The sequence below is a fragment of the Methylobacterium sp. P5_C11 genome (genome assembly GCF_054049775.1).
This window is the reverse complement of sequence record NZ_JBFULS010000030.1, coordinates 1-54,889: the sequence shown is the minus strand read 5'-3', so window position 1 is coordinate 54,889 and position 54,889 is coordinate 1. Positions and strand designations below refer to the sequence as shown.

The 54,889-nt window shown below is 69.9% G+C and carries 56 protein-coding genes and 1 tRNA gene (1 of these 57 cut by a window edge); 25 read left to right on the top strand and 32 right to left on the bottom strand.

From position 1 onward, the window contains the following. From ACXJKQ_RS16710 to ACXJKQ_RS16700, 3 genes are all read right to left on the bottom strand, one after another. Positions 1-1,403, bottom strand: the 5' portion of a protein-coding gene (locus tag ACXJKQ_RS16710) for a glycosyltransferase family 2 protein (RefSeq protein ID WP_457106859.1). Its footprint begins 478 nt before the window's first position; the window shows 1,403 of its 1,881 coding nt (coding positions 1-1,403); the start codon lies at positions 1,401-1,403; the stop codon falls past the left edge of the window. 157 nt (positions 1,404-1,560) lie between these two features. Continuing rightward, complete coding sequence (locus tag ACXJKQ_RS16705) at positions 1,561-2,247, bottom strand: hypothetical protein (protein WP_457106853.1); 687 nt, start codon at positions 2,245-2,247, stop codon at positions 1,561-1,563. Positions 2,248-2,270: 23 nt separating this feature from the next. Beyond that, a complete protein-coding gene (locus ACXJKQ_RS16700; protein ID WP_457106852.1) occupies positions 2,271-2,813 on the bottom strand; it encodes an invasion associated locus B family protein in 543 nt (180 codons plus the stop codon). Positions 2,814-2,998: 185 nt separating this feature from the next. Here ACXJKQ_RS16700 and ACXJKQ_RS16695 point away from each other — a divergent pair, with 185 nt between their 5' ends. Beyond that, the gene (locus ACXJKQ_RS16695; RefSeq protein ID WP_457106851.1) at positions 2,999-3,373 is read left to right on the top strand and encodes a hypothetical protein; all 375 of its coding nucleotides are present in this window, start codon (positions 2,999-3,001) and stop codon (positions 3,371-3,373) included. Positions 3,374-3,409: 36 nt separating this feature from the next. Here the strand turns inward: ACXJKQ_RS16695 and ACXJKQ_RS16690 are convergent, their stop codons facing one another. The 3 genes from ACXJKQ_RS16690 to ACXJKQ_RS16680 form a co-directional block, all read right to left on the bottom strand. Further along, the gene (locus ACXJKQ_RS16690; protein ID WP_457106850.1) at positions 3,410-4,144 is read right to left on the bottom strand and encodes a M48 family metallopeptidase; all 735 of its coding nucleotides are present in this window, start codon (positions 4,142-4,144) and stop codon (positions 3,410-3,412) included. Positions 4,145-4,210: 66 nt separating this feature from the next. Continuing rightward, complete coding sequence (locus tag ACXJKQ_RS16685) at positions 4,211-4,747, bottom strand: A24 family peptidase (protein WP_457106849.1); 537 nt, start codon at positions 4,745-4,747, stop codon at positions 4,211-4,213. Between the two features lie 229 nt (positions 4,748-4,976). Next, a complete protein-coding gene (locus ACXJKQ_RS16680) occupies positions 4,977-5,141 on the bottom strand; it encodes a Flp family type IVb pilin (RefSeq protein ID WP_457106848.1) in 165 nt (54 codons plus the stop codon). A gap of 296 nt (positions 5,142-5,437) precedes the next feature. Here ACXJKQ_RS16680 and ACXJKQ_RS16675 point away from each other — a divergent pair, with 296 nt between their 5' ends. Together ACXJKQ_RS16675 and ACXJKQ_RS16670 are read left to right on the top strand one after the other, a co-directional pair. Then, a complete protein-coding gene (locus ACXJKQ_RS16675; RefSeq protein ID WP_457106847.1) occupies positions 5,438-5,932 on the top strand; it encodes a pilus assembly protein N-terminal domain-containing protein in 495 nt (164 codons plus the stop codon). Positions 5,933-6,045: 113 nt separating this feature from the next. Next, entirely contained in the window at positions 6,046-6,693 is a 648-nt protein-coding gene (locus ACXJKQ_RS16670; RefSeq protein WP_457106846.1) for an RraA family protein, read from the top strand. Here ACXJKQ_RS16670 and ACXJKQ_RS16665 read toward each other — a convergent pair. Further along, the gene (locus tag ACXJKQ_RS16665; protein WP_457106845.1) at positions 6,669-7,583 is read right to left on the bottom strand and encodes a LysR family transcriptional regulator; all 915 of its coding nucleotides are present in this window, start codon (positions 7,581-7,583) and stop codon (positions 6,669-6,671) included. The genes ACXJKQ_RS16670 and ACXJKQ_RS16665 overlap by 25 nt on opposite strands. A 123-nt stretch (positions 7,584-7,706) precedes the next feature. On the opposite strand from ACXJKQ_RS16665, the gene ACXJKQ_RS16660 reads away from it, so the two are divergent. Together ACXJKQ_RS16660 and ACXJKQ_RS16655 are read left to right on the top strand one after the other, a co-directional pair. Then, positions 7,707-8,870, top strand: coding sequence for a mandelate racemase/muconate lactonizing enzyme family protein (locus ACXJKQ_RS16660; RefSeq protein WP_457106844.1), 1,164 nt, complete (start codon positions 7,707-7,709; stop codon positions 8,868-8,870). Between the two features lie 58 nt (positions 8,871-8,928). Then, the gene (locus ACXJKQ_RS16655) at positions 8,929-9,603 is read left to right on the top strand and encodes a metallophosphoesterase family protein (protein ID WP_457106843.1); all 675 of its coding nucleotides are present in this window, start codon (positions 8,929-8,931) and stop codon (positions 9,601-9,603) included. A 14-nt stretch (positions 9,604-9,617) separates the two neighbouring features. Here the strand turns inward: ACXJKQ_RS16655 and ACXJKQ_RS16650 are convergent, their stop codons facing one another. The 8 genes from ACXJKQ_RS16650 to hemA all read right to left on the bottom strand — a co-directional run bounded on the left by ACXJKQ_RS16650 (position 9,618) and on the right by hemA (position 16,508). Further along, positions 9,618-10,001 carry a DUF423 domain-containing protein gene (locus ACXJKQ_RS16650; protein WP_457106842.1) on the bottom strand — a complete coding sequence of 128 codons (384 nt, stop codon included), beginning with the start codon at positions 9,999-10,001 and terminating at the stop codon, positions 9,618-9,620. After that, complete coding sequence (gene yihA / locus ACXJKQ_RS16645; RefSeq protein ID WP_457106841.1) at positions 9,998-10,651, bottom strand: ribosome biogenesis GTP-binding protein YihA/YsxC; 654 nt, start codon at positions 10,649-10,651, stop codon at positions 9,998-10,000. The genes ACXJKQ_RS16650 and yihA overlap by 4 nt, the downstream gene beginning before the upstream one ends. Before the next feature lie 14 nt (positions 10,652-10,665). Continuing rightward, positions 10,666-12,522 carry a membrane protein insertase YidC gene (gene yidC, locus ACXJKQ_RS16640; RefSeq protein WP_457106840.1) on the bottom strand — a complete coding sequence of 619 codons (1,857 nt, stop codon included), beginning with the start codon at positions 12,520-12,522 and terminating at the stop codon, positions 10,666-10,668. Beyond that, positions 12,512-13,123 (bottom strand): ribonuclease P protein component, encoded by a 612-nt coding sequence (gene rnpA / locus ACXJKQ_RS16635; protein WP_457106839.1) that lies wholly within the window; start codon positions 13,121-13,123, stop codon positions 12,512-12,514. The genes yidC and rnpA overlap by 11 nt, the downstream gene beginning before the upstream one ends. 79 nt (positions 13,124-13,202) lie before the next feature. After that, the gene (gene rpmH / locus ACXJKQ_RS16630; RefSeq protein ID WP_007558110.1) at positions 13,203-13,337 is read right to left on the bottom strand and encodes a 50S ribosomal protein L34; all 135 of its coding nucleotides are present in this window, start codon (positions 13,335-13,337) and stop codon (positions 13,203-13,205) included. 169 nt (positions 13,338-13,506) lie between these two features. Then, positions 13,507-14,052, bottom strand: coding sequence for an adenine phosphoribosyltransferase (locus ACXJKQ_RS16625; RefSeq protein ID WP_457106838.1), 546 nt, complete (start codon positions 14,050-14,052; stop codon positions 13,507-13,509). Positions 14,053-14,224: 172 nt separating this feature from the next. Further along, complete coding sequence (locus ACXJKQ_RS16620; RefSeq protein ID WP_457106837.1) at positions 14,225-15,022, bottom strand: inositol monophosphatase family protein; 798 nt, start codon at positions 15,020-15,022, stop codon at positions 14,225-14,227. Between the two features lie 217 nt (positions 15,023-15,239). After that, a complete protein-coding gene (gene hemA, locus ACXJKQ_RS16615; protein WP_457106858.1) occupies positions 15,240-16,508 on the bottom strand; it encodes a 5-aminolevulinate synthase in 1,269 nt (422 codons plus the stop codon). A gap of 345 nt (positions 16,509-16,853) precedes the next feature. Here hemA and ACXJKQ_RS16610 point away from each other — a divergent pair, with 345 nt between their 5' ends. Both ACXJKQ_RS16610 and murA read left to right on the top strand, forming a co-directional pair. Continuing rightward, on the top strand, positions 16,854-17,030 hold the full coding sequence (locus ACXJKQ_RS16610; RefSeq protein WP_457106836.1) for a hypothetical protein: 177 nt from the start codon (positions 16,854-16,856) through the stop codon (positions 17,028-17,030). A gap of 78 nt (positions 17,031-17,108) precedes the next feature. Beyond that, complete coding sequence (gene murA, locus ACXJKQ_RS16605) at positions 17,109-18,398, top strand: UDP-N-acetylglucosamine 1-carboxyvinyltransferase (RefSeq protein WP_457106835.1); 1,290 nt, start codon at positions 17,109-17,111, stop codon at positions 18,396-18,398. Between the two features lie 36 nt (positions 18,399-18,434). Here murA and ACXJKQ_RS16600 read toward each other — a convergent pair whose 3' ends face one another. Then, positions 18,435-18,818, bottom strand: a complete 384-nt coding sequence (locus tag ACXJKQ_RS16600) for a hypothetical protein (protein ID WP_457106834.1) — start codon at positions 18,816-18,818, stop codon at positions 18,435-18,437. Between the two features lie 186 nt (positions 18,819-19,004). Between ACXJKQ_RS16600 and ACXJKQ_RS16595 the strand changes: the two genes are divergently transcribed. From ACXJKQ_RS16595 to ACXJKQ_RS16580, 4 genes are read left to right on the top strand one after another with little or no spacing between them, the layout of a single operon-like run. Then, a complete protein-coding gene (locus ACXJKQ_RS16595; protein ID WP_457106833.1) occupies positions 19,005-19,454 on the top strand; it encodes a DUF2948 family protein in 450 nt (149 codons plus the stop codon). Between the two features lie 21 nt (positions 19,455-19,475). After that, a complete protein-coding gene (hisD, locus tag ACXJKQ_RS16590; RefSeq protein WP_457106832.1) occupies positions 19,476-20,771 on the top strand; it encodes a histidinol dehydrogenase in 1,296 nt (431 codons plus the stop codon). A gap of 10 nt (positions 20,772-20,781) precedes the next feature. Continuing rightward, positions 20,782-21,264: a UPF0262 family protein gene (locus ACXJKQ_RS16585; RefSeq protein ID WP_457106831.1), complete on the top strand. Its 483-nt coding sequence runs from the start codon at positions 20,782-20,784 to the stop codon at positions 21,262-21,264. A 23-nt stretch (positions 21,265-21,287) separates the two neighbouring features. Further along, the gene (locus tag ACXJKQ_RS16580) at positions 21,288-21,770 is read left to right on the top strand and encodes an arsenate-mycothiol transferase ArsC (protein ID WP_457106830.1); all 483 of its coding nucleotides are present in this window, start codon (positions 21,288-21,290) and stop codon (positions 21,768-21,770) included. 817 nt (positions 21,771-22,587) lie between these two features. Here the strand turns inward: ACXJKQ_RS16580 and ACXJKQ_RS16575 are convergent. The 8 genes from ACXJKQ_RS16575 to ACXJKQ_RS16540 all read right to left on the bottom strand — a co-directional run bounded on the left by ACXJKQ_RS16575 (position 22,588) and on the right by ACXJKQ_RS16540 (position 31,614). Next, on the bottom strand, positions 22,588-22,914 hold the full coding sequence (locus tag ACXJKQ_RS16575; RefSeq protein ID WP_457106829.1) for a hypothetical protein: 327 nt from the start codon (positions 22,912-22,914) through the stop codon (positions 22,588-22,590). A gap of 115 nt (positions 22,915-23,029) precedes the next feature. Beyond that, positions 23,030-23,662, bottom strand: coding sequence for a transglutaminase-like cysteine peptidase (locus ACXJKQ_RS16570; protein ID WP_457106828.1), 633 nt, complete (start codon positions 23,660-23,662; stop codon positions 23,030-23,032). A 327-nt stretch (positions 23,663-23,989) separates the two neighbouring features. After that, complete coding sequence (locus tag ACXJKQ_RS16565; protein WP_457106827.1) at positions 23,990-25,723, bottom strand: AMP-binding protein; 1,734 nt, start codon at positions 25,721-25,723, stop codon at positions 23,990-23,992. Between the two features lie 73 nt (positions 25,724-25,796). Continuing rightward, a complete protein-coding gene (locus ACXJKQ_RS16560; RefSeq protein ID WP_457106826.1) occupies positions 25,797-26,576 on the bottom strand; it encodes an enoyl-CoA hydratase in 780 nt (259 codons plus the stop codon). Continuing rightward, positions 26,573-27,466, bottom strand: a complete 894-nt coding sequence (gene mmsB / locus ACXJKQ_RS16555) for a 3-hydroxyisobutyrate dehydrogenase (RefSeq protein WP_457106825.1) — start codon at positions 27,464-27,466, stop codon at positions 26,573-26,575. Before mmsB ends, ACXJKQ_RS16560 begins: the two co-directional genes overlap by 4 nt. Positions 27,467-27,703: 237 nt before the next feature. Beyond that, positions 27,704-28,765, bottom strand: coding sequence for an enoyl-CoA hydratase/isomerase family protein (locus ACXJKQ_RS16550; RefSeq protein ID WP_457106824.1), 1,062 nt, complete (start codon positions 28,763-28,765; stop codon positions 27,704-27,706). Beyond that, positions 28,762-29,907: an isobutyryl-CoA dehydrogenase gene (locus ACXJKQ_RS16545; RefSeq protein WP_457106823.1), complete on the bottom strand. Its 1,146-nt coding sequence runs from the start codon at positions 29,905-29,907 to the stop codon at positions 28,762-28,764. Before ACXJKQ_RS16545 ends, ACXJKQ_RS16550 begins: the two co-directional genes overlap by 4 nt. Positions 29,908-30,117: 210 nt before the next feature. After that, positions 30,118-31,614 carry a CoA-acylating methylmalonate-semialdehyde dehydrogenase gene (locus ACXJKQ_RS16540; protein WP_457106822.1) on the bottom strand — a complete coding sequence of 499 codons (1,497 nt, stop codon included), beginning with the start codon at positions 31,612-31,614 and terminating at the stop codon, positions 30,118-30,120. Positions 31,615-31,726: 112 nt separating this feature from the next. Here ACXJKQ_RS16540 and ACXJKQ_RS16535 point away from each other — a divergent pair, with 112 nt between their 5' ends. Continuing rightward, positions 31,727-32,635 (top strand): LysR family transcriptional regulator, encoded by a 909-nt coding sequence (locus ACXJKQ_RS16535; RefSeq protein ID WP_457106821.1) that lies wholly within the window; start codon positions 31,727-31,729, stop codon positions 32,633-32,635. A gap of 88 nt (positions 32,636-32,723) precedes the next feature. After that, positions 32,724-33,887, top strand: coding sequence for an iron-containing alcohol dehydrogenase (locus ACXJKQ_RS16530; RefSeq protein WP_457106820.1), 1,164 nt, complete (start codon positions 32,724-32,726; stop codon positions 33,885-33,887). Between the two features lie 152 nt (positions 33,888-34,039). Here the strand turns inward: ACXJKQ_RS16530 and ACXJKQ_RS16525 are convergent, their stop codons facing one another. Beyond that, a complete protein-coding gene (locus ACXJKQ_RS16525; protein ID WP_457106819.1) occupies positions 34,040-35,269 on the bottom strand; it encodes an ABC transporter substrate-binding protein in 1,230 nt (409 codons plus the stop codon). A 258-nt stretch (positions 35,270-35,527) separates the two neighbouring features. Between ACXJKQ_RS16525 and cpaB the strand changes: the two genes are divergently transcribed. The 7 genes from cpaB (at position 35,528) to ACXJKQ_RS16490 (ending at position 43,551) form a co-directional block, all read left to right on the top strand. Continuing rightward, positions 35,528-36,343 (top strand): Flp pilus assembly protein CpaB, encoded by an 816-nt coding sequence (gene cpaB, locus ACXJKQ_RS16520; RefSeq protein WP_457106818.1) that lies wholly within the window; start codon positions 35,528-35,530, stop codon positions 36,341-36,343. A 14-nt stretch (positions 36,344-36,357) separates the two neighbouring features. After that, the gene (locus tag ACXJKQ_RS16515; protein WP_457106817.1) at positions 36,358-37,935 is read left to right on the top strand and encodes a type II and III secretion system protein family protein; all 1,578 of its coding nucleotides are present in this window, start codon (positions 36,358-36,360) and stop codon (positions 37,933-37,935) included. Between the two features lie 38 nt (positions 37,936-37,973). Then, positions 37,974-38,717, top strand: coding sequence for a CpaD family pilus assembly protein (locus tag ACXJKQ_RS16510; RefSeq protein ID WP_457106816.1), 744 nt, complete (start codon positions 37,974-37,976; stop codon positions 38,715-38,717). A gap of 77 nt (positions 38,718-38,794) precedes the next feature. Then, positions 38,795-40,039, top strand: coding sequence for an AAA family ATPase (locus ACXJKQ_RS16505; RefSeq protein ID WP_457106815.1), 1,245 nt, complete (start codon positions 38,795-38,797; stop codon positions 40,037-40,039). Between the two features lie 57 nt (positions 40,040-40,096). After that, the gene (locus ACXJKQ_RS16500; protein ID WP_457106814.1) at positions 40,097-41,539 is read left to right on the top strand and encodes a CpaF family protein; all 1,443 of its coding nucleotides are present in this window, start codon (positions 40,097-40,099) and stop codon (positions 41,537-41,539) included. A gap of 4 nt (positions 41,540-41,543) precedes the next feature. Then, positions 41,544-42,542, top strand: coding sequence for a type II secretion system F family protein (locus tag ACXJKQ_RS16495; protein WP_457106813.1), 999 nt, complete (start codon positions 41,544-41,546; stop codon positions 42,540-42,542). 31 nt (positions 42,543-42,573) lie between these two features. Next, positions 42,574-43,551: a type II secretion system F family protein gene (locus ACXJKQ_RS16490; protein ID WP_457106812.1), complete on the top strand. Its 978-nt coding sequence runs from the start codon at positions 42,574-42,576 to the stop codon at positions 43,549-43,551. Positions 43,552-43,575: 24 nt separating this feature from the next. Here the strand turns inward: ACXJKQ_RS16490 and ACXJKQ_RS16485 are convergent, their stop codons facing one another. Continuing rightward, entirely contained in the window at positions 43,576-43,809 is a 234-nt protein-coding gene (locus ACXJKQ_RS16485) for a GcrA family cell cycle regulator (protein WP_020095642.1), read from the bottom strand. A 401-nt stretch (positions 43,810-44,210) separates the two neighbouring features. Here ACXJKQ_RS16485 and sseA point away from each other — a divergent pair, with 401 nt between their 5' ends. Then, positions 44,211-45,056 carry a 3-mercaptopyruvate sulfurtransferase gene (sseA, locus tag ACXJKQ_RS16480; protein ID WP_457106811.1) on the top strand — a complete coding sequence of 282 codons (846 nt, stop codon included), beginning with the start codon at positions 44,211-44,213 and terminating at the stop codon, positions 45,054-45,056. 589 nt (positions 45,057-45,645) lie between these two features. Continuing rightward, positions 45,646-46,122 (top strand): hypothetical protein, encoded by a 477-nt coding sequence (locus tag ACXJKQ_RS16475; protein ID WP_457106810.1) that lies wholly within the window; start codon positions 45,646-45,648, stop codon positions 46,120-46,122. Between the two features lie 88 nt (positions 46,123-46,210). On the opposite strand, the gene ACXJKQ_RS16470 is transcribed toward ACXJKQ_RS16475, so the two are convergent. From ACXJKQ_RS16470 to ACXJKQ_RS16455, 4 genes are read right to left on the bottom strand one after another with little or no spacing between them, the layout of a single operon-like run. After that, entirely contained in the window at positions 46,211-47,035 is an 825-nt protein-coding gene (locus tag ACXJKQ_RS16470; RefSeq protein ID WP_457106809.1) for an FTR1 family iron permease, read from the bottom strand. A 53-nt stretch (positions 47,036-47,088) separates the two neighbouring features. Beyond that, the gene (locus ACXJKQ_RS16465; RefSeq protein ID WP_457106808.1) at positions 47,089-48,522 is read right to left on the bottom strand and encodes a 4Fe-4S binding protein; all 1,434 of its coding nucleotides are present in this window, start codon (positions 48,520-48,522) and stop codon (positions 47,089-47,091) included. Continuing rightward, positions 48,519-48,863 carry a cupredoxin domain-containing protein gene (locus tag ACXJKQ_RS16460; RefSeq protein ID WP_457106807.1) on the bottom strand — a complete coding sequence of 115 codons (345 nt, stop codon included), beginning with the start codon at positions 48,861-48,863 and terminating at the stop codon, positions 48,519-48,521. The genes ACXJKQ_RS16465 and ACXJKQ_RS16460 overlap by 4 nt, the downstream gene beginning before the upstream one ends. A gap of 17 nt (positions 48,864-48,880) precedes the next feature. Further along, a complete protein-coding gene (locus tag ACXJKQ_RS16455) occupies positions 48,881-49,444 on the bottom strand; it encodes an iron transporter (RefSeq protein ID WP_457106806.1) in 564 nt (187 codons plus the stop codon). 353 nt (positions 49,445-49,797) lie between these two features. Between ACXJKQ_RS16455 and ACXJKQ_RS16450 the strand changes: the two genes are divergently transcribed. Next, positions 49,798-51,921, top strand: a complete 2,124-nt coding sequence (locus tag ACXJKQ_RS16450; RefSeq protein ID WP_457106805.1) for a carbohydrate porin — start codon at positions 49,798-49,800, stop codon at positions 51,919-51,921. A gap of 10 nt (positions 51,922-51,931) precedes the next feature. Here ACXJKQ_RS16450 and lipB read toward each other — a convergent pair whose 3' ends face one another. Further along, positions 51,932-52,663: a lipoyl(octanoyl) transferase LipB gene (gene lipB / locus ACXJKQ_RS16445; protein WP_457106804.1), complete on the bottom strand. Its 732-nt coding sequence runs from the start codon at positions 52,661-52,663 to the stop codon at positions 51,932-51,934. Positions 52,664-52,752: 89 nt separating this feature from the next. On the opposite strand from lipB, the gene ACXJKQ_RS16440 reads away from it, so the two are divergent. Both ACXJKQ_RS16440 and ACXJKQ_RS16435 read left to right on the top strand, forming a co-directional pair. Beyond that, on the top strand, positions 52,753-53,058 hold the full coding sequence (locus ACXJKQ_RS16440; RefSeq protein ID WP_457106857.1) for a FliM/FliN family flagellar motor switch protein: 306 nt from the start codon (positions 52,753-52,755) through the stop codon (positions 53,056-53,058). Between the two features lie 121 nt (positions 53,059-53,179). Continuing rightward, positions 53,180-53,264, top strand: a tRNA-Leu gene (locus ACXJKQ_RS16435). A gap of 271 nt (positions 53,265-53,535) precedes the next feature. Here the strand turns inward: ACXJKQ_RS16435 and ACXJKQ_RS16430 are convergent. Next, the gene (locus tag ACXJKQ_RS16430; RefSeq protein WP_457106803.1) at positions 53,536-54,732 is read right to left on the bottom strand and encodes a tetratricopeptide repeat protein; all 1,197 of its coding nucleotides are present in this window, start codon (positions 54,730-54,732) and stop codon (positions 53,536-53,538) included. Positions 54,733-54,889: the final 157 nt, after the last annotated feature.

The window sequence follows — 54,889 nt, the reverse complement described above, 5'->3', positions numbered from 1 at the left end:
CCGACCTCCGGCCGGCAGGCCTGGCGGACCATCGCTTCGAGCCAGCCGGGCTCCAGCACGGCGACGTCGTTGTTGAGCAGCACGACGATCGTGCCCGCGGCCGCCGCGACGCCGGCATTGACCATCGCGGCGAAATTGAACGGCTGCGGGTCCATCAGGATCCGGACGCGCGGGTCGCCGCGCAGGGTCGCGTAGTGCTCGAGCACCGCGGGTTCGGTCGAGCCGTTATCGACGATGATCAGTTCGACCGGCGCGTAGGACGTCTCGTGGAGAACGCCGCGGCAGACACGCGCGATCAGGTCCAGGCGGTCGCGCGAGGGGATCACGACGCTGACCAGGGGTGCCGGGTTCGGGAGAGGCCAGTCCAACCGCACGGTCCCGTCATGGACCGTGGCGTGGGCCGGCAGGGCCGGTCCGCGGCGTGACGCGTCGAGGACGGAAGCCCGGTCCGACGGGTCGAGACCGTCGCCGACGGCGCGGGCCAGGATCCGCGGGACGTGCGCGACCCGCGCGGCGTCGGCCACCGCGGCGATCTGGACGGCCAGGGCAACCTCGGCCATCGGGCCGGCCGGGTGCGGGAGCGCCGCCGCGAGCCAGGAGCCTGACAGGAGCAGGGGAAACCCCGGATAGCCCGTGACGAGGGCGAGGTCCGGGCTCCAGTCCGGCTTCAGGTGCGGTCGGCCATCGAGCCCGATCGCGTCGCCGTAAGCCAGATCCGCCTCCGCGAGGGCCTGAGCCAGCAGTGCCAGGGCCTCGGGCTCCGGCACGTCGCCGGGACGCAGCAGGCACAGGGCGTCGGCCTCGCCGAGGAGATCCGCGAAGGCCGCAGCCTCGTCCCAGGTCTCATGAGACGCCCGCACATCGGCCGATGCTGGCGGTGCGGCGTCCCAGGAAACACGAATGGACGCAGGACGGTGGGTCTGCGCTGCGAGTGCGGCGAGGGTGATTGTCAACGCCGCCGCCTCGCCTGTCCGCGCGAGGACGAGGCACCGGATCCGCAGACTGGCGGAAGCACGGCGCCAGGGCCGGCTGCGTGCGGCGATCCAGGACGGAAAGCCGGCCATCGGCGTCACCGCACAGGCGCCGCGCAGAATGTCGCGGTAGCGTCGCTCCGAGCCGCGGGCGCGTTCGTAGAGTGCGGCGACGCAGCGCCAGGGTCGGCGGAGGAGGCACTGCGCCAGCACGCCGGCGTCGCGCCGGGCGCCGACCCGTTCCAGGACGAAATCGGAGCCGGCACAAAGCTGGATCTCGCGCGCGTCCGACGGGATCAGGCCGAGCCAGTGAGCGAGCCCCTGGGGTGCCCCGGGGAGGACGAAATCCTGAATCGCCCCGCCCGGCCCACGCAGGATGCGGAGGATCGGGCGCTGGGGCGCCACCGCCGGATCGCCGCTGTAGCTCAGCACGATCCAGCCGACGGGATGGTCGGGGAGGACGAGGCGGCGATCGAAGTCGGGATCGTCGGTGGGTTCGAGGCGAAAGCGCGTCTCCCGGCCGAGCCAAAGCTCGCCGCGGCCGGGTTGGAGTGTCAGTCGGGTCGGACCGCCGAGGCGCGCCGCAGCGTCACTGGGCAGCGTCGCCTCCGGTGGCGGGTGCGGCAGCAACCACCGGCTTGCGACGGCGCGGCTTCGCGGCGGCCTTCCCGCCGCCCCCCTTGCCGGCGCCGACGCCTACCGCGATGTCGTACTCGGCCGTCATCGCGGCCGGGACCACGAGTTCGTCGGCGACGATCGTGGCGAAGCCCTGCGCCTCGCCCGGTCCGACGGTGACGCTGGCGCGCTCGACGCGGCTCGAGACGACCTTGCCGTTGTACCGGATCTGGAACGTCACCGGCACATCGAAGCGGCCCGGCGCACCCGCAGGCCCGAGCAGGACATTGACCTCGACGCCCGCCTTGACGGTGAGCGAACCGTCCTTACGCCGCGTGCATTCGCGGGCGAGACGACCGAGGGAGAACTGGGTGCGCACCGCTTCGCCCGCGAGGGTGCGCGACGCGGCGGCTCCCTCGGCGACCTCGACCGGGGGACAGTAAGGCGGATCGAGGCTCTCGGGCTGCGACGGCGGAACCGTCGTGCCGCCGTACTTGAACAGGTTGGTGAAGATGTTGCCCTCTTCGGCCCGGCACGGGGCCGCGGCGGCGACCGTCGCGAGGGAGGCCGCAAGCACGAGGCCGGTCAGCCGGAGAGCGGGGGCAGGCCTCAAAGCGGCGTCCGAGGAGCGCCCCAGAGACCTGTCCGGATGTCCGATCATCGCACGGCTCCCGAGCAACATCGTCATTTCAGGCTGTCGAACCCGGCCGCGAAGCCCTTCATCGACAGCGGAATCCCGACGCCTTCCTCAGGCGTCTGGAAGACGATGAAGGTCGCCTGCGTGCCATTCTTGAACTGACGGATCAGTCCGTCGTCCATCACCACCTCGGCGACGCAGCCCGTGGTCAGGCAGCGGACGAATCCCGCGCGGCCGATATCGGTCTGGTCGATCTTGAGACCGAGACCGGAGGGCAGGAGCACGCCGAGCGGCGCCACCACACGCAGCAGATAGCCGCGATTGTCCGCCGTCTTCAGGACGATGACCACGAGGGTCAGGTTCGGCCGGTCTTCCGCAGCGAGATACTGGACCAGGGCGCATTGCTCGGCCTTCGCACCGGCTGGCGTTTCGCAGCGCAACTGCCAGTCATCGAAGGTCTTGCGCACCATACCTTGGGCCGCGGCCGGTCCGGCGGGCGCGAGCGCCGCCGCAAGGGCGAGGAACACCGGCAGCGCGGCGTGCCAGGCGGCGCGCCGGAAACGAACGAGCCTCGCGTGAAGCGGCACCACCGATTCCTTCGGAACGCTCCGGCCGAGGACCGGCGGGAGCCGTACAATCGGGCGTGTTCCGACCATGGTCAGCCCCGCGCTGTCAAGCGATGCGGGTTCGGTGTTGCCCGTGAGCGCTACCCACGCGGGTCTCTCCGGCCTAGATAGAGCGAGACTGTTCTCCAGCGCCGGATCCTGACGTCGTGATGCGCCCGCTCGTCCTCTCGGCCGCCTGCTTGATGGCCACCCTCGCGCAGGCCGGGGCTCAGTCCCTGCCGGTCGGCGAGACCACGTATGTCGAGCGTTCGCTCAACCACACCGGCACGCTGGTGATCGAGCATCCGCCCGTTGCGGCCAATCCCTATGGTCGCCGCAACGGCCACGCGGCGATCGCAGGCTATTGCCGGGACGGCGGCCTGATCCGTCGCCGGGACGAATTCGGCAATCCGGTGATCATCCGCCAGCGCGAGATCTGCGACAGCGTCGCCCCGCGCACCCTCAATCCCGGTGAAGTCGACCCTCGCCCGAGATGGCCGGCGGACACGGTGGTGCGCCAGCGGGTCCTCCGCGCCAAGGGGTGACGGGCGCCAAGTGGTGACAGGCGCGCGGCCGTCCGCTCAGCCGTAGCGATGCAGGCCGGCGCCGTGGCGCTTGAGCCACGCCTCGGCAACGTCGGTGTCGGGACACATCTCGTTCACGAGCGCCCAGAAGCGGGGGGAATGGTTCATCTCCCGCAGGTGAGCCATCTCGTGGGCGACCAGGTAATCGAGCACCATCGGCGGCGCCAGGATGAGGCGCCATGAGAAGTTCAGCTCGCCACGCGCCGTGCAGGATCCCCATCGGCTGCGGGTATCCCGCAGGGTGACCCGGACCGGCCGCTGCCCGAGTTTCGCGGCATAGCGCCTGATCGCCTCGGCGAGGTCGCGACGGGCCTCGCGCGTCAGAAAATCCCGGACCCGGCGCGCCACGTGGGCGCTCTCGCAGGAGACGGAGATCACCGGCTCGCCCTCGGTGCGCTCAATCTGCACCGGACCGCTGCGCGTCGAGCGCTGGGTAATCCGGTGCGGTTCGCCGCGGAACGGCAGGATGGCGCCGGGCTCGAAGACGGTGCGGGTCGGCACGCGGGCGAGCCGCGCGGCGATCCACCCCGCGTGGCTCGCCGCGAAGCGCTCGGCGGTGTTGATCGCGGTGCGGCTCGGAAGCGTGATCACCGCCTCGCCGGTGGCCGCCGATACCCGCAGGGTGATCCGGCGGGCCGTCGGCCGCCGACGGAGCGCGATGCGCAGGCTGGCCCCCTCGTGCGGGACCTCGAGATGGTCGGGATCGGGTCGACGCAGCAGCGCGAAGGGCATGCGCGACTCTTAGCGGGGCCGGGGCCGGGGCTCCAGATCCCGATCCGCGGAATCGCGGCGCGCCGTTCAGGCGGCGAGGGCTCGGGTCCAGATCTCGGTCTCGGGCAGGACGAGGAGCGCGGCGGCGCTCAGGGCGATCCCGTATGGGATGCCGGTCTTGGCGTCATGCAGATGAAGGGCGAAGGGCATGCGCGCGATCCGGATCGGCAACGGGTGGGTCCGCGCGAACAGGATCGCCAGCGTCAGGGCTCCGCCGATCAGAGAGGCCACCAGAAGGTAGTCTCCGAGGCCGTCTAAGCCGAGCCAGAGAGCCGTAGCGGCCGCCAGCTTGGCATCGCCGCCGCCGATGACGCCGAAGGCGAACAGGGCGAAGGTGACGAGGAGGACGATCGACCCCGCAGCGCAGTGGACACCGATTTCGGCCCAGCTCATCGGACCGGTCAGGGCGAGGAGCGCGAATCCCGCGACGAGCGCCAGCGAGATCCGGTTCGGGATCAGCATGGTCAGCAGGTCGCTGGCGGCCGCGTAGGCCATCAGGAATGGGAAGAGAATGAGCAGTCCGAAGCCTGTCGGACCGAGACTCGTGAGACTGAGACCTGTCATGCCCAGACCTGCCGTCGCTGAACCGACCATCTCGGCGTCCATTTCGTCGATGCCTGTCGCGTCCCGAGGGACCGTTCCGAATCGGCCGTCCGGTGACCGGCCCGGATCACGCGACCGCCGAGCAGTCGGGATCTCGGGAACCAACGTCCCTCCGGCGGCCCGAAACCACCCCGCCCCTCGCCGAGGGGCAGGGGTGTCTCGGACCTGCCGCAGATCGGACGCGTCGCGATCAGTTCAGGTTGCCGGAGATCTGGCTGAACTTCGTGGTGAGGTTGGTTCCGACGGTCTTCAGCGCGGTGATGATCGCGACGGCGATGAGGGCTGCGATCATCCCGTACTCGATCGCGGTGGCACCGGACTCGTCCGAGGCGAAGCGCGTGAAAAGGGTCTTCATGGAAAGCGATCCTTCGATCAACACAGGGCCAGTTAAACTTGCGCGATGACCGATGAAGATTTTCGGGTCTCGATCGGCGGCCTGCACAGACTGCCGATTACGCCTTGAAAATCGGTTAAATCGAGCCCGCACAGTCCTGAAAAGCCGCCTCGCTGCGAGCTTGGTGAAGGTTGGGTTTCATCGATACCGCAGAGAGCGGGCGCTTGGTCTTGCTTAGCGCTTCCTTCACCGGTTCCGCGATAGCCTCGCGCAGCGGGTCGGATCCCGTAGACCGCCCGCCGCCTTGAGGAAACCCGATGCGCCGCACCCTGTCGATTGCGGGCCGAGCCGGCCTCGTCGTCCTGCTGACGGGCGCCGCAGCCGCGGCGGGCCAGCCCGAGCTTCTGCCCGTCGTGACCGTGCTGGTCGATAACGCCAAGGTTCTCCGCCTGCCGGAGAAGACCTCGACCATCATCGTCGGCAATCCGATCATCGCCGAGGTCACGCCGCAGAAGAACGGGGTCCTCGTCCTGACCGGCAAGAGCTTCGGTTCGACCAACCTGATCGCGCTCGACAATGGCGGTGCGATGATCGCGGAGACGACGATCCGGGTCGAGGCATCGCAGGACTCGACCATCACGGTTCAGCGCGGGCTCGACCGGGAATCCCTGTCGTGCACGCCGCACTGCCAGCCGGCGGTGCAGTTGGGCGACTCGGCGACCTATTTCGGCACGACCAGCGGGCAGGCCGACGCCCGGCGCAAGCTCGCCACCGGCAGCGGCGCCGGCGCGGTTCCGGCGGCCGACCACTGACCCCGGCGGCAATTCCGCGAGACACAGGGGTGCAGACTGGGGCATGATCCGTCGCCACTGTCGCGCACAATGATGCCGGCAGCCGCGTCGACGACATGGAGACGTCCCGTCCGATGTCCCTCATCTCCCGCAATCCGCCGCCGCCCTCCGTGGATCCGGCGCTGCTGGCGGCCTTCCGAGACGTCTCGACGGCCACGATCAGCGATTGCCTCTCGCGCATGCCGGTCCTCAACGGCCTGCGCCCGTTCCACCACGACGGCCGGCTCCTCGGCACGGCCTTCACGGTTCAGGTCCGGACGGGCGACAACCTTGCCATCCATCAGGCTCTGGAGGAGGTCCGTCGCGGCGACGTGATCGTCGTCGACGGCGGCGGCGACACGAGCCGAGCCCTCGTGGGCGACATCATGAAGGCCATCGCCGAGAGTCGGGGCGTCGCCGGCTTCGTGATCGACGGCGCCGTGCGCGATACGGCGGCCTTCGCGGATGCGAATTTCCCCTGCTACGCCCGGGCCGCCACTCCGCGGGGACCCTTCAAGGCCGGTCCCGGCGCGATCAACGTGCCGGTCTCCGTCGGCGGCTGGACGGTCAATCCGGGGGACGTCGTGGTCGGGGACCACGACGGCGTCGTGACCTTTCCGCCCGGCTGCGCCCCGGACCTGCTCGCAGCCGTCCACGCGCAGATGGCCCGCGAGGAGGAGGTTCTCGTCCTCATCCGGGCCGGCCGCTACGACGGCCGCTACGCCCGGGTCGCGAAGGGCTGATCCTCCGGGGATCGCTCGGAGTCATGCAAACGCCGCCACAGGGCGTCGGCCGCATCGCTCCGGCTCTCGGGTGAGCGGAACAGGCGGATCTCCAGCGGAACGGTGCGATCCTCTGGCCCGGCCCGGACCAACCGGCCCTGCGCCGTGGCCGCCTCTGCCAGTGTGAGCGGGAGCCACGCGACGCCGTCGCCCTCGCACGCCATGGTCATGAGCGTTGCCGCGAGGTGCGAGGTGAAGACCGGCGCGTGGCCCGATGCCGCGCCGCTCGCGGCCAGGATCCGACCGAGCCCCGAGGCGGTGCCATAGGCGAGGTACCGGACCGGACAGCCCAGGGGCCAGAGCGGTGCTCCCATGTCCGACGGGGCGCAGAGCGGCACCAGGCAATCGCCGCCGATCCGGACGGAGTCGTAGCGACCCTCGTCGAGACGCATGGGGACATCGGCGTGATGGTGGCAGAGCAGAAACTGCACCTCGCCGGCCAGCATGATGGCCTCGCAGGCCGCCATGCTGTCCGAGATCAGGTTGAGCGCGCCGAGGGTCTCGAAGGGCGCATGCTGCCGGATCCAGCCGGGGAAGAACGTGAACGAAAGGGCGTGCGTGGCCGCAATCGCCAGGCTCGCGCCCGCGCGAGCGCCGGCCGCGCGGGCTTCGCGGCGCGCCCGATCCAATCCGCGCACAAGGTCCTCGGCATGCGGCCGGAAACCCGTCCCGGCGGCGGTCAGGGTCGCACCCTGGGCGCCCCGCAGGAACAGCGGCGCCCCGATCCACGCCTCCAGGGCTCGGATGCGACGGCTGAAGGCCGGCTGCGTGACGTGCCGAGCCTCGGCCGCCCGCGAGAAGGTCCGGTGCTCCGCGAGGGCGAGGAAATCCTTCACCCAGTCCAGGTCCATGGGATCCTCCCCGGCGGCGGTTCGCGGCCGATGCCGGCCCTGCATCGCGTACCGCGGAAACGGCATTGGCGATCCCCGCTCGGCCGACGCTAAGGCATCCGGACGCACCCGGGAGACACAGACATGCGCATCGTCGACGTCCGCGAAGTCACCAAGCCGATCGCCTCGCCGATCCGGAACGCCTACATCGACTTCACCAAGATGACCACGAGCCTCGTCGCGGTGGTCACCGACGTGGTTCGGGACGGGCGCCGGGTCGTCGGCTACGGCTTCAACTCCAACGGCCGCTACGGCCAAGGCGGCCTGATCCGCGAGCGCTTCCGCGATCGGATCCTGGAGGCGGAAGCGGAGAGCCTCCTGACGGATGCAGGCGACAACCTCGATCCGCGGCGGATCTGGGCCGCGATGATGCGGAACGAGAAGCCGGGTGGTCACGGCGAGCGCTCCGTCGCGGTCGGCACCCTCGACATGGCGGTGTGGGACGCTGCGGCGAAGATCGCCGGCCAACCGCTGTTCCGGATGCTGGCGGCGCAGACGGGCCGCGTCGCCGACCCGCGCGTCTTCGTCTACGCGGCGGGCGGCTACTACTATCCCGGCAAGGACGATTCCGCCCTTCGGGCCGAGATGCGCGGCTACCTCGACCGCGGCTACACGGTGGTGAAGATGAAGATCGGCGGCGCCCCGATCGAGGAGGACCGGCGTCGGATCGAGGCTGTGCTCGCCGAGATCGACGGGCGGGGGCGCCTCGCCGTGGACGCCAACGGGCGCTTCGATCTCGAGACGGCCATTGCGTATGCCCGGATGCTCCGGGACTATCCGCTGTTCTGGTACGAGGAGGCCGGCGACCCGCTCGACTACGCCCTCCAGGCAGCCCTCAGCCCCTACTATCCCGGATCGATGGCGACGGGGGAGAACCTGTTCTCGCACCAGGATGCCCGCAATCTCCTGCGCTACGGCGCCCTGCGGCCCGACCGCGACTGGCTGCAGTTCGACTGCGCCCTGTCGTACGGCTTGGTGGAGTACCTGCGCACCCTCGACGTCCTGGCGGAATTCGGCTGGTCGCCGTCCCGCTGCATCCCGCACGGCGGGCACCAGATGTCGCTCAACATCGCGGCCGGCCTCGGGCTCGGCGGAAACGAGAGCTACCCGGACCTGTTTCAGCCCTATGGCGGCTTCCCGGACGGGGTGCGGGTGGAGGATGGGCATATCGTGATGCCGGACCTGCCAGGCATCGGCTTCGAGGGCAAGGCGGACCTGATCTCGGTCATGCGCGACCTGTCGGAGTAGCCGGCTCCGGGATCGGACGAGGCTTGCGGAGCGCGGCGGGGCGGTGGACCATGGCGCCATGGAATCCGGCCCCCTCACCTACGCCATTGGCGATATCCACGGCTGCGCCGCCCTCCTCGACGACCTGCTGGAGCGGATCGCCGAGCATGCCGGCGACCGTGCCCATCGGCTGGTCTTCCTGGGCGACTACATCGACCGGGGTCCCGACAGCGCCGCGGTCCTGCGCACCGTCAGCCGCCTGAACTGGGCCGAGCCGGAGCGCGTCACCTGCCTGATGGGCAATCACGAACGGATGCTGCTCGACGCGCTCCAGACCCGAAGCGCCGCCGCGCACTGGCTGTACAACGGCGGCGAGGCGACGCTGGATTCCTTCGGCGCCCGGGACCCCACCGGCATTCCGCGGGATACGCTCGACTGGATCGAGGCCTTGCCGACGCTGCACGGCGATCGTGCCCGCTGGTACGTGCATGCCGGTCTGAGACCCGGCGTGGCGGCGCCGGACTCCGACCCGCATGATCGCCTCTGGATCCGGGAGCCGTTCCTGGAGGACGAACACGATTTCGGACGTCACGTGGTCCACGGCCACACCCCGCAGCGGAGCGGACGCCCGGAGGTGTGCCGGTTCCGCACCAATCTCGATACGGCAGCGGTCTACGGCGGCACGCTCACCGCGGGGGTGTTCTCCGACGGGCAGGGACCGGCGCTGGAGTTCCTGCAGGTCGGGGCCGGGTGAGGCGTAGCGATGCGTCAGGCGGCTCGGCGCGCCGGCATCAGCGCACACAGGATCCCGGCGAGCCATCCGGCCATCAGGGCGAAGCCGCCCGTCGGCGCGGCCATCGGGAACAGCGGGTGCTGGAGCCACGTGCGCACCGCGAGGTCACCGCAGAACAGGATCAACCCGAGGACCAGCAGCCCGGCCGCCACGCGGGCGAGGGCCACCCGGATGAAGCCGGCGGCCCCCAATCCGACCAGCGCGAGGATGGCCGGGGCGTGGAACAACAGGAACTGCGCCGCCGTCTTGAGCGAGTCGGCGCCAGGAATATGCGCGGCGGCAGCACTGAGCGCCACGCCGAGGAGGCCCGCGAGGCAGGCGAGCGCCGCGAACGCGCGGTCGACGCCCGAACCTCTCACGCGCCCCTCTCGACCAAGAGCTTTGCGATCGCCGCCCGCAGCTCCGGCACGCCAAGATCGTCCCGGCTCGAGGTGAGGATCACCTGCGGATAGGCAGCGGGACGCTTGGCGAGGCCCGCCTCGATCCCGGCGATGCGACTCGCAACCTCGCCCTTCTTGAGGGAATCGCCCTTGGTCAGAACGACCTGATAGCTCACCGCCGCCTTGTCGAGGCCGTCGAGCACGTCCGTGTCGATCGACTTGAAGCCGTGCCGGGCGTCGATCAGCATGAACACCCGGGCGAGGCTGGCACGGCCCTTGAGATAGGCATGGATCAGCCGGGTCCAGGCCTCGACCTTGGCCTTCTCGACGGCCGCATAGCCGTAGCCGGGCATGTCGACGAGCGACAGGCGCTCGCCGATCCGGAAGAAATTGAGCTGCTGCGTCCGTCCCGGCGTGTGCGAGGTCCGCGCGAGGGTGTTGCGGCCGGTGAGCGCGTTGATCAGGCTCGACTTGCCGACGTTCGAGCGCCCCGCGAAGGCGATCTCGACGCCTTCCATCGGCGGGAGGCGGTCGAGGGTCTGGGCGGCCGCGTAGAAGTCGGCCGCGCCGGCGAACAGGAGGCGGCCGGCCTCGGTGAGGTCGGCCGCGTCGTCGTTGGTTTCGGTCACGCAGGCTCCGCCCGTCAGCTCTTGGTGGCCGCCGCCTTGTTGCCGGCACCGCGCCGGAACGTGCTGCGCAGATTGTCCCACAGCTCCACCTTCACGCCGTTGCGGCGCATGATGATGTACTGCTGGGTCACCGACAGCGTGTTGTTCCAGGCCCAGTAGATCACGAGGCCGGCGGGGAACGACCCCAGCATGAAGGTGAACACGATCGGCATGAAGGTGAAGATCTGCGCCTGGACCGGGTCCGGCGGCGCGGGGTTCATCTTCATCTGGACGAACATGGTCACGCCCATGATCAGCGGCCAGACGCCCAGGTGCACGAAATCGGGCGCCGGGAAGGGCAGCAGGCCGAACAGGTTCACGATGCTCGTCGGATCCGGTGCCGCGAGGTCGTGGATCCAGCCGAAGAACGGCGCGTGGCGCATCTCGATGGTGATGAACAGCACCTTGTAGAGCGCGAAGAAGACGGGGATCTGGATCAGGACCGGCCAGCAGCCCGCGACCGGATTGATCTTCTCCTTCTTGTACAGCTCCATCGTGGCCTGCTGCGCCTTGAGGCGGTCGTCCTTGTAGCGCTCGCGGATGGCGGCCATCTCGGGCTGCACGGCCTTCATCTTGGCCATGGAGACGTAGGACCGGTTCGCGATCGGCAGGAACAGCAGCTTCAGGCAGAAGGTCACCACCAGGATCGAGACGCCGAAATTGCCGAACAGGTGGTAGAAGAAGTCCAGCGCCCGGAACATCGGCTTGGTGATGAAGAAGAACCAGCCCCAATCGATCATCAGATCGAAGTGCTTGATGCCGAGGTCCTTCTCGTAGTTGTTGATCAGGTTGACTTCCTTGGCGCCCGCGAACAGCCGCTGCGTCGCGGTGGCCGAGGCCCCGGCAGCCAGGTTCACGGCGTCGCCGCGCACGCTCGCCTGGTAGACGTTGGTGGTGCCGTCGGTGCGGTCGGTGAAGGCGCCCGTGTAGGGCGTGTCCTGGTCGGGGATCGCGGCCGCGGCCCAGTACTTGTCGGTGATGCCTACGAAGCCGCCAGTCACGCCGGTCCAGGCCTTGCCCTTGGTGTTGGCGCCGCCGTAGGCGCCCTCCTTGGCGAGCTTGTCGTAGGTGAGTTCCTGCAGGCCGTCGTTGCCGAGGTAGCCGATCATGCCCTCGTGCAGGACGTAGTAACCCTGGGTGTGCGGCTTACCCCAGCGCGAGACGAGGCTGTAGGGGTAGAGCGTGATCGCGCCCGAGCCCTTGTTCTCGACCTCGTCGCGGACTGTGAACATGTACTTGTCGTCGACCGCGATGATGCGCTTGAAGACGAGGCCGGCGCCGTTGTCCCAGGTCAGGGTCACCGGCATGCCGGGCGACAGGGTCTTGCCCTCGCTGGTCCAGAGGGTGTCGTTGTTGGGCAGCGGCCCGGCATTGGCGCCGACCCAGCCGAACTCGGCGTAGTAGGGCGTCTCGCTGCCGGCGGGCGAGAACAGAACGATCTCGGGGCTCTTGGGGTCGACGGTCTCGTGATAGTTCTTGAGTGAGACATCGTCGACGCGGCCGCCCTTCAGGGCGATCGAACCGGAAAGCGCCGGGGTCTCGATCCGGATGCGCGGCGAACGGGCCAGCGCCGCCTCGCGGGCGACCGGAGCGGCCTGCCCCGGCACGGTACCGGGCGCGGGGGCGGCCGGGCCGCCTTCCTTGGGCGATGGCGAAGGCACACCGTCCGGAGTTACGCCCGGGGGCTGCTGCTGTTGCTGCGCGGCCTTGTTCTGCGCCTCGATCAGACGCTGCTGCTCCACGCGCGGGCCGGCCACGAAGTACTGCCAGCCCAGCAGCACCAGCAGCGACAGGCCGATGGCCACGAACATGTTCGTCTTGTCATTGCCCATCAGGGACACCGCCGCACGCGTTCGGAGTGGCAACAGGCGCGGAGCCAGCCCCGTCGGACCGGGCCGCGCCTGTGATTCGGGGATCTGTGACGCGCGGGTGCGACGAAGCGATGTCCGCTCCCTCGGCCGCGGGCGCCTGCGCAGGGCTTGCGCCCATGGCGCGCTGAGAAGGTGCGTCTTTGGAGCGCCGGCCGCCGGATCGCCCGGGAGGCCGCTCGCCGCGCCCGCCCGTGGACGGCCGGATCACGGCCGGAATTGCGCGGCGGAGGTCCGCCGCGAGCGTGTCGAACGGCGCATGCAAGGCCGGGCGCCGGGCGATGAGCACGATATCCGCCGGCTGGACCGCCACGTCGGACGGCAATTCGGGGGCGATCACGTTCAGGGCGGCGCGGAGGCGTCGGCGGATGCGATTGCGCTCCGTGGCGTGCCCCACGCGCTTCGTGATGGTGAAGCCGAGCCTCAGCCCTCTCGGGCTCTCGGTGCCCTCGGCCTGCGGCGTCCTCAGGCGACCCTGCGCGGTCATCCGATCGGTATGGAACCGACGTCCCTCGGCAGCCGCTAGGAAGTCAGGCCGCTTCTTGAGCCGCTCGATCGTCGCCATCGATGGTTCGATCCCGGCTGATCCCCTCCCCCGCGGCACGGCCGCCCTTCGACGGCGCGCCGGCGCGGGTCCTAGAGCCTCAGGCCGACAGGCGCTTGCGGCCGTGGGCGCGACGGCGCGCGATGACCTTGCGGCCGCCGGCGGTGGCCATGCGCGCACGGAAGCCGTGGCGGCGCTTACGGACGAGCTTGCTCGGCTGGTAGGTTCTCTTCATGGCTCAGAGCCTTCAAAGGTCGAGGCGCGCTCGCGGGCGGCTGATGCCGCACCCGACCTTCACGCGTCCTTGGTTGTCTGCAAACACGAAGGGCGCCCATGCGGGGCGCCACGTCGCGAGTGGCGGGCTTATGGCGGAAGGGTCCCGCGAAGTCAACGTTTCGCCGGCCTCAATGACCTTCGAATTGCATGAGGGTGCGCACCTCGACGCCCATGTCGCGCAGGCGCTGTGCGCCGCCGATCTCGGGCAGGTCGATCACGAAGCAGGCAGCCACGATCTCGGCGCCGATCTTCTGCAGCAGGTTGACGGCCGCGGTGGCGGTACCCCCGGTGGCGATCAGGTCGTCGACCAGCAGGACCCGGTCGCCCGGCTTCACGGCGTCGACGTGAATCTCGATCTCGTCGGTCCCGTATTCGAGGGCGTAGGCCATCGAGACGGTCGTGTGGGGGAGCTTGCCCTTCTTGCGGATCGGCACGAAGCCGCAGGACAGCTGGTGGGCGATGGCGCCGCCCAGGATGAAGCCGCGGGCCTCGATGCCGGCGACCTGATGGACGTGTCCGCCCGCGTAGGGATGCACCAGCGCATCCACGGCCCGCCGGAAGGCGCGCGGATCGCTGAGCAGCGTGGTGATGTCGCGGAAGATGATCCCGGGCTTCGGATAATCCGGAATCGAGCGGATCGATTCCTTCAGGGCGACGTGGCGGCGGGCTTCCATGCGTTCGGCCTTCCGTGGAGAACCGCGGGCTTAAAGCAGAAGCCCGGCGCCCTGACCAGTTCGCGACTCGAGCCTCGTCCCGGATCCGGGAACCGAGACGCGGCGCCAGAGTCTTGGTTTCGCATCATCGTTTCCGAAGGTCGGGGCGCACCTGTCGGGACGATGCCTGGGCTCAGGCCGCCTGGACCTTCTTGAGGATGGCGACGAGTTCCCGGTGCAGCCCCTCGTTGCCGCAGGCCACCGAGCGCGGCGCCAGCGGCTCGGCGGCGCCGTCCGCCGAGGTCACGAAGCCGCCAGCCTCGCGGACCAGGATCACGCCGGCGGCGAAATCGTAGGTCTGGAGGTCGCGCTCCCAGTAGCCGTCGAGGCGCCCGCAGGCGACGTAGGCCATGTCGAGGGCCGCCGAGCCCATCCGGCGGGTGCCGCCGGCCACCGCCATCACGGCGCCGAGTTCGCGCAGGAGGCGCGGATGGCTGCCGCGGCCGAGATAGGGCGTGCCGTAGCCGATGAGCGCGTCGGCCATGTCCTGCCGGCCGGAGACGCGCAGGCGCCGGTTGTTGAGGTAGGCGCCCTTGCCACGCTCGGCGACGAACAGCTCGTCCTTGATCGGGTCGAAGATCACGCCGGCCACGATCTGGCCCTCGCGCTCGAGGCCGACCGAGACCGCGAAGTGCGGTACGCCGTGCAGGAAGTTCGAGGTGCCGTCGAGGGGATCGACGTGCCAGGTGTGGCTCTTGTCGGTGCCCTCGATCACGCCGTTCTCTTCCAGCACGAGGCTGTAGCCCGGGCGCGCCTTCATCAGGGCGTCGCGCACCACCTCCTCGGCCTTGCGGTCCGCGGCCGAGACGAAGTCGCCGGGGCCCTTCCGCGAGACCTGGAGATTCTCGACCTCGCCGAAGTCGCGGCGCAGGCCCCGGGCGGCCTTGCGCACGGCATCGACCATCACGGTCATGAGCGGAGAGGAGATCATGGTCGGACTTTTCGCAGGAAGGATTGGCCCCGTCGTTACAGGCCGGTGGCGGAAAAGACGAGACGGGCATGGGACATGGGAGCGGTGCGCGTGGCCCTCGCACCGCGACGGCCAGGGTTGAACGCCTGCTGTGGTCGAGCGATGGCTCATCCGCCTTCACGCCGCCCGCCAACGGGGCAGGGCTTCCGACGGCCTGTCGCGGAGGAGCGCGGGGTCCCTACTCCGCCGCCTCGACGAACACCGTCCCGGCCCGGGGCAGATCCAGGGCTTCCCAGGTCTCGGCGAGGGCGGCGGAGAGCCGGGCGATGTGGGTCGCGTCGTGGAACGGCGAAGGCGTGATGCGCAGCCGCTCGGTGCCGCGGGGCACCGTCGGGTAGTTGATCGGCTGGATGTAGATGGCGTGGTGCTCCAGCAGGTGGTCGGCCGCCGCCTTGCACAGCTCGGCGTCGCCGACCATCACCGGCACGATGTGGGTCTCGGTCTCGAGGACCGGGAGGCCGGCCTCGGTCAGGGCCGCCTTGGTGGCGGCAGCCTGCCGCTGATGCGCCTCCCGCTCGGCGCTCGAGCGCTTGAGGTAGCGCACCGAGGCCCGGGCGGCAGCCGCCACCGCAGGCGGCAGAGCTGTCGTGAAGATGAAACCGGGCGCAAAGCTGCGCACGGCGTCGCAGATCGCCGCCGATGCGGCGATGTAGCCCCCGACGCAGCCGAAGCCCTTGGCCAGGGTCCCCTCGATCACGTCGACCCGGTGCATCACGCCGTCGCGCTCGGCGATGCCGCCGCCCCGCGGACCGTAGAGGCCGACCGCGTGGACCTCGTCCAGGTAGGTCATCGCCCCGTAGCGGTCAGCGAGGTCGCAGATCCGGCCGATCGGCGCCACGTCGCCATCCATCGAGTAGACCGACTCGAACACGATCAGCTTGGGCCGGTCGCCCGCGTCCCGCAGCAACTCCTCCAGGTGCTGGAGGTCGTTGTGGCGGAAGATCTTCTTCGCGCAGCCGGAATGGCGCACGCCCTCGATCATCGAATTGTGGTTGAAGGCGTCCGACAGGATCAGGCAGTCCGGGATCAGCTTGGCGATGGTCGAGATGCCGGCCTGGTTCGAGACGTAGCCCGAGGTGAAGACGAGGCCCGCCTCCTTGCCGTGTAGGTCGGCGAGTTCGCGTTCGAGGTCGACCAGCGGCGAGGAGTTGCCCGCGATGTTGCGGGTGCCGCCAGCGCCGACGCCGCAGCGGGCAGCGGTCTCGGTCATCGCCGCGACGACCTCCTTGTGCTGCCCCATGCCGAGGTAGTCGTTGGAGCACCACACGGTGATCTCGGTGGTCTTGCCTTCGGGCTGACGCCACTTGGCGGTGGGAAAGCGCCCAGAGATGCGCTCGATATCGGCGAAGACGCGATAGCGTCGCTCGCCGTGCAGCTGGTCCAGGGCGCCACGGAAATAGGACTCGTAGCCAGAGCCGGCGCGCGTCGATCCCGCGGCGGCGAGCATCGTGCTGGGCATCCGGGTGACGGTCATCGAGCGTCCTTCGCGTGTTCGGCCGCGCGGGCGACACCACTTGCGGTGTCCCAGGCCCGCGATCGAGGTTTGGCCTCGGTCCAGTCCTTCGTATGAGGGGTGGAAGATACGCGCGGATCTGGAACTGGTTCAAGGTAAGGTTCCGGCATCGCAGCGTTGCATCCGTTGAGAGGCACGCCCGAACCGGCTAGCGTTGCGGCCGATCTTCCGGCTCTCTTCACGGATCAGGACGCAGCGTTCCCCCATGTCGTCACGCGGGTCGAGCATGTTTGCTTCGGCGGCCCAGGCTCCTTGCCTGCGGCGACGAAGGGTCGCGCGATGAGTGAATCCAAGGATGCGCGCACCGCGCGCCTGAAGGCGGCGCTCCGTCAGAACCTGCGCCGCCGGAAGGCCCAGGAACGCGGCCGGGCCGAGGTCTCGCCTGCGGCCGATGCGGAGCCCCTCCGGGAAGAGCGCGAAACCCGCGGTCCCGATTCCGACAAATCCGGTCTATAGCACCGGCCAAGCCTGGGCGCCGGCGCCCGCGAGGAACACGGCCGCGTGCCCCAGTGGGGCGCGGCCCGAGGACACAGTATGGACCGCATCCACATCACCGGCGGCACGCCGCTCAACGGCGTGATCCCGATCTCGGGCGCCAAGAATGCGGCGCTGCCGCTGATGATCGCGAGCCTTCTCACCGGCGAGACGCTCGAACTCATCAACGTGCCGCGGCTGGCCGACATCGCGGCGCTGACGCGGATCCTCGGCAATCACGGCGTCGACCACATGGTCGTCGGCAAGCGTCCGGGTCAGACCACCGAGACCGGTCAGACCATCCGGCTCACCGCCTCGAACGTCATCGACACCACGGCGCCCTACGAGTTGGTCTCGACCATGCGGGCCAGTTTCTGGGTGATCGCACCGCTGCTCGCCCGGTTCGGCGAGGCGAAGGTGTCACTTCCCGGCGGCTGCGCCATCGGCACCCGCCCGGTCGACCTGCTGATCATGGCCCTGCAGAAGCTCGGGGCCGAGATCGACATCGATGCCGGCTACGTGGTCGCACGGACCAAGAACGGCCTGCGCGGCGCCGAGATCGCCTTTCCGAAGGTCACGGTCGGCGGCACGCACGTGGCCCTCATGGCCGCCGCCCTCGCCTACGGGACCACGGTGATCGAGAACGCCGCCCGCGAGCCGGAGGTGGTCGATCTCGCCGAATGCCTGAACAAGATGGGCGCCAAGATCCGCGGCGCCGGCACGCCGCATATCGAGATCGAGGGCGTGGCCCGGCTGGGCGGCGCCCGCCACGCGGTGCTGCCCGACCGGATCGAGACCGGCACCTACGCGATGGCGGTGGCGATGGCCGGCGGCGACGTCGTCCTCAAGGACACGCGGGCCGACCTCCTGCATTCGGCCCTCGACGTGCTCTCGACCACCGGCGCCGAGATCAGCCAGGTCGAGGGCGGGATCCGCGTGCGCCGCAACGGCGCCGGCATCGCCGCGGTGGACGTGACCACGGACCCGTTCCCGGGCTTCCCCACGGACCTGCAGGCGCAGTTCATGGCGCTGATGACGCTGGCCAAGGGACAGTCGCATATCCGCGAGACGATCTTCGAGAACCGGTTCATGCACGTGCAGGAACTCGCCCGTCTCGGCGCCAAGATCCGCCTCGAGGGCGATCTCGCCATCGTCGAGGGCGTGGAGCGGCTGAAGGGCGCGCCCGTGATGGCGACGGACCTGCGCGCCTCGGTGTCGCTGGTCATCGCCGGTCTCGCCGCCGAGGGGGAAACCCAGATCAACCGGGTCTATCACCTCGACCGCGGCTTCGAGGCGCTGGAAGCCAAGCTCAGCCGCTGCGGCGCACAGATCGAGCGCGTGCGGGCGTGATCGCATGACGCGGCGCGGGTCCGGCGGCCCGCGCGCTCAGTCCTCGATCCGGCCACGGGCATGTCCGAAACCGGAAATCCCGCACCCGCAGGGTGTGTCGGGCGGTGCGGCCCGGGTCAGGCAGGTACCGCGGGCGGTGACGCAGACGCTATCGGCCTCCCGGCGCCGCTCGGTGCGATAGCGCCAGCGCGGCCGGGGCCGGTCGTCGGCGTCATCGGGCGGCGGCGGCCAGTCCGGGCCGAAATCCGCCGGCGGTGGCGGGGGCCTGTACCGGGGCGGCGCGTCGTCCGCCCGGTCGGTGCCCGGCCGACCGTAGATGTAGGGTCTCGCGTTTGGACCCATCTGCGCGCCAGCCGGATCGGCGGCGGGCAGCCCAAGCGCCAGTGCGGTCACGGCCGCGCTTACGATGTGCTTCCACATCTGACATCCTGCCTGAAATCCACCATCGTGGCTTCTAGGCGCCCGCGCTGGGCCAAGCCTGGGCCGTGGCGACATCGCGACCCCCAAGCCAGCCGTTGCCCGAACGGGACCGCGCCGCTACCTACGCCCTGCCGCGGGGCACTTTGCCGCCCGACCCGCGACCCGTGTTTCCCGAGGACCCCCTGCATGGAGCTGCTCAGGCTCGCCGCCCTCGACACCGAGGACCTGACCGTGATCTCCGCGCACCTGCAGGATGCGATCCTCCGGCCGGAGGACCTGACGTATCTCGCCGGCGAGCAGCGCTTCCTCATGGCCGCGCGGCGCTTCGACTGGACGCCGGACGCCCCGCCCCGGCGGCGCCTCAGCGGCCTGCATTTCGAGCGCGTCCGCAGCGTCAAGAGCCGCGGCCTGACGCCGGGCGACAACACTCCGATGAGCCTGCTCGCCCTCACCTTCGAGCCGACGGATGCGCCTTCCGGGTATATCGACCTGGTCTTCTCCGGCGGAGCGGCCCTTCGGCTGGAGGTCGAGTGCATCGAAGTCCGGATGAAGGACCTCGGCCCGGTCTGGGAATCCGCCACGCGCCCCGGCCACGACATCGACACGACCGATACGGCCGCCGGCCCGGCGGCCTGACGCGAGACGAAAGGCTTCCCGATGGTCCGGCTCGACAGCAGCGATCCGAATTTTGCCGCCGCCTTCGCGCGTCTCCTGACGGTGAAGCGCGAAATCGCCGAGGACGTGGACGAGGCCGTGCGCGGCATCATCGCGGACGTCGTCGCCCGCGGCGACGCGGCGCTGGTCGACTTCACCCGGCGCTTCGACCGGCTCGGCGGCGATTTTTCCGCCGGGCACCTGCGCGTCACCGAGGCGGAGATCGCCGCAGCGGTCGCGGCCTGCCCGCCGGATTCCCTAGAGGCCCTGCGCCTCGCCGCCGAGCGGATCGAGAGCTTCCATCGGGCTCAGCGGCCCGCCGATCACCGCGCCACCGACGCCCTGGGCGTCACGGCCGGCTGGCGCTGGACGGCGCTGGAATCGGTAGGACTCTACGTTCCGGGCGGGACGGCGAGCTATCCCTCCTCGGTGCTGATGAACGCGCTTCCGGCCCGGGTCGCCGGCGTGCCGCGGATCGTCATGGTGGTCCCCACTCCGGACGGCCAGATGAACCCGCTGGTCCTGGCCGCGGCGCAGCTGTCCGGCGTGCACGAGGTCTACCGGGTGGGTGGCGCCCAGGCGGTCGCGGCGCTCGCCTACGGGACCGCCACCATCGCGCCGGTCGCCAAGGTCGTCGGACCCGGCAATGCCTGGGTGGCGGCGGCCAAGCGCCGGGTCTTCGGCCAGGTCGGGATCGACATGATCGCCGGTCCCTCCGAGGTGCTGATCCTGGCCGACGGGCACGCCAATCCGGACTGGATCGCCGCCGATCTGCTGGCGCAGGCCGAACACGACGTGGCCGCCCAGGCGATCCTGATCACCGACAGCGCCGAACTCGCCGATGCCGTAGAGGGCGCGGTGGAGCGCGCCCTCACGACCCTGCCGCGCCAGGAGATCGCCCGGGCGAGCTGGCGCGACTACGGCGCCGTCATCCGGGTGCGGGACTTCGACGAGGCCGTCCCGCTCGTCGATCGCCTCGCCCCCGAGCACCTCGAGATCGAGACGCAGGATGCGGAGGCGCTCGCCGCCAAGGTGCGCAACGCCGGCGCGATCTTCCTCGGGTCGCACACCCCGGAGGCAATCGGCGACTATGTCGGCGGCCCCAACCACGTCCTGCCGACCGCCCGTTCGGCCCGGTTCTCCTCCGGCCTCGGGGTTCTCGACTTCATGAAGCGGACGACGATCCTCGCCTGCACGCCGGATAGCTTGCGGGCGCTCGGTCCGGCGGCGATAAGCCTCGGCCGGTCGGAGGGCCTTGAGGGGCATGCCCGCTCCGTCGCGATCCGGCTGAACCTGTGAGGTTTTGGGGATGGCGGAGAAGCAGCGCGGGCCGAACCGCCTCGCGAAGGTTAGCCTGGACGAGGCGTCCATCGCCCGGGGCAACCCGGATCAGGAGCACGAGCGGGCGATCGCGCTGTTCGACATCCTGGAGGACAATTGCTTCGCGATCCCGGATCGGGAAGGCCCCTACGCCCTGACGCTCGGCCTCGTCGAGAATAAGCTGTCCTTCGCGATTGCGACGGTCGACGGCGAGCCGGTGATGACCCACCTCCTGTCCCTCACGCCGTTCCGGCGGGTGATCCGCGACTACGAGATGATCTGCGAGAGCTACTACAACGCAATCCGCACCGCCTCGCCCTCGCAGATCGAGGCGATCGACATGGGCCGGCGCGGGCTTCACAACGAGGCGTCCGAGACCTTGAAGCAGCGCCTGGACGGCAAGGTCGACCTCGACCACGACACGGCGCGGCGCCTGTTCACCCTGATCTTCGCCCTGCACTGGAAGGGCTAGGGTGCCCTCTGCGCCGACCGGCGATGGCTGAGCCCATTCCCGCGTCTCCGCCCGACGCTCCTGCGAAGAAGCGGCGGGTGCAGTCCGTCCTGTTCATGTGCAACTACAACGCCGTGCGCTCGGTGGCGGCGGAAGCGATCGCGCGCGCCTATTTCGGCAAGTCCACCTATGTGCAATCAGCCGGGGTCCGCTCCGGCGAGCCCACCGACCCGTTCATGATCGCGGCCCTCGACGAGGTCGGGATCGACGCGACCCGGCACCGCCCGCGCACCATCGAGGAACTGGAGGATTGGGAGGGGCTGAACTTCGACCTGATCATCACCCTCGCCCCGGAGGCGCATCACCGGGCGCTCGATCTGACGCACACCCTCGCGGCCGATGTCGAATACTGGCCGACCCCGGATCCGACGCTGGTGCAGGACGCCTCCCGGGAGCAGCGCCTCGAGGCCTACCGGGATGTCCGCGACGGGCTCACCCGGCGGATCAAGGCCCGTTTGAAAGCCTGACGGCGCAGGATCCGGCTTCCGGGAGCCGGATTATCGATCGTCCGCTGGCCGTCGCCGTGCGACCTTGGGCCGCTTCGCGCGGAACGTCGAAGCTAAAACCAAGCATCGGGCGTTGAAAAAATCTGCTATACGTTTTGCCGTACTGTCCGATTCGGCAGAAATCAAATGCCTATCCACAAAAATATAAGCGTATCGGCAATTCTTTATATCATTTCTACAGTGAACTCATTTCCACAATGGGATCCTTCAGGAATCCTACTCAGCGTTCCCGTCACGAACAGCTGCGCGATGACATCCGGAAAGGTCGCGGCTCTCAGTTCAGGCACCCTATTCTATTGTCCCTCACGGGCATCGCAAATCGATGCCCAGATATCAGACGCGAGTCATTTCTACGTCGTTCACGAATACGGCCTCCTAGCCGTCCAAACCACGTCCCGGAAGCTGGCTGATTGCTGGGCGGCCCATAAGCTGGCGGCGACGCCGAGAGGCCCACACTATGTCAGACAGTGGATCAGGCATTGGCGGGCTTACGGGACGTCGGACCCGACTCATGGGACCCCCGAAGAGAGGATCTCGAATGTTCGGAACTGTTGTGCCTGCGGTGCCTAGACCCGTTTTCGATCGCGCAGCCTTTACCACGGGAAGGCTGTCCCATGCGGACGCAGGGGCGCGGCGGATCGACTGAATCGAGGATGCCCGCCCAGACCCGCGCCATGCTCCACCGTGGCCGGGAACGGTCCTGAGCTTTCCGACTGCGGCGCCAGCGCGGCTGCTCCGTCAACGGCACACGGGCTCTGCGCCTTTGAGCCCCGACGCGTTACCCGCTCCTTCCGATCAGCCAGGCTCGGATGCGCCCGGCGACGAGCGGGCGGGCGCGCGCGACATCCACCTCGTCGAGGAGTGGCGAGCTTGCCAGAGCGGTGAGATAGGCCTCCTCGGGTCCCCGGCACGCAACGAAGGCCGCATCGGCGGCCAGATCCCGCTCCGTCAGCACGGCCTGGATCCGGAAATTGCGGCTGAGGCAGTCGCGCCACGTCTCGTGCCGCATTGCGGTCTCGCCGGCGGCCTGCGCTCGGCAGGCAATGCCCGCGACCAGCAGCGCGGCGCAAACCAGGACCTGCGATACGTGGCGGGCTCGCGACATCAATCAGGCACTCCGTCCCGGGACAGAGTGCCGCCGACAGGGTTAGCGTACCGTTAAGACCTGTTGCCGGCGCACCGAGTGCTGCGCCCACTGAGGCAGGCGTGCCGACGACCGCTCAGCGATTGGCGGTTGTGACCGGGGAGGTGACGCCGCCGAGSGAGACCCAGGCGACCGCGTCCTGGCTCTCGCGCTTGATGAACACGTAGCCGGTCTTGTGCCAGGCCAGGATCGCGTTGGTCTTGTTGTCGAGCACGAGGTCGCCCCGGTCGGTGATCAGGGTCAGCACCGCGTGGCCCTCGCCCTTCTCGTCGATCACCACGGTCATCCGCATCGCCCGCCGCGGCAGCCCGGCCTCGACCAGAAGGTGGCGCTTGAGCAGCTGGAARTCCTCGCAGTCGCCGATCCCRTCCTCGGCCAGGTCCCAGCGGTCGGCCACGTGCAGRTGGTCCTGATCGGTCATCGGCTCGACCGCCTTGTTSACCCGRCGGTTCACCGCCACGATCGTCGCCCAGGTCGACGGCGTCAGGCTGATCCGCGCCGGCTCGCTCCGGTCCACCGCGCACTCGGCCGCGTAGCYCTGGCAGAACGTCACCCACGCCGCGATCGGCTTGGCRTCCCCCTGAACCCGCGCCCCAACGTCGCTCGGAAGGCTCGCCAGTGTCTGCGCCTGCGCCGTCGCGGCGAGGCCGAGCAGTGCCGCAGCACCGGCCAGCACACCCCGAACGATCCTGAGAAGCCCCGCGCCCATCGAACCCGTCCCCGTTGTTGAGGCCAGGATTGCGCCGCAGAGCCTCCGCGGCGCTGAAGCGGATGCGGGCAATTTTATCGATCTGCCGCCCGGGGCGAGCCGATGCGCGACAGCGTCGACGGCAGGCTTGGGAAGCGCGGCAAAACTGCGCTGTCGGCTTCGGGAAACGGAAACCTTGAGCGATCGTTCAAGGCGCCCGGATCTTCACGGAGGCGGCGCCGGCAGCCCGGCCGTCAAGGCGGTCCGCTCGGCGACGCATCCCTGCGCCTCGTCCGTCGCGCGGATTCCAGGTGATCTGCACGGCAAGGACACCGCGTGCGGTGCCCCTCACCCGGCCGTCTGGTCGAGCTTGCGCTCCGCCTCGCCCTTCAGCTCCGGGAAATCCGCCTGCGTGTAGGCCCGGCCGCGATGCGGATCGTCGGTGACGCCCTCGTGCTCCAGGCGGCGCAGCTGCACCCGACGGATCTTGCCCGAGATCGTCTTGGGGAGGTCGGTGACGAACTCGAGGCCGCGCAGGCGCTTGAAGGTCGCGAGCCGCGCGTTGGTGAAGCGGAAGATGTCGAGCGCCGTCTCCGGCCCCGGCGAGGCGCCCGCCACCAGGGACACGTAGGCCTTCGGGATGGTGTGGCGCATCGGATCGGGCACCGGGACCACCGCGGCCTCGGCCACGGCGGGGTGCTCGATCAGGACGCTCTCCAGCTCAAACGGGCTGATCCGGTAGCCGGAGGACTTGAACACGTCGTCGGAGCGGCCCACGAAGGTGTAGCACCCCTCCTCGTCCACGAAGGCGACGTCGCCAGTGTGGTAGAGGTCGCCGTCCGCGCCCGACAGGCGGCCCTGGCCGTCGTCGTAGCCCTGCATCAGGCCGGCGGGCCGATGGGCGCCGAGTTCGAGGCAGACCTCGCCCTCGGAGGCCGGCTGGCCGTCGAGATCGAGGACGCGGACCCGGTAGCCCGGCAGGGGCCGGCCGAGCGCCCCCGGCACCACCGGCTGGCCGGGCGTGTTGGCCATGAGCGCCGTGGTCTCGGTCTGGCCGTAGCCGTCGCGGATCGTGAGGCCCCAGGCGGAGTTCACGCGCTCGATGACCTCGGGGTTCAGGGGCTCGCCCGCCGCGCAGACCTCGCGCAGGGCGAGGTTACGGCCGGTGAGATCCTCCTGGATGATCATCCGCCACACGGTCGGCGGCGCGCACAGCGTGGTGGCGCCGGTGCGCTCCAGCTGCGCCAGCAAGGCGGCGGCGTTGAACGGCGCCTGATTGATCACCAGGATGGTCGCGCCGGCGTTCCACGGGGCGAAGAACGACGACCATGCGTGCTTGGCCCAGCCAGGCGAGGAGACGTTGCAGTGCACGTCCCCGGGCTGGAGCCCGAGCCAGTACATGGTGGAGAGCGCCCCGACCGGATAGGAGCGGTGGCTGTGGCGCACCAGCTTCGGCTTCGCGGTGGTGCCGGAGGTGAAGTAAAGCAGAAGCGGGTCGTCGGCCGCGGTCGGCGCGTCCGGCGCGAAGCCGTCCGCGGCGCCGAAGGCCGCGTCGTAAGCGGCCCAGCCCTCCTGGGCGGCACCGGTGACGAGGCGGATGACACCGCCGGTGTCGAGACCCGCGAAGCGCGCGATCTGCTCCGGGCCGGCGACGATCGCCCGGGGACGCCCGCGGGCGAGGCGGTCGGCGAGTTCATCGGCGGTGAGCAGCGTCGTCGCCGGGATGACCACGGCCCCGAGCTTCATCGCCGCCAGCATGGTCTCCCACAGGGCGGGAACGTTGCCGAGGAGCAGGAGCAGGTGGTCGCCGCGTTTCAGGCCGAGCTGCCGCAGGTGGTTGGCCACCTGATTCGACCGCGCCGCGAGTTGACCGAAGGTCAGGCTCTGCTCGGTGCCGCTGCCGGCCTCGACGATCCGCAGGGCGGCGCGATCGCGGCTCTCCGGGCCAGCGAGGACGGCGTCGAACCAGTCGAGCGCCCAGTTGAACGGCACCGGATCCGGCCACGCGAAGGCCGAGACGGCGGCGGCGTAATCGGTGCGGTGGGCCAGCAGAAGATCGCGGGCCTCCCGGAAGCTCGGCATGGTCGTCCCCCCTCGATGTCGTGTCTGCGGTCCGGCCCTTCCCTCCGCCCGTCCCGGATGGGAAAGGCCGCGTTCAGGTGTTCTCGAACCGGGGCGGCCGCTTCTCCACGAAGGCGGCCATGCCCTCCTTCTGGTCCTTGGTGGCGAACATGGCATGGAAGACCCGCCGCTCGAAGCGGATGCCCTCGGTCAGCGTGGTCTCGTACGAACGGTTGACTGCCTCCTTGGTCATCATGGCGATCGGCAGCGACATCGAGGCGATCGTCTCGGCCGCCTTCAGGGCCTCGTCGAGGAGCTGGTCGGCGGCGATCACCCGGGAGACGAGGCCGGCGCGCTCCGCTTCGGCGGCGTCCATCATCCGGCCGGTCAGGCACATCTCCATGGCCTTGGCCTTGCCGACGAAGCGGGTGAGCCGCTGGCTGCCGCCGATCCCCGGCATCACGCCGAGCTTGATCTCGGGCTGGCCGAACTGCGCCGTGTCGGCCGCCAGGATGATGTCGCACATCATGGCGAGCTCGCAGCCGCCGCCCAGAGCGTAACCCGCCACGGCGGCGATGATCGGCTTGCGCACGGCGATGAAACGGTCCCAGTCGGCGAACCGGTCGCCCGCGTACATCTCCGCGTAGGTGGCGTGCTGCATCTCCTTGATGTCGGCGCCGGCCGCGAAGGCCTTGGCCGAGCCGGTCACGACGATGCAGCCGATCCCCGGATCCGCATCCGCCTCAGTGGCCGCCCGGATCACCTCCCGGGTGAGCTGCGCGTTGATGGCGTTCAGCGCCTTCGGCCGGTTGAGGGTGATCAGCAGGACGCGCCCGCGCGTCTCCGTCAGGATCGTCTCGTATAGGTCGCTCACGACTCGCCTCCCTGCCCGCGGAGCATACGGATGATCGCGGAAAAGTCCTCTCCGCCGTGGCCGGCCCCCTCGAACAGCCCGTAGATCTGCGCGGCCTCCGCGCCCAGCGGCGTCGCGGCCCCCGCGGCAATGGCAGCGGCCTGGGCGAGCCGGAGATCCTTGAGCATCAGCGCGGCGGCGAAGCCCGGCTTGTAGCCGGTGTTGGCCGGCGAGGTTGGCACCGGCCCCGGCACCGGGCAGTAGGTGGTCAGCGACCAGCACTGGCCCGAGGAGACCGAGGCCACGTCGTAGAGCGCCTGGTGCGACAGCCCGAGCTTCTCTCCCAGCGCGAAGGCCTCGCTGACGCCGATCATCGAGATGCCGAGGATCATGTTGTTGCAGATCTTGGCCGCCTGTCCGGCGCCGGCATCGCCGCAATGGAACACGTTCTTGCCCATCGCCTTCAGCAGCGGCTCGGCCTTGGCGAAGGCCGCCGCGGCGCCGCCGGCCATGAAGGTCAGCGTTCCGGCCTTGGCACCCCCGGTTCCCCCCGAGACCGGCGCGTCCACCGACAGGCAGCCGCGCGCCTCGGCGAGGCCGTGGGCCTTGCGGGCGCTCTCGACGTCGACCGTCGACGAATCGATGAGGAGGGTGCCGGCGGGCAGGGCCGCGGCGAGCTGCGTCCAGACCTCGACCACGTGCCGCCCGGCGGGCAGCATGGTGATCACCACGTCCGCGCCTTCGGCCGCCTCCAGGGCCGAGCCCGCCACCGCGATCCCCGCTTCGCGAGCGGTCTCCAGGGAGGCCGGCGCCAGGTCGAACCCGCGCACCGTGTGCCCCGCCTTCACGAGGTTGGCCGCCATCGGGCCGCCCATGTTGCCGAGACCGATGAACCCGATGGTCTGCGCCATCCCATTCCTCCCTGACTTACCTCACGCACTCTCACCGCACCGGCAGGCCACGTCGGTCAGAACCGAGCGCGACGCGCCCCCTCCCCCGTGCGGGAGAGGGTTGGGGTGAGGGATACGCCCTCTCCGGAAAAACCTGGTCCCTCACCCTGGCACTCTCCCGAACGGGAGAGGGGACCTGCGCTCCCCTGGAGATCCGGGAGCGCCACCCCGAAGCGGGGCTGGGCGAGCGGCCTCACATCACACCGGCCCGGTGCGTGAACCGGAAAACACCGGCGCCGCCCGCGGCTCCAGCCAGCGGGCGATCCGGGCGGGATCGACCGCGTCGAGGGTCGGCGGATTCCAGCGCGGGGTCCTGTCCTTGTCGATCACCGCGGCGCGGATGCCCTCGCGAAAGTCGCCCTCGTCCAGCAGCGCCAGCGAGGCGTGGAACTCCCGCTCGAGGCAGGCCTCCAGATTCGGGGCGCCGCGGCCGAGACGCAGCAGGCAGAGCGTCAGGACGAGGCTCGACGGCGCCTTGGTCAGCAGGGTCTTCCGGGTCGCGGCCGCGAAGTCCGAGCCATCCGCGGCGAGGGCGGACAGGATCTCGTCGACCATGTCGAAGGCGAAGCAGCGGTCGATCACCGCCCGGTGGGCGGCCAGCGGCGCCGCACCGGGATCCTGGGCGAGGCGCGCGATCACGTCCCGCACGCCGTCATCCCCGGCATCCGGCGCCAGCGCCGCGAGGGCGGAGGCCAGATCGGGCAGGGCCGCGGAGTGCACCAGCGCGTCGGCAAGGTCACAAAACATCGCGTCGGCGGCGCCGACCGGCTCGCCGGTCAGGCCCAGATAGGTGCCGATCTCACCCGGCGCCCGGGGCAGCAGCCACGTGCCGCCGACATCGGGCAGGTAGCCGATCCCGGTCTCCGGCATGGCGATCCGCGACCGCTCGGTGACGATCCGGTGGGCCGCGTGTCCCGCGAGCCCGACGCCGCCGCCCATGGTGATGCCGTCCATCACCGCCACGAAAGGTTTTTCGTAGGCGGCGATGCGCGCGTCGAGCCTGTACTCGTCGCGCCAGAAGGCTTCCGCGAAGGCGGAATCGGGGCTCTCGTACAGGGAGCGCAGGTCGCCGCCGGCGCAGAGGCCGCGCTCGCCCTCTCCGGTGAGCAGCACCGCGGCGACGCCCGGATCCGCCGAGAACCCATCGAGCGACCGGTCGATCTCACCCACCATGCCGTGCGTCAGGGCGTTCAGCGCCTTCGGCCGGTTGAGCCTCAGGCGCCCGAGGGCGCCGACCCGCTCGACGATCACCTCGCTCATCGGCGTCCCCCGGTCAGCGCGCGGGCGATGATCACCCGCATGATCTCGTTCGTGCCTTCGAGGATCTGGTGGACGCGCAGGTCCCGGACGATCTTCTCCACCCCGTACTCCGCGAGGTAGCCGTAGCCGCCGTGGAGCTGGAGCGCTTGGTTGGCGACCTCGAAGGCCGCGTCGGTGACGTGGCGCTTGGCCATGGCGCAGAGCTGCGTCGCTGTGGAGTCTTTGGCGTCGAGGGCCGAGGCGGCGTGGCGCAGGAAGGTTCGCGACACCTCAAGGCTGGTCGCCATGTCGGCGAGCCGGAACTGCAGCGCCTGGAAGTCGGTGAGCTTCGCCCCGAAGGCGCGGCGGTCGCCCATGTAGGCGAGCGCCTTGTCGAGGGCCGCCTGCGCGCCGCCCAGGGAGCAGGCGGCGATGTTCAGCCGCCCGCCGTCGAGGCCGCTCATGGCGATGCGGAAGCCCTGGCCCTCCGCGCCCAGGCGGTTTTCCACCGGTACGCGGCAGCCGTCGAAGCGCACGGCGCGGGTCGGCTGGGCGTTCCAGCCCATCTTGCGCTCGTCGGCCCCGAAGGAGAGGCCGGGCGTGCCCTTCTCGACCACGATCGCCGAGATGCCGGCCGGGCCGGCCTCGCCGGTGCGGACCATGCAGACGTAGAGGTCGCTGGCACCGGCGCCCGAGATGAACTGCTTCTCGCCGGTGAGCACGTAATGGTCCCGGTCCCGCTCGGCGCGGGTGCGGAGCGCCGCGGCGTCGGAGCCCGAGCCCGGTTCGGTGAGGCAGTAGCTGGCGATCCGCTCCATCCCCATCAGGGACGGGATCCAGCGCCGGCGCTGGTCGTCGTCGCCGTAGGCGTCGATCATCCAGGCGCACATGTTGTGGATCGACAGGAACGCCGCCACGGTCGGGCAGCCGGTGCTCAGCGCCTCGAAGATCAGGGTGGCGTCGAGACGCGAGAGCCCCGAGCCGCCGACATCCTCGCGGACGTAGATGCCTGCCATGCCGAGGGCGGCGGCCTCCCGCAGGGTCTTCACCGGGAAGGTCTTGTCCCGGTCCCAGTCGAGGGCGTGCGGCGCGATGTGCTCGGCCGCGAAGCCGAGGGCCATCTCGCGGATCGCTGTCCGATCCTCGTCGAGCCCGAAACTCATGGGAACTCCCCCATATTCGCCACCCACCGCGCGAGGTTCGCACATCGGCCGCCCGGAGGCGCCCCGTACCCCCTCTCCCGTGCGGGAGAGGGTTGGGGTGAGGGACTAGGTCTATCCGGAGAGGTCGCACCCCTCATCCGGCCTTCTGCGAGAGCAGCCCTCTCCCGAACGTGAGAGGGGACCCGCGCCCCAACCTTGAGCCGTCGCGCTCTACCGCATCGTCGGGATGGAGAACTCCGCCCCGCTCTTGATGCCGCTCGGCCAGCGCTGCGTCACGGTCTTGGTCTTGGTGTAGAAGCGGATCGAGTCCGGCCCGTGCTGGTTCAGGTCGCCGAAGCCCGAGCGCTTCCAGCCGCCGAAGGTGTGGTAGGCGATCGGAACCGGGATCGGCACGTTGACGCCGACCATGCCGACGTTCACCCGGGCGGTGAAGTCGCGGGCCGCGTCGCCGTCCTGGGTGAAGATCGCGACGCCGTTGCCGTACTGGTGGGTCGAGGGCAGCGCCAGAGCTTCCTCGTAATCCTTGGCCCGCACCACCGCGAGCACCGGGCCGAAGATCTCTTCCTTGTAGATCGTCATGTCGGGCGTCACGCGGTCGAACAGCGAGCCGCCCATATAGAAGCCGTTCTCGTAGCCCTGGAGCTTGAAGCCGCGGCCGTCGACGGCGAGCTGCGCGCCCTCGGCGACGCCCTTGTCGATGTAGCTCGCGACCTTCTGCACGGCCTCCCGGGTGACGAGCGGGCCGTAATCGGCCGAGCCGTCATGGGACGGGCCGATCTTGAGGGACTCGACCCGCGGGATCAGCTTCTCCATCAGCCGGTCGGCGGTCTTCTCGCCCACCGGGACCGCCACCGAGATCGCCATGCAGCGCTCGCCGGCCGAGCCGTAGCCGGCGCCGATCAGCGCGTCGACGGCCTGGCCCATGTCGGCGTCCGGCATGATGATCATGTGGTTCTTGGCGCCGCCGAAGCACTGAGCACGCTTCCCCGTCTCGGCGGCGCGCACGTAGATGTACTCGGCGATATGCGAAGAGCCGACGAAGCCCACCGCCTTGATGTCCTCGTCGTCGAGGATCGCGTCGACCGACTCCTTGTCGCCGTTGACGACGTTGAGGATGCCCGGCGGCAGGCCCGCCTCCAGGAAGATCTCGGCGATGCGGATCGGCACGCTCGGGTCGCGCTCGGACGGCTTCAGGATGAAGGCGTTGCCGCACGCAATGGCCGGGGCGCATTTCCACAGCGGGATCATGGCCGGGAAGTTGAACGGCGTGATGCCGGCGACGACGCCGAGCGGCTGGCGCAGGGAGTAGACGTCGATGCCCGGCCCGGCGCCTTCCGTGTACTCGCCCTTGAGCAGGTGCGGGATGCCGCAGGCGAACTCCACCACCTCGACGCCGCGCTGGATGTCGCCCTTGGCGTCCGGCACGGTCTTGCCGTGCTCGGAGGCGAGCAGCTCGGCCAGCGCGTCGTTCTCGCCGCGGATGAGTTCGAGGAAGCGCATCATCACGCGGGCGCGCTTCTGCGGGTTGGTGGCCGCCCAGGCCGGCTGGGCCGCCTTGGCGTTCTCGACGGCGGCGCGCATCTCGGCCTTGCTGGCGAGCGCGACCTTGGCCTGGACCTCGCCGGTCGAGGGGTGGAACACGTCGGCGAACCGCCCGCTCTCGCCGCCGACGTTCCGGCCGCCGATGTAGTGTCCGATCGTGCGCATGCGCGCCTCCCTGTCGTGTTTAGATTTTGCGGCACCCTAGCAGGATCGCTTGAGCGATAAAGCCGGATGCGCTTACAGCCGTCGTGCATCGATGCACATCGGGAGTGCGAGCATGGCCAGGACGGGACCCAACTGGGACGACCTGCGCTTCTTCCTCGCGGTGGCGCGGACAGGGACCCTGAGCGCCGCCGGGGCGCGCACCGGGACCGAGCACACCACGGTCGGCCGGCGGATCCGCGCCCTCGAGGAGGGGCTCGGCGCCCGGCTGTTCCACCGCAGCAACCTCGGCTACGCCCTCACCGAGGACGGGGCCAACCTGCTCGGCGTAGCCGAGGCCATGGAGAGCGCCTTCCTCTCGGCGAGCGCCGCCACGGAAGCCGCCCAGACCGTCTCCGGCACGGTGCGGATCGGCGCGCCGGACGGGTTCGGCAGCGTGTTCCTCGCGCCCCGGATGCACCGGCTGACCGCGCGCCATCCGGGTCTGGAGGTGGAGATCATGGCGACCGCCCGGATCTTCAGCCTGTCGAAGCGCGAGGCCGACATCGTGATCGGCCTGTCGGGGCCGCAGCAGGCCCGGGTGGTGGCGCGCCGGCTCACCGATTACCGGCTGCTCGTCTACGCGGCCGAAACCTACCTGGCGGGGGTTGCGCCGATCGTGGAGGTGGCGGACCTCTCGGGGCATCCCTTCGTCGGCTACATCGAGGACATGCTGTTCGCGCGCGAGCTGAACTATCTCGGCGCCCTCGGCCCCGCGGTCTCGGCCCGCCTGCGCTCCACCAACCTCCTGGCCCAGGTCCACGCGACGCTCGGCGGCGCCGGCCTCTGCGTGCTGCCGGCCTTCATCGCGGCGGCCCATCCGGGGCTGGTGCCGGTCCTGCCCGGGGCGGTGTCCCTGACCCGCTCGTTCCACATGCACATCCACGAGGATCACCGGAAGGCGGCCCATATCCGCGCCGTGGCCGGGTTCATCGCCGGCGAGGTGGAATCGGCGGGGGCGCTGTTCGCCGGGCCGATGCTGTAAGCCACGGCAGTTTCGCAGGCTGCGCCGGCGCCCTAAGATCCGCCGGTTCCGGCAGGTCACGACGCGCGCCGGATGGGAGGAGCAAACGATGGTCGCCTCGATCGCCCTGCCCCGGCTGATGCGCATCGGCGCCGGCGCCTCGCGGCTGCTGCCGGAGGTGCTCGGGCAGCTCGGCCTGTCGCGGCCCTTCGTGGTCACCGACCCCTACCTCGCCGGCAGCGGCGGCATCGACACGCTGCTCGAACGGCTCACCCGGGCGGGCGCGAAGGCGACGATCTTCTCCGAAACCGTGCCGGACCCGACCGTGGCCTCCGTAGAGGCGGCGCTCGCGGCCCTCCAGGCGGGCGACTTCGACTGCGTGGTCGGCTTCGGCGGCGGCAGCCCGATGGACACCGCCAAGGCGGTGGCAGTGCTCGCCCGCCACGGCGGCCACATGCGCGACTACAAGGCGCCCCGCCAGCAGGACGAGCCCGGCCTGCCGATCGTGGCGATCCCCACCACCGCCGGCACCGGCTCGGAGGCGACCCGCTTCACCATCGTGACCGACGAGGCCTCGGACGAGAAGATGCTGTGCATCGGCCTCGCCTACCTGCCGGTGGCGGCGCTGGTCGATTACGAGCTGACGCTTACCAAGCCCAAGCGGCTCACGGCCGACACCGGCATCGACGCCCTGACCCATGCCATCGAGGCCTACGTCTCGCGCAAGTCGAACCTGTTCTCGGACGGGCTGGCGCTGCAGGCGATGAAGCTGATCGCCCCGAACCTGCGCCGGGTCTGGACCGATCCGGGCGACCGGGCGGCCCGCGAGGCGATGATGCTCGGCGCGACCCAGGCCGGGATCGCCTTCTCGAACGCGTCCGTGGCGCTGGTCCACGGCATGAGCCGGCCGATCGGCGCGCACTTCCACGTGGCGCACGGTCTGTCGAACGCGATGCTGCTGCCGGCGGTCACGGCCTTCTCGGCGCCGGCCGCCATCGACCGCTACGCCGCCTGCGCCCGCGCCATCGGGATCGCCCGCGCGGAGACCGACGACCGGTCCGCCGTCTCGGCCCTGGTGGCGGAACTCGCGGCGCTGAACGACGACCTCGACGTGCCGGGTCCGCAGGAATACGGGATCGACCCGGCCCGCTGGGAGGCGCTTCTCCCCACCATGGCGGCCCAGGCGCTGGCCTCCGGCTCCCCGGCCAACAACCCGGTGGAGCCCACCGCCGACGAGATCGTGGCGCTGTACCGGCGCGTCTGGGCGGGGTGAGGCTGGCGTCCTATCGGCGCCCCGTGAGCGCCGCCGTCTTTGCGAGCGGAGCGAAGCAATCCAGCAGCGCCACGCTCACCGTGGTCGCGCGGCCCTGGGTCGCTTCGCTCCGCTCGCGATGATGGAGGGGCGTTCGCGCCCCTCCCCCGTCCCTACTTCGCCGCCGTCAGCGGGCAGCCGCTCTCGGCCGGGGAGGCGAAGGCCTCCTTGCCGGGGATCGTGGCGAGTTGCCGGTAGAGATCCCACGGCCCCTTCGACTCGGCCGGCTTCTTGACCTCGAACAGGTACATGTCGTGGACCATGCGGCCGTTCGGCTGCACCACCCCGCCATGGGCGAAGACATCGTCCACCGGCAGCGCCTTGAGCTTGGCGTTGACCGCGTCGGTCTCGTCGGTGCCGGCCGCCTTGACGGCCTTCAGGTAGGACAGGACCGCCGAATAGGTGCCGGCCTGGATCATGTTGGGCATCCGGCCGGTGCGCTTCATGTAGCGCTGGCCGAAGGCCCGGGTCTCGTCGTTGGCGTCCCAGTACCAGCCCTCGGTGAGCGTCAGGCCCTGGGCCACCTTCAGGCCGAGCCCGTGCACCTCCGAGAGGGTGAACAGCAGGGCCGCGAGCTTCTGCCCGCCCTCGACGATGCCGTACTCGGCCGCCTGCTTGATCGCGTTCGAGGTGTCGAGGCCGGCATTGGCGAGCCCGATCACCTTGGCCTTGGAACCCTGCGCCTGGAGCAGGAAGGACGAGAAGTCCTGGTTCGAGAGCGGGTGCCGGACGCTGCCCAGCACCTTGCCGCCGTTGGCGAGCACAACCTTGCTGGTGTCGGCTTCCAGCGCCGAGCCAAAGGCGTAGTCGGCCGTCAGGAAGAACCACGTGTTGCCGCCCGCCCGGGTCAGCGCGCCGCCGGTGCCCACCGCCAGCGCCCGCGTGTCGAACGCCCAGTGGTAGCCGTAGGGCGAGCACGCCTTGCCGGTGAGGTCGCTGGTCGCGGCCCCGGTGGTGATGGTGATCTTCTTCTTCTCCTTGGACAGGCCCTGGACCGCGAGCGCCACCGAGGAGGTGGTCAGCTCCATGATCGCGTCGACATTGTCGCGGTCGTACCATTGCCGGGCGATCGCCGAGGCGATGTCGGGCTTGTTCTGGTGGTCGGCCGTGAGGATCTCGATCGGCACGCTGCCGATCTTGCCGCCCATGTCCTCCACCGCCATGCGGGCGGCCTCGACCGAGCCCTGGCCGCCGTACTCGGCGTAGAGGCCGGACTGGTCGTTGAGGACGCCGATCCGGATTGCGTTGTCCGAGAAGGTCCCCTGCGCGGCCGCCGGGGCGGCGCCGAGCGCGGTCCCCGCGAGGGCCGTCGCCAAGACCGCGCCGCCAAATGTCCTGATCATGTCTCCCCCCGGTGCACCCGAGCGCCCGCTTCTGAGGCGGTTCCGGCGGCACGATAGGTCACGATCCGGTGATGCGCCACGGCCGCGATGGCGGGGAGGCTGAAGGATCCCGCGGATTGTGACGCGCTTTCCAAGCGCCCCGTTTCCGGACCGGCGACAACGCGAGAGGTTATAATACCTTAACCATAATTACACGAATCCCCGCGCAGGTTCCGGTCATGGACGGCAATCCGGCCGTCTCCGGCGCGTGGCGATGCGATGAATCCAGCCCGTTTCGCCGTTCTCGGCATCGCCCTCGCGGCGGGCACGGGGGCGGCCTTCCTGATGAGCGGCGGCGACCCGCCGCCTCCGCCGCCGCCGCCGAAGGCCGAGGCACCGCCGCAGCCGATGACGGACGTGCTCGTGGCCGCCGTCGACATGCCGATGGGTCAGGTCCTCCGGGCCGCGGATCTGCGCTGGCAAGCCTGGCCGGACGGCGCCGTGACGACGGGCTACATGACCCGGAAGATCAACCCGAAGGCCCTCGACGAGACCGTGGGCGCCTCGGTCCGGTCGGCCTTCCTGGCGGGCGAGCCGATCCGCGCGCAGAAGCTGGTGCGGCCCGAGAGCGGGTTCATGGCCGCGATCCTGCCGGCCGGCCTGCGCGCGGTCGCCATCGTCACCGACAGCCGCGGCACCAACTCGGCCGGCGGCTTCATCCTGCCCAACGACCGCGTCGACGTGATCCGGACCTTCCGCGACGAATCCAATTCGCGGGCCAACAACAGCGAAGTGCAGCTCTCCCAGACGATCCTGACCGACATCCGCGTCCTGGCGATCGGTCAGCTGATCCAGGAGAAGAACGGTACCAACGTCGTCACCGGGGAGACCGCGACCCTCGCCGTCACGCCCGCGCAGGCCGAGACCCTGGCGCTCGCCCAGAAGGTCGGTGCCCTGTCCCTGTCGCTGCGCAGCCTCGCCGATGCCGGGCGCCCGCCCGAAGCCGCGCCGCAGGCCGATGCGTCCGCGGCGCAGATGCCCGAACCCGCCTTGACCGTGGTGCGCTTCGGCGTCGCGCGGCAGCAGACGCCGTGATCGCGATGGCCGCCATGACCGCTCCGACGCTTCCCGCGCGCCCGACGCGCCGCCCCGCCCGCCACGCGGCCGGCGCCCTCGCCCTGCTGGCCGCCCTGGCCGGACCGGCCTCCGCGCAGGAGCGCCAGACCTTCGGTCCCGCGCCGATCCTGACGATCGGGACTGCGGAATCCGCCTCGACTCGGAAGGTCGAGCTGACCGCCGGCCGCTCCGTGATCGTCGACCTGCCGCGGGACGCCAAGGAGGTGTTCGTGGCCAACCCCGCGGTGGCCAACGCGGTCGTCCGCTCGACCCGCAAGGTCTTCGTGATCGGCATGGCCGACGGCGCGACCTCGATCTTCATCTTGGATGCCGAGGGCCGGCAGATCGCCGCCCTCGACGTGACCGTGGCGCGGGACCTCAATCTCGGAACCCTGCGGGAGTTGCTCAACCAGAGCATCCCGGGCGGACGCTTCGACGTGCGCTCCTCGGGCGCGTCGGTGCTGCTGTCCGGGTCGGTAAACTCCTCGGCGGACGCGCAGCAGGCCATCGACATCGCCAACGCGTTCGTGGGTCTGGGCGGCGGAGCCGCGGGGGCCGGTGGTGCCACGGGGGCCGCGGGAGCGCCGAGTGGCGGCGTCGCCGCCGGAGCGCGCGGCGCGGTCATCAACAACCTCACGATCCGCAACAAGGATCAGGTGATGCTCCGCGTCACCGTGGTGGAGGTGTCGCGCAACGTCCTGAAGCAGTTCGGGATCAACATGACCGGCAACTGGTCGGCGCTGAACCCGCTCGGTTCGGCGACCTCGCCCGGGCTGATCAACAACCTACCGTTCCCGATCAACCCGTCGACTCCCAGCGGCAACCAGATCCAGGCCTCCATACAGTCGGGCGGGTTCTCCCTCCAGGCGACCCTGAAGGCCTTCGAGCAGGCGGGTGTCTCGCGGATCCTGGCCGAGCCGACGCTCACCGCCATCTCCGGCGAGGCTGCCAAGTTCCTGGCCGGCGGCGAATTCCCGGTGCCGTCCTCGGCCGCCTGCACGGTGGGTGGCGTCTGCACCCCCGGCATCACCTACAAGCCCTACGGCGTCGCCCTGTCGTTCACGCCGGTGGTGCTCGCCGACAACCGCATCTCGATCCGCGTCGCAACGGACGTGACCGAGATCGATCCGCAGCAGAGCTTCACCTACGTCGTCGGCAACAGTTCCGTCGTGGTCCCGGGCACCCGGGTGCGGCGCTCCGAGACCACCGTCGAGCTGCCCTCGGGCGGTGTGATGATGACCGCCGGCCTGATCCAGCAGGTGAACAAGCAGGCGATCACCGGCCTGCCCGGCCTGATCAACCTGCCGATCCTCGGCGCGCTGTTCCGCTCCCGCGACTACCAGCGCCAGGAGACCGAGCTGATGATCATGTGCACGCCCTACATCGCCCGGGCGATGGAGCCGAAGCAGGTGAGCCGGCCTGACGACAACTTCGTCGACTCCACCGACGGCCAGGCGGTTCTGCTCGGCCAGATCAACCGCCTCTACGGCAAGGTCGCCTCCCCCGGGGCCGCCGCCGCGCCGCCGCTCGGACACACCTATCGCGGCCGCGTCGGCTTCATCGTCGAGTAGCGCCCCCCGCGTCCCCGCCGCGCCCCAGGATCGGAACCATGACCGGACGTTACCCGCCCGCACTGTCCCGCCGCGCCGCGAGCCTCGTCGCGGCCTGCGCGTTGGGCGCCCTCGCGGCAGCCTGCAAGAGCGACCCCGCCACCACAGGCGGGATCGCCGTGGCCGACTACCGGGCGCGCCACCCGATCGTGCTGACCGACGGGAGCCGCAGCCTCGACGTATTCCCCACGGGGGTCGGCCATCTCGATCCGCGCCAAGCCCGCGATGTCGACGCCTTCATGCTGGAATATCGGCGCTACGGCCGCGGCGTCCTGCTGATGGAGGTGCCCCAGGGGGTCCCGCCCGACCAAGTGGTCGCCGTCGAGCGGACGGCGGCGCTGCTCGGCCGGTTCGGGACGCAGAACGGCGTCGGCGCCCGCGAGATCACGGTCGCCGGCTACGCGGTGGCGGCGCCGACCCTCGCCGCGCCGATCCGTCTGAGCTTCCAGCGCATGCAGGCCAAGGTGTCGGATGCCTGCGGCCTCTGGCCCCAGGACCTCGGGGCTCGCGGCTTCGCGAACGATTACAGCAACCAGCCGAGCTGGAACCTGGGCTGTGCCATGCAGACGAACGTGGCGGCCCAGGTGGCGGATCCGGTGGACCTCGTGCGGGGCCGCCCCGAAGGCCGCATCGACACGGTCAAGCGGGTCCGGGATATCGGCCAGTTGCGGGACGGCAAGGATCCGTCAACCACATGGCGTCAAGATGGGCAGACCGCCGTGAAGTCCCAAGTCACCAACTAGGACAGACGGCGTTGAGGACGGGCCGCCTCGCCGCCACCCCCACGCCGCGCCCCGAACGCGAACCCGAAAGCGCCGTCATGGCAGACCTGTCCGAGACAACCGAGCGCACGATCGCCCCGGTGCCCCGGATCACCATCCAGGCATTCTGCGAGACCGGCGAGACCGCCGCGATGATCGAGGGCGCGGCCCTCGATCGGCGCATGCAGAAGGCGCAGGTCAAGGTCCGGATGGGCGGCGGCGCCGCCGCCATCGAGGCCTACCGGCACGCGCCGACCCCCAACGTCATCGTCATCGAGATGCAGGGCGCGCGCTCGAAGCCGATCGAGTGCCTCGACGCCCTGGCCGAGGTCTGCGACGAGGGCACCCGCGTCCTGGTGATCGGCCATCTGAACGACGTGACGCTCTACCGGCAACTGATCCAGCGCGGGGTGTCCGACTACCTGATGGCCCCCGTCGAGCCCCTGACCCTGATCGCGGCGATCTCCGACTTGTTCTCGGCCCCGGGCGTCAAGCCGGTGGGACGGACGGTGGCGGTCTACGGCGTGAAGGGCGGCATCGGCGCCTCCACGGTGGCGCACAATTTCGCGTGGTCGGTGGCCCGGAACCAGGGCGTCCAGACGGTGATCGCCGACCTCGACATCGCCTTCGGGACCGCCTCCCTCAATTTCAACCAGGACCCGCCGCAGGGCATCGCCGAGGCGGTGTTCGCCCCCGAACGCCTGGATTCGGCCCTGGTCGAGCGGCTGCTGTCCAAGTGCAGCGACAACCTGAGCCTGCTCTCGGCCCCGGCAAGCCTCGACCGGACCATCGACCTGTCGGAGCCGGCCTTCGACGCGTTGATCGAGCACATGCGGGCGAGCGTGCCCTGCGTGGTCCTCGATATTCCGCACCAATGGAGCGCTTGGTCGAAACGCGTCCTGACGGCGGCCGACGAGATCCTGATCGTGGCCGGCCCCGACCTCGCCTGCCTGCGCAACACCAAGAACCTGCTCGGCGCGCTGAAGCACGGGCGCCCGAACGACCAACCGCCCCGCATCCTCCTGAACGGCGTCGGTGTGCCGAAGCGGCCGGAGATTGGCACCGCCGAGTTCGCCAAGGCCCTGGAATGCCCGGTGGCCCTCTCGATTCCGTTCGAGCCGACCCTGTTCGGCACCGCCGCCAACAACGGCCAGATGATCGCCGAGATCCAGGCCGGCTCGAAGGTGGCGGAGCTGTTCAACGATCTGGCGGCCCTCACCCTCGGGCGTCCCGAGAACCGGCGCGGCCGTCCGAGCCTCCTGGAGCCGCTGCTCGCCAAGCTCGCCGGCCGCAAGGCCTCGTGATGCGGACGCCGTCCTTCGCCCGACAGGCTCCGCAGGGCAGCGCCAGGGATCCGCTCCATGTTCGGTAGGCGACAGACCGGCGGCGCATCGGCGGCGCCTGCGCCGATTCCGCAGACACGGGCGGCGGCGCCGACCATGCCGGTCCTGCGCGATTCGGCGGCACCGGCCGCCCGTCCCGCGCCGGCGCCCCCTGTGGTCGTCGAGACGGCGCGCTCCGAGGACTACTATCGCACCAAGAGCCTGATCTTCGGGGCGCTGATCGAGGCGATCGACCTCACGCAGCTCTCGCGGCTCGACGCGGAGACCGCCCGCGAGGAGATCCGCGACATCGTCACGGAGATCATCGGGCTCAAGAACATCGTCCTGTCGATTGCCGAGCAGGAGGAACTGCTCGACGACATCTGCAACGACGTGCTCGGCTACGGTCCGCTCGAGCCCCTGCTCGCTCGGGACGACATCGCCGACATCATGGTCAACGGCGCCAACCGGACCTTCATCGAGGTCAACGGCAAGATCCAGCTGACCAGCGTCCGCTTCCGCGACAACCAGCAGTTGATGAACATCTGCCAGCGGATCGTCAGCCAGGTCGGGCGCCGCGTCGACGACGCCTCGCCGATCTGCGACGCGCGCCTGCCGGACGGGTCCCGCGTCAACGTGATCGCGCCGCCGCTCGCCATCGACGGCCCGGCCCTCACCATCCGCAAGTTCAAGAAGGACAAGCTCACTCTGGAGCAGCTCGTGCGCTTCGGGGCGATCTCGCCGGAGGGCGCCGAGGTTCTCAAGATCATCGGCCAGTCGCGCTGCAACGTGGTCATCTCGGGCGGCACCGGCTCGGGCAAGACCACGCTGCTCAACTGCCTGACCGCCTTCATCGAGCTCGACGAGCGGGTGATCACCTGCGAGGACGCGGCGGAACTCCAGCTCCAGCAGCCGCACGTCGTGCGCCTGGAGACGCGCCCGCCCAACATGGAGGGCCAGGGCCAGGTCACCATGCGCGACCTCGTCAAGAACTGCCTGCGCATGCGGCCGGAGCGGATCATCGTCGGCGAGGTGCGCGGACCGGAGGCCTTCGACCTGCTCCAGGCGATGAACACTGGCCACGACGGCTCGATGGGCACGCTCCACGCCAACAGCCCGCGTGAGTGCCTGTCGCGCATCGAGTCGATGATCTCGATGGGCGGGTTCACCCTGCCGTCGCGGACCCTGCGCGAGATGATCTGCGGCTCGATCGACGTGGTGATCCAGGCCATGCGCCTGCGCGACGGCTCCCGGCGCATCACCCACATCACCGAGGTGCTCGGGATGGAGGGCGACGTCATCACCACGCAGGACATCTTCCTCTACGACATCGTCGGGGAGGACGCGAACGGCAAGCTGATCGGGCGCCACCGCTCCACCGGCGTCGGCCGGCCGAAATTCTGGGAGCGCGCCCGCTATTACGGCCTGGAACAGCGGCTCGGCGAGGCGCTCGACGCCGCCGAGGTCGTCGACCGGAGCTGAGGGCATGCCGGACCTTCCCGTCGCCGCCGCGGGCGCCGCCAACCTGCCTCTCGCGGCGGGCCTGATCGGCATCGCCGTGGCGGCCGTCGCCTACGTGGCGATCCTGCCCCTGCTCGGCGGGGAGCGCCGGGCGACCAAGCGCCTCAAGGCGATCGGCGTGTCCGCCTCCGGGGCTGCGACCCGCGGCGTCGCGGTCAACCGGCGCGAGCAGGTCGCCAAGACGCTGAGCGAGATCGAGGCCAAGGCCAAGGGCGCCTCGAAGGCCAGCATCGAGCTGAAGCTCGCCCGCGCCGGCCTCGGCTGGACGAAGCGGACCTTCTACACGGTCTCGGCGGTCAGCGGCGGCGTCGTCGGGATGCTGATCTTCGTGATCACCGACACCCCCCTCGCTGCGCTCGGGGCCGCCTTCGCGGGCGGGTTCGGCCTGCCGGCCCTGCTGCTGCGCCGCCTGCGGCTCAAGCGCATCGCGAAGTTCAACAAGGAGTTGCCCAACGCCGTGGACGTGGTGGTCCGCGGCATCCGCACCGGCATCCCGGTGGGTGACTGCTTCCGCATGGTCTCGCGGGAGGCCGAGGAACCGGTGCGCAGCGAGTTCCGGACCGTCGTGGAGACCCAGGCGATGGGGCTTTCGCTCGGCGAGGCGTGCACGCGCCTGTTCGAACGCGTGCCCACCGCTGAGGTGAACTTCTTCGCCATCGTCATCAACATCCAGCAGCAGTCGGGCGGCAACCTGTCCGAGGCCCTGAACAACCTCTCCATCGTGCTGCGCGACCGCGCCAAGATGCGCGGTAAGGTCCAGGCGATGAGCATGGAGGCCAAGGCCTCGGCCTCGATCATCGCCTGCCTGCCCTTCGCGGTGGCGGGCATCACCGCCCTGACGAGCCCGGACTACATCTCGCTGCTCTGGACGACCGATACCGGCAAGATCGCGCTGGTCGGCGCGGCGATCTGGATGTCCATCGGCGTCTTCACCATCAAGAAGATGATCGCCTTCGAATTCTAGGCGCGGTGCGCCTCCTGCCGGATTCCGCCCGATGATCGATGCCATCGCCGAAAAGCTGTTCGATCCCCGCTTCATGGGCACGTTGCTGACCGCCGTCGCGGCGGCCGCGACCGCCTACGCGGTGGCACAGCCCTTCCTGGAAACCGACAGGCTCGGCAAGCGGATGAAGCTCGTCAGCGACGAGCGCGAGCAGATCCGGCGCCGCGAGCGGACGCGCGCGGATCCGACCGTGACCCGGGCGACGCTGCGCGTCCAGCCGAAGGCCTACATGAAGTCCATCGTCGAACGCTACCAGCTGCGCCGCTGGCTCGGCACCGACACGGCCAAGCGCAAGCTCATGCAGGCGGGCTATCGCGGCCAGGGGGCGGAGACCGCGTTCCTGTTCTTCCGGCTGGTGGCGCCGATGGCCACCCTGATCGCCGCCCTGTTCTACCTGTTCGTGCTGGAGGTCGTCGACACCTCCTACCTGGTACGGTTCGGGATGGTGATCGCCGCGGCCTACGCGGGCATCAAGGCGCCGGAACTGTTCCTGGTGAACACCGCCAAGAAGCGCCAGACCGAGATCCGGAAAGCGTGGCCGGACGCCCTGGACCTGACGCTGATCTGCGTGGAATCCGGCATGGCGATCGAGAACGCCTTCCGGAAGGTCAGCACCGAGATCGCCACGTCCTCGGTCGTGCTGGCCGAGGAACTCGCCCTGATGACCGCCGAGATGTCGTTCCTGCCGGACCGGCGTCAGGCATACGAGAACCTCGTGATGCGCACCGGGCTCGAGCCCGTGAAATCCGTCGCAACCGCGCTGATCCAGGCCGAGCGCTACGGCACGCCGGTCGGCCAGGCGCTGAGGGTGCTGAGCCAGGAAAGCCGCGACCTGCGCATGAACGAGGCGGAGAAGAAGGCGGCCGGACTGCCGCCGAAGCTCACCGTGCCGATGATCCTGTTCTTCCTGCCGGTGCTGTTCGTGGTCATCATCACCCCGGCGGTCATCCAGATCATGCGGACCCAGTGACGGCCGGGATGCTGCGGCCGGATCTCAGCGGATGCGGCCGGGGCGGGTCGGCTCGAACACGATGCGGCGGTGATAGGCACACCAGCTCTTGCCGTCGGACACGGGGGCGCCGCAGCAGACGGCGCGGTCGTTCGGCTCGCCGATGATGTACTTGCACACGAAGGCGCCGGACTGCGCGAACGGGACGCGCAGGTCGGCCGACGGCTCCTCGACGGTCTCGGCATCGCCGATCTGGGACATGCGGACGAGTTGATTCATGGCGTTGATCGGCTCAATAAGCATCCTGCTGTGGGTCGGACGCCCCGGCAGACAGGGAAGGTTTGAACGCATCTCGTTCAGACGGCGTCCCCGGGACGCGTCCGCGAGCGGTGCGTCCGGGGCGGCCAACACGGTGCCGGCCGGACGACCGACGCGATTGGCGTCATGATGTTGTCGTAACTGGGGTTACGGCTCCTTAAAACAAGACCAGCCTGCGTGGGACGCATCGGACCACGGTGCAGGATGCGTAGCTCGCGTTATTCCGGCAGCCGTTCGATTGGCATTGGCGGTTCTGACGAAACCGGCCGAACGCGCCCGTCTGGCGGCGCCCCGGGCGTGCAACCGGGTTCGACCTGTGGTTCTGTGCGGGCGCAACGCGAACAGAGCTGGACCCGCCGACCATGGCCCATGCGCCCCTCGTGTCCCCCGAATGGCTGCACGACCGCCTCGCCGCCCCCGACATCGTGGTGCTGGACGCCTCCTGGTATCTCCCGGCCGCGAGCCGTGACCCCGAGGCCGAGTTTCGTGCCGCTCATATTCCCGGTGCCCGCCGCTTCGATCTCGACGCGATGAGCGATACCGAATCGAGCCTGCCGCACATGCTGCCGCGGCCCGAAGTGTTCGCCGCACGGATGCGGGCGCTCGGCGTTGGCGACGGCATGCAGATCGTGGTCTACGACGGACAGGGGCTGTTCTCGGCTCCGCGGGTCTGGTGGATGCTCAAGGCCTTCGGCGTCCGCGACGCGCTGGTGCTGGACGGCGGCCTGCCGGCCTGGGTGGCAGCGGGCTACGCCACCGAGGAGGGCGAATCACGGGCGCATGCGCGCCGCCACTTCACCGCCCGCCTCGACCACGGGGCGGTGGCGGACGCGGACGACGTGGCGCGGGCGCTAGAAACCGGCTCGGCGCAGGTGGTGGATGCCCGCTCTGCGACCCGGTTCCGCGGCGAGGAGCCGGAGCCCCGGCCCGGCGTCCGGCCGGGGCACATGCCCGGCGCCCGCAACCTTCACTACGCGGCGCTCCAGCACGACGGCCGCATGAAGAGCCCCGACGCGTTGGCGACCGTCTTCGCCGAGAGCGGCGTCGATCCGGACCGGCCGATCGTGACCACCTGCGGCTCGGGCGTGACCGCCGCGATCATCGCGCTGGCGCTGGAGACCATGGGCCGCCCGGCGCGGGGGCTCTACGACGGCTCCTGGTCGGAATGGGGCGCCGATCCGGCGCGCGCGGTCGCGACCGGCGCCTGACCCGGATTCTCGGGAGCGGCCCTCGGCTCCGCGGGCAAGCCCTGCGATCGGCCCGGGCTCCGCAGGGACGTCGGGCTGGTGCGTGACGGTGCCCGACACGGTGCAGCTACGATGGTCACACATCTCAGAACGGAGCGCGGGTTCCCCTCTCCCCGCACGCGGGGAGAGGCCCGCACGGACCGCGTCGTCCGTGCGGGAAGCGAAAGGCGAAGCCGGAGCGGCGGTGAGGGGGCGGCTCCGGAGGAGGCTCTTCCGGCACCGCCCCCTCACCTTCGGCTGCCGCCTCGCTCCAGCGACGACAAGGTCGCCGGAGCCCTCTCCCCGCAAGCGGGGAGAGGGGGTCTCTCGGGCAGGCCCGTCGCGCTGTCTGCGGATGCCGCCCATCCCCTGTCCCTCGCCCGCACTGAGGAGGCCAAGTCGGACAAGCCCGACTTGGGTGGAGAGGCAATCCGCGCCCGGGCCTGACGCCGCGTTGTCAGAGCAGATGTACGAATCCGCCAGCTCGGCGCGGACGGCCAACCTTGACGCGCGATCGATCGATTCCGATATATCGAATGCGCCTGCGGTTGGGCGCTCCACGGAGAAGATCATGCCGCATCACGAGACCACGTCCCTGTCGGGAACCATCCGACACGTCTTCGCCCATCGCTTCACCATCGAAGGGGAGGACGGCACGCACCTCGCCGATCTCGGTCCGAAGGGGGCGCAGGCCTTCGCCCTCGCGACCGGCCTGCGCGTGACCGTCGAGGGCGAACGCCGCCCCTCGGAGATCAAGGTCACACGGATCTCGGCCTTGGGCCGCGAGCCGGTGCTGATCCATCACAAGAAGCCCCACCATGCAGCCGGGTCGGCACGGCCCGACCTGCCCGCCGATCCCGCGCTGGCCCTGGCGGCGGCCACGGCCGCGGGCTGGACGGTTCTGGGGACGCCGCGCCGCAAGCCCAAGCACGTGGAGCTGCTGGCCCGGCGCGGCGACGGCGCGGCGACGGAGCTGCACGTCGATGTCGACGGGGCGATCTACAAGGAAAAGCCGGCCGATCCGGCGAAATGGGCTCTGCCGGCCTGACGACCTGAGATCGGTCCGCCGCAGCCGGCGCGGTTGCGGCGGGCCAGAGTCGGGCCGGGGCGCGGACCTGCCCGGTCCGCGGCCGGCCTCAGGCCGTCCGCATGGCGCGGCGCTTGTCGGCGGCGCTCCACTGCATCAGGCCGACCATCACGGCGATCGTCGCGAGGTAGACGAGGCCCTGCAGGGCCGTCGGCCGGTCGGTGTAGCCGACGAGAGCGTGCAGGACGCGGCCCGGCCAGGAATTCTCGGCGATCACCCCGGAGCTGTTCCAGAGGGTGTGGCCGAGGACGTCCACGACGCCGGCATTGGCCAGGAACTGAGCCGCCTGCGCGGCGAGGCCCGCGGCGAGGAAGACGATCAGCACGCTGGTCACCGAAAACACGTACCGGCTCGGGATCGAGGCGAGGCCGAGATAGGTCGCCGCAGAGAGCAGCATGCCCGCCCCGATGCCCGCCACCGCGCCGAACTGGATGTCGGCTCCTGAGGTGCCCGAGGCGACGAGGCCGTAGAGGAACAGCACCAGTTCGGCGCCCTCGCGCAGGATCGCGGCGCCGATCACGATCGACAGCGCCGCGGCCTCGCGCTCGCCCGAGCGCACGGCCGCGCCGGCCGCGCGCAGTTCGCCGGCCAGTTCCTTCCCGTGTTTGCTCATCCAGGTGTTGTGCCAGACGAGGAGCAGCACGGCGACGATCAGCACGGCGGCGTTCAGGATGTCCTGGCCGTTGCCCTCGAAGGCGTCGGAGATCTTCTCGGCGAACAGGGCGACGACCCCGGCGCCCGCCAGCCCGCCGGCGACCCCGAGCAGGACCCAGCGCATCCGGCCGGGGATGCCGCGGGTCGCCGCCAGCACGATGGAGATGATGAGGCCCGCCTCGATGACTTCGCGGAAGGCGATGACGAACGCGCCGATCATGGCGGTCTCCAGGGGTTACGGTGTCGTACGAAGCGCCGCGCGCGAACCGCGCGCTACCAGATCCAGAACAGGAGCACCCAATTCACCACCGACAGGGCGGCCGCGCCGGCGATGCAGGCCGAGGCCGCGACCCGGCGGAGACCGCCGGCGCCGAGGCCCGCCACCCGCCAAGCGAGCCAGACGCTCCACAGGCTCGCGCCGGCGAGGAGGCCCGCGCGGATCTCGGCAACGTGGGGCACCACGATGCCGTCACCCCGCAGGAACGTGACGGTGAGCGCCGACAACCCCAGGAAGACCCCGCAGCCCGCCACGGGGATCAGCGTCTGGGTGAGGTGATGGAAACGCCGAAGCGACCAGCCCCCGAGGGTCACGGTCGCCAGCGCCACGATCCCCGACAGGGCGAGGCCGAGAACGAGTGTCGCGGCGCCGATGTAGGTCAGCAGCAATGCGCCGTCGAGGAGGGTCATGACGTCGTTGCGGTCGGGGTAGTTCGTCAGGATGAACCAGGGTGCCGAATGCTCCAGGGGCCACGTCGTCCCGTGCTCGATGAGCCACGTGGCCGCCCATTGCTTCGCGTCGACGTACCAGGGACTCGACGACCACTGGAAGGCGCCCACCGCCAGCGCCAGCATGCCGAACAGGATCAGCAGGGTCTGGTCGAGGCTGGGCTCTCCGCCCGCCACGTAGACGATCTCGTGGTTGGGCGAGCGCAGGGCGAGGCGGACCGCGCCGCGATGGCCGCTGCAGCGACCGCACATGTGGCAGGCGCCGGCGCCGCGCATCGTCTTCACCGGGACGAGCGGCGCGCAGTTGAACGCCGCCGCGCCGCGGGCGGGCTTGGGCGAGGCCGCCCAGGCTGCGCGGTCGACCTGAAAGCTCACCGGGGCGAGCTTCGAGAGGACCGCGAAGACGCCGTTGACCGGACAGAGGTAGCGGCACCAGACCCGCTTGTTGCGTCCGTAGAGCAGGCCGACCACGATCGCCGCGAGCGTCGAGCCGCCGAGGATGGCGAGGACCGGCTTCGGGTAGCCGTACACGCTGGTCATCTGCCCGTAGACGGTGGTGCCGGCGAACGCCAGGAACGGCCAGCCCGACCACGTGATCCAGCGCGGCACGGCGTAGCCGCGGCTCCAGCGGCTCGCGAACTCGCTGAGCGCGCCCTCGGGGCAGAGGACGCCGCACCAGGCCCGGCCGACCAGCACCATGCTGACCAGCACGAACGGCCACCAGATTCCCCAGAAGGCGAACTGCGCGGCGAGCGTCAGGTTCGTCCAGATGTGGGCGGCGTTGTCGGGGAGCGGCAGCAGCGCCGGGACGATCACCAGCACGGCGTAGACGGCGACGATCAGCCACTGAATGGACCGGATGATCCATCCGTACCGGCGCAGGCCGTCGCCGAACCGGGCGAGCCCTGCATCGACGGCCGCCCGGCGCGCCGGCATCCCGGCGCGGGGAAGGATGACCGGCGCTGCCGTCGACGCGCTCATTTGGCTACCAAGGTCGCCTTCGCGTCCGGATGGAAATCGTCGAACACCTGGTAGGTACCGGCATCGAGGGTGCGGAACACGATCGCCGAGGTCGAGCCCGCGGCGAGGGCCTTCTCGCGCTTCAGTTCCGCGCTCTCGAATTCAACCGGGGACTGGCCGGTGTTCGAGATCTCCAGCTTGAACCGGGTGTTGGCCGGCACCTCGATCACCGCGGGGAGGATCACACCGTCGCGCATCTCGACCTTGATCACCGGCATGTCGTCGGCGCGCGCAGGCCCAGTCGCGCAGGCGATCAGCAGCGCGGCGGAGAAGGTGCGGATGGGGCGATACAAGCGGGACACGGGCAGCTCCGGCACTTTCAGTAGGCGCCCTTCTTGCCGACGCCGGCGAAGGTGAAGTCCTGGGTCACCGAGAAGGACTCGAACCACGGGCCGACCCCCGTCTCCTTGTCGACGTGGCGGCCGAAATGACTGTCCCTACCGGGAGGCGCGACGGTGACGGTGAGGCGATAGCGCCCGGGGCCGAACAGCTTGACGTTGTCGCCGTAATGCGGTCCGTCATTGGCGACCATCGGCATCAGCATCCCGGACACGGTCTGGTCGGTGGGCTTGTCGCCGTCGAGCTTCACGGCCTCGAAGCGGACATCGAGCGCCGGTACCCAGTCGCCCTCGGCGAAGCCGTTGCGGTTGTCCTTGGCGGCCCGGATATCCGTTTCGAGATGGATGTCCGACTTGGCGGCCTCGCGCATCATGCCGGGCGGATCCATCTCGATCGGCTGGAGGTAGACCGCTGCGACCTCCAGGCCGTTGCGCGTCACATGCGGCCCGATCGGCACTTCCTTGGCCTGCGCGGCACCCGCGAACGCGAGGAGCGCGGCCACGGAGAGGCCGCGGAGAACCGGAATGACGTGCGAGGCGTGCATGCATCCGCACATAATCCACCCCGCGCGAAGTTCAAACTGGAATCGCGTTGCATCAAATAATAACAATTCTAATCTGAGATGACGCCCGGATGGCGAGACCGTATTCGCCTGTCCTTCCCGAGCATCACGGCGCGCTTCGTAGACTCTCACGAAGATGTTCGTCAGCCAACGACATTCCGGATCTTGACCGGGTCGCCGAACCCTGGATCGTCATGCGATCGCCATGCGGAGATCCGAGAATGCGACGCGGAACGGCGATGACCTGCGAGACAGCCTGTGGCGAGACGGCGCACCGTGGCTTGCGCAACGCCAGACGCTGTCTTAGCACGTGCTATACTTTTCCAATGAGTCGGATGAGAACCCGTTCCGTTTCCCTGGCCCGCACGGCAGCCCTGGTACTGACCGCACCCCTGCTGGCGATTGTCGCCGCGCGGGGCGCCGACCTCGCGACTCCGCATCTCGCCGAACGGTCCACCTATGCCGACTGGTCGGGCGGGTATGTCGGCCTCGAGGGCAGCGCCGGCGGATCCTACGGCGCCTACAATTTCGGCCCGACGACCATCGGCGGTCGCGCGGTTCCGGCCTTCCGCAGCGGCGATTCCACGGGCCGCAGCGACCAGGGCAAGAACGCCACGACGGCGGTCGGCGGCCTGTTCGGCGGCTGGAACTGGCAGGCAGGCCCCTGGGTCTACGGGGTCGAGGCCAGCCTCGATGCGGCCAATCTGAAGCGGCCGGTCCCCTCGACCGCGGCGGGCTTCGGCTACGCGGACGTCGATCCAGGCTTCAACATCATACGCGCCAAGACCGATCTCTACGGTGCCCTGCGCGCCCGGATCGGCTACAGCTTCGACCGCTACCTGATCTACGGCACCTTCGGGCTCGCGGGGGCGAACGCGCGCTTCCTCGCCACCTATCCGGATCTCGACACGGGCGGGCAGAACACGGCGCGGCGGGACCTCGGCTATGTCGGCTTCACCCTCGGCGCGGGGGTCCAATACGCCGTCACCGACCACATCGCCCTCGGGCTCGACTACCGCTACGTCGATCTCGGCGGTAGCCGGCGCTTCCCGCTGGGCGCGGTGCCGGGCGATGCCGGCGGCCCGGTCTCGACCCGGGCGAGCTTCACGTCCAACCAGCTGTTCGCCCGGCTGATGTGGTTCCCGGGCGGCCTGACCGTGCCGCCGGACCCGGACGAGACCGCGCCGCACGACCCCGACAACGGCGACACCGGCCGCTTCTCGCTGCACGGGCAGACGACCCTGATCGCGCAGGYCGTCCCGGGCTTCCGCTCGCCCTACGAGGGCGCCCAGAGCCTGCTCCCGCACCAGGCCCGGCAGACCACGACGGCCACGGTCTTCCTCGGGCTGAAGCTCACCGACAGTACCGAGATCTACTACAATCCCGAGTTCAGCCAGGGCTTCGGCCTGTCGCGGACGCTCGGCGTCGCCGGCTTCGTCAACGGCGAGGCGCAGAAGGCCGGCGCCCCGTTCCCGAAGCTGCGCTCGAACCGCTATTACGTGAAGCAGACCTTCGGTCTCGGCGGCGAGACCGTGGACGTGCCGGACGGGCCGAACCAGGTCGCCACCCGCTACGATTCCGAACGGGTCACGGTGATCGCCGGCAAGTTCGCGCTGGGCGACTTCTTCGACGGCAACATCTACGCGCACGATCCGCGGGTCGACTTCTTCAACTGGTCGCTCTGGGGCTCATCGGCGTGGGACTTCCCGGCGAACCTCCCGGGCTTCACGCAAGGGCTCTACGCCGAATACAACCGGCCCGAATTCGCGGTCCGCGCCGCCTACACGCAGGTGCCCAAGGAGCCGTCGAGCGACGTCCTCGACCCGCGGGTGTTCCGGCGCGCGGGGCTGAACGTCGAGTTCGAGGAGCGCCACGTTCTCCCGTGGCTGGAGCAGCCCGGCAAGATCCGCATCGGCCTGTTCTCGAATGTCGGCGTCTCGGCCAACAACCGCGACGCGGTCACCCTGACGCAGCGCGGCCTGTTCGACGACATCAACGACGCGGTGGCGGCGACCCGGCGCCCCCGCCGCAAGACCGGCGGCTACATCAACCTGGAGCAGGCGCTGACGCCCGAACTGGGACTGTTCGCCCGCGCCAGCCTCAACGACGGACGCACGGAGAACATCTCGTTCACCGACATCGACCAGAGCTTTTCCGGTGGCCTGTCGCTCAAGGGCAAGGCCTGGGATCGGCCCGACGACACAATCGGCCTGGGCGCCGCGATGAACGGGCTCTCGCCCTCGCACCGCGCGGCCTTCGCGGCGGGCTATTACGGGCTGCTGGTCGGCGACGGCCGGCTCAACTACGGCACCGAGCGCGCGATCGAGACCTACTACGCCCTGAACCTCACCAAGTTCGTCACCCTGACCTTCGACTACCAGTTCATCGACAACCCCGGGTACAACCGCGATCGCGGGCCGGCGCACTTCTTCGCCTCCCGGCTGCACGCGGATTTCTGACGGACGGCGGTCACACCGCGGGCTCGTTCACGGTCGCCCCGAAGATGTCCTCGAAGGCGGCGCGCAGCTGCATGTCGACCTCGGCCGTGCTCACCGGCAGGCCGAGGTCGACGAGGCTCGTCACCCCGTGCTCCCGGACGCCGCACGGCACGATCCCATCGAAATGGCCGAGGTCGGGCTCGACGTTCAGGCTGATCCCGTGGAAGCTGACCCAGCGGCGGACCCGGATGCCGATCGCCGCGATCTTATCCTCGACCCCCGGCCCCTTTTCGGGGCGGCGCACCCAGACGCCGACGCGGTCCTCGCGGCGCTCGGCGCGGACGTTGAAGGCGGCCAGTGTCTCGATCAGCCACGCCTCCAGACTCGCCACGTAGGCCCGCAGGTCGCGGCTGCGCCGGTCGAGGTCGAGCATCACGTAGGCGACCCGCTGGCCGGGGCCGTGATAGGTGTACTGGCCGCCCCGACCCGTGACGTGGACCGGAAAGCGGTCCGGCGCCACGAGGTCCTCGGTCCGCGCCGACGTCCCGGCCGTGTAGAGCGGCGGGTGCTCCAGCAGCCATACGCATTCGGGGGCCGCGCCGCGGGCGATCGCCTCGGCACGCGCCTCCATCCAGGCGAGCGCGGCCTCGTAGCCCACGGGGGCGTCGCTGACGCGCCAGCCCACCGGGCCGGCCACCGAATCGGAGCCGGGCCGCTTCGGAAAGGCGTGCGGACTGACGGTGAGGCGGGGCGCGTTTACCAAGGGTTCACCATCCTGCGTCGATGGTCGAAGCCTTCAACATCCGCGGCCGGCTGTTGCAAGGTTTCGGCCGCGAGACGGGATGGCGGGTGGTGGCGGTCTTCGAGACCCTGAAGGTCGATCTGACGGTGGTGCTGGGCCGGGCGCGGATGCCCCTGCACATGCTGCTGCGCATGGGCCGCGGCGCCGTGATCGAGCTGGAGGCCAGCGACAGCGACATGGTCGAGATCCTGGCCAACGACCATCCGATCGCCCGTGGGCAGATCGTCGTGACCGGCGACCGCATCTCCGTCGAGGTGACCGAGTTGATCCGCAAGGCGGCTTCGATCGTGGAACCCGGCGTCAGCATTGGCGACGGCGCGGCGCCTTTCCTGGAGGGCGGCTACGATTCCCTGTGAGCGGGGCGCTTGTCGGCGGCGGGACGATCTGTTATCCGCTGCGCCGCGCGACACGACAGCGGCTCCGGGTTCTCCCGCGGGGCGCACAGGTCGAGCGAACGGACGGATCTTCGCGTCCGATGCGGCCATGGCGGAATTGGTAGACGCGCTAGCTTGAGGTGCTAGTCCCGCGAGGGGTGGAGGTTCGAGTCCTCTTGGCCGCACCAACCTCTTCTCGATCGACGAGAAGAGGTGTGGAGCGAAACGACCTGACCGATGCGTCCGACCCCTGCTGAGCGGTCGCACAGCGGGTCTCCGGGCATCGCCTGATCATCGCAAGGCCCGAGGCGTGCTTTCGCCGTCCTGGCCTCAAGTTCCCGACAGATGGCTGTCTACCACCGGTCTCGCCTGCGGCCGCCGGTGCTTGGGCGACTGTGGCCGTCAGCCCCAACGCTCAGGACAGAGGAGCCGCACGCGCGAGAAGCGCGGCGCCTGACCTCAATCCGTCGAGCCCTCCGGCAGACCGGCCATGCGCGCGCCTTCGACGAGATGCTGGTATTCTTTCACGAACGTCGGATTTCTCGAGTAATCGGCGGTCGCCAGCGTGTGGATTGTGTAGCCGGGCATCAGCTTGAGCACATTCTCGATGGCGTCATGGGCCTGTTCCTTGTGGCCCAGCCACGCATGGGCGACGGCCAAGTCTATATAGGCGAAGAAATACGGCGTGTGCCCGACCGAGCGGTTGCACCACCGGATCGCCTCTTCCCATTGCTTAAGATGGGTATGAGCATGGCAGATATAGTATTCCCAGACGTTCAGCAGCGGGTCTTTCGGACTTAACCGGATCGCCCTCTCGACGTGCTCGAACGTCCTGTCGGCCTTCCCGTCCCAGAGAGTGATGATGCCGGCAAGCGCGTGCGCGATCGCCATGTTGGGATCGTACTCGACGGCGATCGCGATCTCGCGCAGGCCCAGCTGGAAATCCTTGGTCGCGCGAAGGACCTCCGCCTTCACGTAATGCGCCATGGGACTTTGCGGCTTCGCCGCGAGCCCCTTGTTCGCGAGTTGCAGGGCGAGCTGGGAATCGGCGGCGAGATCCTTGCTGACCCGGCTGTTGACGGCTTGCGCGATCGCGCGCGCGAGTCCGATCTTCGCCTCGGGATTGTTCTGATCGATCCTCAGGCTCTGCTCGAACTTGCTCCGCGCCTCCAGCGTGTTCGGGGGCGTGCGCGGCCTGTTCATGGCGGCCCAGCCCAGCATATTCAGATCGGCGGCCGTCGGGCTGAGAGAGCCCTCCCGGAGGATCCGCAGGCCTTCCGCCTGACTGAGCTGAACGTCCAGCGAGCGCGCGAGACGCGCGACGAACTCCGCCTGGATCTCGCCCAATCGGCTGCGGTCGCCATCGAAGCGATCGGCCCAGATATGCGCACCGGTCTCCGTCGACACGAGCTGGGCGTTCAGCACCACGTGGTCCCCGGTGCGGCGAACGCTGCCTTCCAACACGTACCGGACACCCAGATCGCGGCCGACCTGCTTCACGTCGACCGCCTTGCCCTTGTAGGTGAAGGCGGTGTTGCGCGCGATCACGAAGCTGCCGGCCAGGTGCGACAGGTCGGTGGTCAGGTCCTCGGTCAGACCGTCGGCGAAGAAGTCCTGCTCGGGATCGTTGCTCATGTTGGCGAAGGGCAGAACCACGATCGAGAGCGGCGGCAGGGGCTTCGGCGCCAGGCCGTTCTGGACAGCCAGCGTCGTCTCCGCCTTCGGGGCGCTCGACCGAAGAGACCAGATCGCGCCCGCCGCCAGCAGGACGAGGATCAGCGCCCCCGCGAGGCCGGCCGATGCGGCGCCCAGG

Coding starts and splice junctions, on each gene's coding strand:
- rnpA (WP_457106839.1), bottom strand. CDS start 13,123: ATGGCGACGATCGAGCGGCTCAAGAAGCGGCCTGACTTCCTAGCGGCT.
- hisD (WP_457106832.1), top strand. CDS start 19,476: ATGGTCCGGCTCGACAGCAGCGATCCGAATTTTGCCGCCGCCTTCGCG.
- ACXJKQ_RS16690 (WP_457106850.1), bottom strand. CDS start 4,144: ATGCCCTTCGCGCTGCTGCGTCGACCCGATCCCGACCATCTCGAGGTC.
- ACXJKQ_RS16485 (WP_020095642.1), bottom strand. CDS start 43,809: ATGAATCAACTCGTCCGCATGTCCCAGATCGGCGATGCCGAGACCGTC.
- ACXJKQ_RS16695 (WP_457106851.1), top strand. CDS start 2,999: ATGCGCCCGCTCGTCCTCTCGGCCGCCTGCTTGATGGCCACCCTCGCG.
- ACXJKQ_RS16600 (WP_457106834.1), bottom strand. CDS start 18,818: ATGTGGAAGCACATCGTAAGCGCGGCCGTGACCGCACTGGCGCTTGGG.
- rpmH (WP_007558110.1), bottom strand. CDS start 13,337: ATGAAGAGAACCTACCAGCCGAGCAAGCTCGTCCGTAAGCGCCGCCAC.
- ACXJKQ_RS16580 (WP_457106830.1), top strand. CDS start 21,288: ATGGCTGAGCCCATTCCCGCGTCTCCGCCCGACGCTCCTGCGAAGAAG.
- ACXJKQ_RS16655 (WP_457106843.1), top strand. CDS start 8,929: ATGGAATCCGGCCCCCTCACCTACGCCATTGGCGATATCCACGGCTGC.
- ACXJKQ_RS16505 (WP_457106815.1), top strand. CDS start 38,795: ATGGCAGACCTGTCCGAGACAACCGAGCGCACGATCGCCCCGGTGCCC.
- ACXJKQ_RS16610 (WP_457106836.1), top strand. CDS start 16,854: ATGAGTGAATCCAAGGATGCGCGCACCGCGCGCCTGAAGGCGGCGCTC.
- ACXJKQ_RS16525 (WP_457106819.1), bottom strand. CDS start 35,269: ATGATCAGGACATTTGGCGGCGCGGTCTTGGCGACGGCCCTCGCGGGG.
- ACXJKQ_RS16465 (WP_457106808.1), bottom strand. CDS start 48,522: ATGAGCGCGTCGACGGCAGCGCCGGTCATCCTTCCCCGCGCCGGGATG.
- ACXJKQ_RS16620 (WP_457106837.1), bottom strand. CDS start 15,022: ATGATCTCCTCTCCGCTCATGACCGTGATGGTCGATGCCGTGCGCAAG.
- ACXJKQ_RS16500 (WP_457106814.1), top strand. CDS start 40,097: ATGTTCGGTAGGCGACAGACCGGCGGCGCATCGGCGGCGCCTGCGCCG.
- ACXJKQ_RS16515 (WP_457106817.1), top strand. CDS start 36,358: ATGACCGCTCCGACGCTTCCCGCGCGCCCGACGCGCCGCCCCGCCCGC.
- ACXJKQ_RS16575 (WP_457106829.1), bottom strand. CDS start 22,914: ATGTCGCGAGCCCGCCACGTATCGCAGGTCCTGGTTTGCGCCGCGCTG.
- ACXJKQ_RS16675 (WP_457106847.1), top strand. CDS start 5,438: ATGCGCCGCACCCTGTCGATTGCGGGCCGAGCCGGCCTCGTCGTCCTG.
- yidC (WP_457106840.1), bottom strand. CDS start 12,522: ATGGGCAATGACAAGACGAACATGTTCGTGGCCATCGGCCTGTCGCTG.
- ACXJKQ_RS16680 (WP_457106848.1), bottom strand. CDS start 5,141: ATGAAGACCCTTTTCACGCGCTTCGCCTCGGACGAGTCCGGTGCCACC.
- ACXJKQ_RS16495 (WP_457106813.1), top strand. CDS start 41,544: ATGCCGGACCTTCCCGTCGCCGCCGCGGGCGCCGCCAACCTGCCTCTC.
- ACXJKQ_RS16595 (WP_457106833.1), top strand. CDS start 19,005: ATGGAGCTGCTCAGGCTCGCCGCCCTCGACACCGAGGACCTGACCGTG.
- ACXJKQ_RS16625 (WP_457106838.1), bottom strand. CDS start 14,052: ATGGAAGCCCGCCGCCACGTCGCCCTGAAGGAATCGATCCGCTCGATT.
- mmsB (WP_457106825.1), bottom strand. CDS start 27,466: ATGGCGCAGACCATCGGGTTCATCGGTCTCGGCAACATGGGCGGCCCG.
- cpaB (WP_457106818.1), top strand. CDS start 35,528: ATGAATCCAGCCCGTTTCGCCGTTCTCGGCATCGCCCTCGCGGCGGGC.
- sseA (WP_457106811.1), top strand. CDS start 44,211: ATGGCCCATGCGCCCCTCGTGTCCCCCGAATGGCTGCACGACCGCCTC.
- murA (WP_457106835.1), top strand. CDS start 17,109: ATGGACCGCATCCACATCACCGGCGGCACGCCGCTCAACGGCGTGATC.
- ACXJKQ_RS16470 (WP_457106809.1), bottom strand. CDS start 47,035: ATGATCGGCGCGTTCGTCATCGCCTTCCGCGAAGTCATCGAGGCGGGC.
- ACXJKQ_RS16455 (WP_457106806.1), bottom strand. CDS start 49,444: ATGCACGCCTCGCACGTCATTCCGGTTCTCCGCGGCCTCTCCGTGGCC.
- ACXJKQ_RS16510 (WP_457106816.1), top strand. CDS start 37,974: ATGACCGGACGTTACCCGCCCGCACTGTCCCGCCGCGCCGCGAGCCTC.
- ACXJKQ_RS16550 (WP_457106824.1), bottom strand. CDS start 28,765: ATGAGCGAGGTGATCGTCGAGCGGGTCGGCGCCCTCGGGCGCCTGAGG.
- ACXJKQ_RS16660 (WP_457106844.1), top strand. CDS start 7,707: ATGCGCATCGTCGACGTCCGCGAAGTCACCAAGCCGATCGCCTCGCCG.
- ACXJKQ_RS16670 (WP_457106846.1), top strand. CDS start 6,046: ATGTCCCTCATCTCCCGCAATCCGCCGCCGCCCTCCGTGGATCCGGCG.
- ACXJKQ_RS16530 (WP_457106820.1), top strand. CDS start 32,724: ATGGTCGCCTCGATCGCCCTGCCCCGGCTGATGCGCATCGGCGCCGGC.
- ACXJKQ_RS16685 (WP_457106849.1), bottom strand. CDS start 4,747: ATGACAGGTCTCAGTCTCACGAGTCTCGGTCCGACAGGCTTCGGACTG.
- ACXJKQ_RS16565 (WP_457106827.1), bottom strand. CDS start 25,723: ATGCCGAGCTTCCGGGAGGCCCGCGATCTTCTGCTGGCCCACCGCACC.
- ACXJKQ_RS16665 (WP_457106845.1), bottom strand. CDS start 7,583: ATGGACCTGGACTGGGTGAAGGATTTCCTCGCCCTCGCGGAGCACCGG.
- ACXJKQ_RS16585 (WP_457106831.1), top strand. CDS start 20,782: ATGGCGGAGAAGCAGCGCGGGCCGAACCGCCTCGCGAAGGTTAGCCTG.
- ACXJKQ_RS16705 (WP_457106853.1), bottom strand. CDS start 2,247: ATGATCGGACATCCGGACAGGTCTCTGGGGCGCTCCTCGGACGCCGCT.
- ACXJKQ_RS16535 (WP_457106821.1), top strand. CDS start 31,727: ATGGCCAGGACGGGACCCAACTGGGACGACCTGCGCTTCTTCCTCGCG.
- hemA (WP_457106858.1), bottom strand. CDS start 16,508: ATGCTCGCCGCCGCGGGATCGACGCGCGCCGGCTCTGGCTACGAGTCC.
- ACXJKQ_RS16490 (WP_457106812.1), top strand. CDS start 42,574: ATGATCGATGCCATCGCCGAAAAGCTGTTCGATCCCCGCTTCATGGGC.
- ACXJKQ_RS16545 (WP_457106823.1), bottom strand. CDS start 29,907: ATGAGTTTCGGGCTCGACGAGGATCGGACAGCGATCCGCGAGATGGCC.
- ACXJKQ_RS16475 (WP_457106810.1), top strand. CDS start 45,646: ATGCCGCATCACGAGACCACGTCCCTGTCGGGAACCATCCGACACGTC.
- ACXJKQ_RS16540 (WP_457106822.1), bottom strand. CDS start 31,614: ATGCGCACGATCGGACACTACATCGGCGGCCGGAACGTCGGCGGCGAG.